The 57,671-nt window shown below is 54.1% G+C and carries 50 protein-coding genes (1 of these 50 running past the window's edge); 48 read left to right on the forward strand and 2 right to left on the reverse strand.

Translation table 11 applies throughout. The features are described from left to right. Positions 1 to 5 precede the first annotated feature (5 nt). Positions 6 to 1,409: an MBL fold metallo-hydrolase gene (locus KGZ92_02320; protein ID MBS3888121.1), complete on the reverse strand. Its 1,404-nt coding sequence runs from the start codon at positions 1,407 to 1,409 to the stop codon at positions 6 to 8. Positions 1,410 to 1,705: 296 nt separating this feature from the next. On the opposite strand from KGZ92_02320, the gene KGZ92_02325 reads away from it, so the two are divergent. From KGZ92_02325 to KGZ92_02480, 32 genes are all read left to right on the forward strand, one after another. After that, entirely contained in the window at positions 1,706 to 2,554 is an 849-nt protein-coding gene (locus tag KGZ92_02325; GenBank protein ID MBS3888122.1) for a phosphate ABC transporter substrate-binding protein, read from the forward strand. Positions 2,555 to 2,574: 20 nt separating this feature from the next. Continuing rightward, complete coding sequence (pstC, locus tag KGZ92_02330) at positions 2,575 to 3,429, forward strand: phosphate ABC transporter permease subunit PstC (GenBank protein MBS3888123.1); 855 nt, start codon at positions 2,575 to 2,577, stop codon at positions 3,427 to 3,429. 4 nt (positions 3,430 to 3,433) lie between these two features. Next, positions 3,434 to 4,273 (forward strand): phosphate ABC transporter permease PstA, encoded by an 840-nt coding sequence (gene pstA, locus KGZ92_02335; protein ID MBS3888124.1) that lies wholly within the window; start codon positions 3,434 to 3,436, stop codon positions 4,271 to 4,273. After that, positions 4,267 to 5,034, forward strand: coding sequence for a phosphate ABC transporter ATP-binding protein (gene pstB / locus KGZ92_02340; protein ID MBS3888125.1), 768 nt, complete (start codon positions 4,267 to 4,269; stop codon positions 5,032 to 5,034). Before pstA ends, pstB begins: the two co-directional genes overlap by 7 nt. An 11-nt stretch (positions 5,035 to 5,045) precedes the next feature. After that, positions 5,046 to 5,699, forward strand: a complete 654-nt coding sequence (phoU, locus tag KGZ92_02345; protein ID MBS3888126.1) for a phosphate signaling complex protein PhoU — start codon at positions 5,046 to 5,048, stop codon at positions 5,697 to 5,699. A gap of 107 nt (positions 5,700 to 5,806) precedes the next feature. Continuing rightward, positions 5,807 to 6,442 (forward strand): uridine kinase, encoded by a 636-nt coding sequence (gene udk, locus KGZ92_02350; GenBank protein ID MBS3888127.1) that lies wholly within the window; start codon positions 5,807 to 5,809, stop codon positions 6,440 to 6,442. 1 nt (position 6,443) lies between these two features. Further along, positions 6,444 to 7,022 (forward strand): thymidine kinase, encoded by a 579-nt coding sequence (locus tag KGZ92_02355; GenBank protein ID MBS3888128.1) that lies wholly within the window; start codon positions 6,444 to 6,446, stop codon positions 7,020 to 7,022. Positions 7,023 to 7,108: 86 nt separating this feature from the next. Next, positions 7,109 to 8,416, forward strand: coding sequence for an amidohydrolase (locus KGZ92_02360; GenBank protein MBS3888129.1), 1,308 nt, complete (start codon positions 7,109 to 7,111; stop codon positions 8,414 to 8,416). A 58-nt stretch (positions 8,417 to 8,474) separates the two neighbouring features. Next, positions 8,475 to 9,326: a DegV family protein gene (locus tag KGZ92_02365; protein MBS3888130.1), complete on the forward strand. Its 852-nt coding sequence runs from the start codon at positions 8,475 to 8,477 to the stop codon at positions 9,324 to 9,326. A gap of 229 nt (positions 9,327 to 9,555) precedes the next feature. Further along, positions 9,556 to 13,749, forward strand: coding sequence for a CoA activase (locus KGZ92_02370; protein ID MBS3888131.1), 4,194 nt, complete (start codon positions 9,556 to 9,558; stop codon positions 13,747 to 13,749). A gap of 66 nt (positions 13,750 to 13,815) precedes the next feature. After that, complete coding sequence (locus tag KGZ92_02375) at positions 13,816 to 14,622, forward strand: hypothetical protein (protein MBS3888132.1); 807 nt, start codon at positions 13,816 to 13,818, stop codon at positions 14,620 to 14,622. Between the two features lie 35 nt (positions 14,623 to 14,657). Continuing rightward, complete coding sequence (gene metK / locus KGZ92_02380; GenBank protein MBS3888133.1) at positions 14,658 to 15,848, forward strand: methionine adenosyltransferase; 1,191 nt, start codon at positions 14,658 to 14,660, stop codon at positions 15,846 to 15,848. 105 nt (positions 15,849 to 15,953) lie between these two features. Next, the gene (locus tag KGZ92_02385) at positions 15,954 to 16,319 is read left to right on the forward strand and encodes a hypothetical protein (protein MBS3888134.1); all 366 of its coding nucleotides are present in this window, start codon (positions 15,954 to 15,956) and stop codon (positions 16,317 to 16,319) included. Positions 16,320 to 16,340: 21 nt separating this feature from the next. Next, entirely contained in the window at positions 16,341 to 18,515 is a 2,175-nt protein-coding gene (locus tag KGZ92_02390; protein ID MBS3888135.1) for an ATP-dependent RecD-like DNA helicase, read from the forward strand. 159 nt (positions 18,516 to 18,674) lie between these two features. Further along, positions 18,675 to 19,166, forward strand: a complete 492-nt coding sequence (locus KGZ92_02395) for a ComF family protein (GenBank protein ID MBS3888136.1) — start codon at positions 18,675 to 18,677, stop codon at positions 19,164 to 19,166. Between the two features lie 11 nt (positions 19,167 to 19,177). Beyond that, positions 19,178 to 19,381: a cold-shock protein gene (locus tag KGZ92_02400; protein MBS3888137.1), complete on the forward strand. Its 204-nt coding sequence runs from the start codon at positions 19,178 to 19,180 to the stop codon at positions 19,379 to 19,381. Between the two features lie 100 nt (positions 19,382 to 19,481). Further along, complete coding sequence (gene raiA, locus KGZ92_02405) at positions 19,482 to 20,003, forward strand: ribosome-associated translation inhibitor RaiA (protein ID MBS3888138.1); 522 nt, start codon at positions 19,482 to 19,484, stop codon at positions 20,001 to 20,003. A 73-nt stretch (positions 20,004 to 20,076) separates the two neighbouring features. Next, positions 20,077 to 21,264: a hypothetical protein gene (locus tag KGZ92_02410; GenBank protein MBS3888139.1), complete on the forward strand. Its 1,188-nt coding sequence runs from the start codon at positions 20,077 to 20,079 to the stop codon at positions 21,262 to 21,264. A 305-nt stretch (positions 21,265 to 21,569) separates the two neighbouring features. Then, positions 21,570 to 22,199, forward strand: a complete 630-nt coding sequence (locus KGZ92_02415) for a hypothetical protein (GenBank protein MBS3888140.1) — start codon at positions 21,570 to 21,572, stop codon at positions 22,197 to 22,199. Between the two features lie 199 nt (positions 22,200 to 22,398). Next, positions 22,399 to 23,694: an HD-GYP domain-containing protein gene (locus KGZ92_02420; GenBank protein MBS3888141.1), complete on the forward strand. Its 1,296-nt coding sequence runs from the start codon at positions 22,399 to 22,401 to the stop codon at positions 23,692 to 23,694. Between the two features lie 62 nt (positions 23,695 to 23,756). Then, a complete protein-coding gene (gene secA, locus KGZ92_02425) occupies positions 23,757 to 26,411 on the forward strand; it encodes a preprotein translocase subunit SecA (GenBank protein ID MBS3888142.1) in 2,655 nt (884 codons plus the stop codon). A gap of 67 nt (positions 26,412 to 26,478) precedes the next feature. After that, positions 26,479 to 27,531 carry a peptide chain release factor 2 gene (prfB, locus tag KGZ92_02430; protein ID MBS3888143.1) on the forward strand — a complete coding sequence of 351 codons (1,053 nt, stop codon included), beginning with the start codon at positions 26,479 to 26,481 and terminating at the stop codon, positions 27,529 to 27,531. Between the two features lie 100 nt (positions 27,532 to 27,631). Beyond that, positions 27,632 to 28,321 carry a DUF2993 domain-containing protein gene (locus tag KGZ92_02435; GenBank protein MBS3888144.1) on the forward strand — a complete coding sequence of 230 codons (690 nt, stop codon included), beginning with the start codon at positions 27,632 to 27,634 and terminating at the stop codon, positions 28,319 to 28,321. Between the two features lie 12 nt (positions 28,322 to 28,333). Then, positions 28,334 to 30,220, forward strand: coding sequence for a hypothetical protein (locus KGZ92_02440; GenBank protein MBS3888145.1), 1,887 nt, complete (start codon positions 28,334 to 28,336; stop codon positions 30,218 to 30,220). Further along, a complete protein-coding gene (locus KGZ92_02445; protein MBS3888146.1) occupies positions 30,217 to 31,320 on the forward strand; it encodes a glycosyltransferase in 1,104 nt (367 codons plus the stop codon). The genes KGZ92_02440 and KGZ92_02445 overlap by 4 nt, the downstream gene beginning before the upstream one ends. After that, a complete protein-coding gene (locus tag KGZ92_02450) occupies positions 31,317 to 32,477 on the forward strand; it encodes a glycosyltransferase (protein ID MBS3888147.1) in 1,161 nt (386 codons plus the stop codon). Before KGZ92_02445 ends, KGZ92_02450 begins: the two co-directional genes overlap by 4 nt. Continuing rightward, the gene (locus KGZ92_02455) at positions 32,474 to 33,523 is read left to right on the forward strand and encodes a polysaccharide pyruvyl transferase family protein (protein MBS3888148.1); all 1,050 of its coding nucleotides are present in this window, start codon (positions 32,474 to 32,476) and stop codon (positions 33,521 to 33,523) included. The genes KGZ92_02450 and KGZ92_02455 overlap by 4 nt, the downstream gene beginning before the upstream one ends. 2 nt (positions 33,524 to 33,525) lie before the next feature. Then, positions 33,526 to 34,269 (forward strand): WecB/TagA/CpsF family glycosyltransferase, encoded by a 744-nt coding sequence (locus KGZ92_02460; protein ID MBS3888149.1) that lies wholly within the window; start codon positions 33,526 to 33,528, stop codon positions 34,267 to 34,269. Further along, positions 34,266 to 35,087 carry a transketolase gene (locus tag KGZ92_02465; GenBank protein MBS3888150.1) on the forward strand — a complete coding sequence of 274 codons (822 nt, stop codon included), beginning with the start codon at positions 34,266 to 34,268 and terminating at the stop codon, positions 35,085 to 35,087. Before KGZ92_02460 ends, KGZ92_02465 begins: the two co-directional genes overlap by 4 nt. Further along, positions 35,077 to 36,021, forward strand: a complete 945-nt coding sequence (locus KGZ92_02470) for a transketolase family protein (GenBank protein ID MBS3888151.1) — start codon at positions 35,077 to 35,079, stop codon at positions 36,019 to 36,021. The genes KGZ92_02465 and KGZ92_02470 overlap by 11 nt, the downstream gene beginning before the upstream one ends. Before the next feature lie 107 nt (positions 36,022 to 36,128). After that, complete coding sequence (locus tag KGZ92_02475) at positions 36,129 to 37,391, forward strand: OFA family MFS transporter (GenBank protein MBS3888152.1); 1,263 nt, start codon at positions 36,129 to 36,131, stop codon at positions 37,389 to 37,391. Between the two features lie 39 nt (positions 37,392 to 37,430). Next, positions 37,431 to 38,153 (forward strand): DUF1275 domain-containing protein, encoded by a 723-nt coding sequence (locus tag KGZ92_02480; protein ID MBS3888153.1) that lies wholly within the window; start codon positions 37,431 to 37,433, stop codon positions 38,151 to 38,153. A gap of 44 nt (positions 38,154 to 38,197) precedes the next feature. On the opposite strand, the gene KGZ92_02485 is transcribed toward KGZ92_02480, so the two are convergent. After that, on the reverse strand, positions 38,198 to 39,856 hold the full coding sequence (locus KGZ92_02485) for a ribonuclease J (GenBank protein MBS3888154.1): 1,659 nt from the start codon (positions 39,854 to 39,856) through the stop codon (positions 38,198 to 38,200). A 125-nt stretch (positions 39,857 to 39,981) separates the two neighbouring features. Here KGZ92_02485 and ftsE point away from each other — a divergent pair, with 125 nt between their 5' ends. From ftsE to KGZ92_02565, 16 genes are all read left to right on the forward strand, one after another. Further along, complete coding sequence (ftsE, locus tag KGZ92_02490) at positions 39,982 to 40,662, forward strand: cell division ATP-binding protein FtsE (GenBank protein ID MBS3888155.1); 681 nt, start codon at positions 39,982 to 39,984, stop codon at positions 40,660 to 40,662. After that, positions 40,655 to 41,542 (forward strand): permease-like cell division protein FtsX, encoded by an 888-nt coding sequence (gene ftsX, locus KGZ92_02495; GenBank protein MBS3888156.1) that lies wholly within the window; start codon positions 40,655 to 40,657, stop codon positions 41,540 to 41,542. Before ftsE ends, ftsX begins: the two co-directional genes overlap by 8 nt. A gap of 133 nt (positions 41,543 to 41,675) precedes the next feature. Continuing rightward, a complete protein-coding gene (locus tag KGZ92_02500; GenBank protein ID MBS3888157.1) occupies positions 41,676 to 42,689 on the forward strand; it encodes a peptidoglycan DD-metalloendopeptidase family protein in 1,014 nt (337 codons plus the stop codon). Between the two features lie 118 nt (positions 42,690 to 42,807). Then, entirely contained in the window at positions 42,808 to 43,785 is a 978-nt protein-coding gene (locus tag KGZ92_02505; GenBank protein ID MBS3888158.1) for a PDZ domain-containing protein, read from the forward strand. Continuing rightward, the gene (gene uvrB, locus KGZ92_02510; protein ID MBS3888159.1) at positions 43,782 to 45,761 is read left to right on the forward strand and encodes an excinuclease ABC subunit UvrB; all 1,980 of its coding nucleotides are present in this window, start codon (positions 43,782 to 43,784) and stop codon (positions 45,759 to 45,761) included. Before KGZ92_02505 ends, uvrB begins: the two co-directional genes overlap by 4 nt. A gap of 572 nt (positions 45,762 to 46,333) precedes the next feature. Next, positions 46,334 to 49,180, forward strand: coding sequence for an excinuclease ABC subunit UvrA (uvrA, locus tag KGZ92_02515; protein MBS3888160.1), 2,847 nt, complete (start codon positions 46,334 to 46,336; stop codon positions 49,178 to 49,180). Continuing rightward, a complete protein-coding gene (gene uvrC / locus KGZ92_02520; GenBank protein MBS3888161.1) occupies positions 49,170 to 50,996 on the forward strand; it encodes an excinuclease ABC subunit UvrC in 1,827 nt (608 codons plus the stop codon). The genes uvrA and uvrC overlap by 11 nt, the downstream gene beginning before the upstream one ends. A gap of 96 nt (positions 50,997 to 51,092) precedes the next feature. Beyond that, positions 51,093 to 51,824, forward strand: a complete 732-nt coding sequence (locus KGZ92_02525; protein ID MBS3888162.1) for a DnaD domain protein — start codon at positions 51,093 to 51,095, stop codon at positions 51,822 to 51,824. Beyond that, positions 51,814 to 52,746 carry an ATP-binding protein gene (locus KGZ92_02530; GenBank protein ID MBS3888163.1) on the forward strand — a complete coding sequence of 311 codons (933 nt, stop codon included), beginning with the start codon at positions 51,814 to 51,816 and terminating at the stop codon, positions 52,744 to 52,746. Before KGZ92_02525 ends, KGZ92_02530 begins: the two co-directional genes overlap by 11 nt. Positions 52,747 to 52,846: 100 nt before the next feature. Then, complete coding sequence (locus tag KGZ92_02535; protein MBS3888164.1) at positions 52,847 to 53,230, forward strand: DUF2089 domain-containing protein; 384 nt, start codon at positions 52,847 to 52,849, stop codon at positions 53,228 to 53,230. A 64-nt stretch (positions 53,231 to 53,294) separates the two neighbouring features. Continuing rightward, the gene (locus tag KGZ92_02540; GenBank protein MBS3888165.1) at positions 53,295 to 53,546 is read left to right on the forward strand and encodes a hypothetical protein; all 252 of its coding nucleotides are present in this window, start codon (positions 53,295 to 53,297) and stop codon (positions 53,544 to 53,546) included. Between the two features lie 141 nt (positions 53,547 to 53,687). Continuing rightward, positions 53,688 to 54,041, forward strand: coding sequence for a hypothetical protein (locus KGZ92_02545; protein MBS3888166.1), 354 nt, complete (start codon positions 53,688 to 53,690; stop codon positions 54,039 to 54,041). 45 nt (positions 54,042 to 54,086) lie between these two features. After that, a complete protein-coding gene (locus KGZ92_02550) occupies positions 54,087 to 54,281 on the forward strand; it encodes a PspC domain-containing protein (protein MBS3888167.1) in 195 nt (64 codons plus the stop codon). Then, positions 54,274 to 54,612: a phage holin family protein gene (locus tag KGZ92_02555; GenBank protein ID MBS3888168.1), complete on the forward strand. Its 339-nt coding sequence runs from the start codon at positions 54,274 to 54,276 to the stop codon at positions 54,610 to 54,612. Before KGZ92_02550 ends, KGZ92_02555 begins: the two co-directional genes overlap by 8 nt. A gap of 137 nt (positions 54,613 to 54,749) precedes the next feature. Further along, positions 54,750 to 56,504, forward strand: a complete 1,755-nt coding sequence (locus tag KGZ92_02560) for an ABC transporter ATP-binding protein (protein MBS3888169.1) — start codon at positions 54,750 to 54,752, stop codon at positions 56,502 to 56,504. A 29-nt stretch (positions 56,505 to 56,533) separates the two neighbouring features. Beyond that, positions 56,534 to 57,671 carry the 5' portion of an ABC transporter ATP-binding protein gene (locus KGZ92_02565; GenBank protein MBS3888170.1) on the forward strand. The gene runs 653 nt beyond the window's last position, so the window shows 1,138 of its 1,791 coding nt (coding positions 1-1,138); it begins with the start codon at positions 56,534 to 56,536; its stop codon lies beyond the right edge, outside the window.

A 57,671-nucleotide genomic window follows, 5' to 3' on the forward strand; every position in this document is an offset into this window, starting at 1 on the left:
CCATCCTAAAGCGGTAGAAGGTCGCCATTCTCTATGCGGTAGTAGATGTCGAGTTCTGGCAGTAGCTGCCGGCCGTGGTTAGCCTGTAGTCGTCCGGGGTTAAAGCTATGTAGCGGAACGAGTACTTTTGGGGCGATGGTGTCGCAGGCATACTGCAAGTGTTGCGGCAGGGCGTGGCCCGAGGTGCCCGCGTAGTGGTAAGAAAGGCCAACTCTCTCGAGTAGTTTCTTTAAGCGTGGATGCGCGGGGTCAAAGGGGCCGAGGGGCATGCCGTTAGAATGAATGTAGCAGCCGCCTATTTCCATCAGGTCGAGTAGCTCTAGGCAGTTAACATAGCTATTTTGCACAAAATATTGCTCGGGGTTGCTACGAATTAGGGCCGCTGTAACGTGGGGGAATTGTGCCAAGATATTGCTTTTCCAAGCCGGGCAAGCGCCTCCCTGGAGTAGAGCCTGGGTATTTTCACCGATGTACACGCTAAAGTCATCCCTGTGCAGTAATTCTTTGGCCATGTAAGCGGTCTCAGGCTCCAAGACAGTCTGACGATTGTTCATCTTGCCGACATCAAGCATGGTGGACAGGCGCGTGAGGTTGCGGTGATAAAGATTAAACACCGCAAGTCCGGGGGTGCTATTAATAATAGTATGCATCTTTTCTGGTAAATGGGCTTCGGTAGCGAGTGTCTCCGGCAGCGTAGAGTCGCCAAGGAGTGGCGCTGTCTCGCCTTCTTCTTGGGCTCTAAGCGTTGTTCCTTCGGAGATAAGTATATCCACGCCCAAGGTCTTGGCCTTCTCTAGCCAGGTGCGAGCTACCTCGGCACGCCCCCCATGTAGGCGAAAATCACCTGTATAGAGTATCGAACCCCCTGGTGTCTCGATGTGAAAAGAACAAGCACCAGGAATGTCATGGTCGACAGCAAGCGGCGTGATTACAAAGGGGCCATGTTTAAATGGTCGGTCATACTCACAGGGAGTGTAAGCCCTAGCCTGCGGCACGCCCTCCCCAATTTCAGAGAGCGCGTGGTACAGGCGCCAAGAATCTTGTGTAAGATATACTGGCACTTCCGGGTGCACTAAGCCCATGGCACCCATGTGGTCGAGGTGTAAGTGCGAAATTAACACAGCCGTCTGCCAGGGGCTTTCTTCCGCAGCAGGCAAAGCAGAAAATGTACCAAGAGCCGCGCGGCTATAGATACCGTCAAGGGGGGGAATCATATTAAGGCGCAAGTAGTCAGCGACTAAGGAAGAGGGGCGCGTTCTCACCTGGCCATCAAGCACCGCCTCGCCGGGGCTGTAGCTTAAGCCAAAATCAAAGACGAGACGGTGGCAGCCTGACTCAAGAGAGATGACGGTCCCGCCAATTGACTTAAGACCGGACCAAAAGCGCATGTGGGTAGGATTTTTTGTCATAGAGTATGCCTCCTAGCAGTAAATGTCCCAGACAATGGTACCGTGTCGAGGGTTGCCTCGCTGTTTCAACGGTACAGACTAGCTTATAGTACGAGCCAAAGCCTGTCAATTACAATGGCGTTTTTTTGCGGAAAATTGTGTTTTGTATGATTACCGCTTGTGATCTGTTGATTTTATAGATCCTCATGACATCTCCACATGATTTAACGCTTCTTTAACATGTGCTTGTTGTAGCCTTAATTACATGGCGGTACGATGAAGTGGTACCAATCAACTACAAGTAAGGGGGATCTTTTGTGAAGAAAATAGTCATGCTTGTGCTTGTTACGGCCTTGGCCCTGGTGGCGATTGGCTGTCAACCCCAAAAAACCACTCTAGATGTAACCGGCTCTGACACCATGGTTAACCTAGGCGCTGCTTTGGCAGAGGAGTTCATGAAGACTAATCGCAACATCGAAGTGGCCGTTTCAGGTGGCGGTTCTGGTGCAGGTGTTGCCGCACTTATTGAAGGACGCACCAACATTGCTCAGTCCTCTCGCGATCTTCGTCCCGAAGAAAGAGCGCGGGCAGCTGCTCGTGGCACTCTGCATGAGATTATCGTTGGGTGGGACGGCCTTGCTGTAGCTGTACATCCCTCTAACCCTGTTAATGAACTGACACTGGCGCAATTGGGCCAGATTTACCGCGGCGAAGTAAGAAACTGGAAAGAGCTCGGCGGCAATGACGCTCCCATAGTCATTCTTTCTCGTGACACCACTTCAGGCACCTTCGTCTTCTTCCGCGAGTTTGTGGTGCAAGAGCGTGGTCAAAAGAGAGACGCCGAATATCACCCTGACACTATGATGATGCCCTCTACAGAAGCCCTCTATCAAGAGATTGCGCGTAATCCTAACGCTATCGGTTATGTCGGTCTAGGTTTCCTTAGGCCGACCATCAAGACGGTTGGTATTAAGGCGGATGACGCCAGTGCTGCCGTGCTACCCTCGGTTGAATCGGTTCTGGCCAAAACCTATCCGCTCGCACGCCCGCTATATTTCTTTGTCGTAGGCGAACTGACCGGTGCCCTCAAGACCTATGTTGATTTTGTTTTGAGCGATAAGGGCCAACAAGTCGTGCGCAGTCTCGAGTTCGTACCTATTCGTTAGTGAGGTTAGGGGGTTAACGCTTGCCATACCAACAAAAGCTCGTCACCATGGCAGGTTACACAGTGCTTCTCATTACGGCCTTAATTTTCGCCTTCTTGGTGCAGCAGTCGTGGCCGTTTATAGTGGAGCATGTTTCACTTGAATTCTTCACGGGAGATCGGTGGTTGCCGGTCTCCCTTCCTCCCGTTTTTCAGATCCGTGGTTTTCTGGTCAGTTCGGCCATGATTACGGCCTTAGCCATTGTTGTCGGCGTGCCTTTTGGCGTGCTGGCGGCCGTGAGTCTAGCTGAGCTCCTGCCCCACGGCATAAGTGTTGTCTTTCGCTCTATTTTTGAAGTTACAGCGGGCATACCCTCCGTGGTGTTCGGCTTCTTAGGACTTAAGCTAGTAGCCCCAGCGGTGGCCGACTTCTTTAACTTGCCCACGGGGTTGACTGGCTTTAGTGCCGGTATAGTGCTCAGCGTCATGATTCTGCCTACCCTCATCAGTTTGTCTGAAGAGGCGCTACGAAATGTGCCGCGCGAGTATGCCGAGGCTTCGTATGCACTGGGGGCTAGTCGCTGGCAGACTATTTGGCGAGTGGTTGTGCCCACGGCACGAGGCGGCATCGCTGCGGCTGTGCTTTTGGGCATAGGCAGAGCAATTGGTGAAACCATGACGGTACTCATGATTGCCGGCGGTAGGCTGGCTACTCCTGGCAGTATCTTTGACCCCATGCGGCCCATTACCGCACTCATTGCCTCCGAGGTAAACAATGCCGCGCGCTTTAGCGTGCAGTATCATGCCCTCTTTACGGCAGGTCTAATGCTCTTTCTCATTACGCTGGCTGTCAATGCCGTTGCGGCATCGGTGATAGTCGGCAAGAAGGGTAGGTAGGGCGGTGCGAACTAAGTACTCACTCAAAGAATTAGCGTGTCTCTTGGCGCTTGGTATTGCTGTGCTGCCACCGCTTTCCGCGGTGCTCTATATCTTCATTATGGCTCTCCCCGCGCTAAGCCTCGAGTTTGTCACGGCCATGCCCGTGCGCCGCGGTATAGAGGGGGGCATCTTGCCGGCTATAGTTGGCACCGTTTGGCTGATGTTTGGTACAAGCTTAGCTGTGCTGCCTATCGGAGTAGGGGCAGGCATATACCTAGCGGAGTTCGCCCCGAGTAACCGCCTTACGAGGATCCTCGAGATGGCCCTTATTAACCTGGCAGGCGTGCCCTCAGTCGTCTTTGGTTTGTTCGGCTACGCAGTCTTCGTGATCATGCTGGGGTTTGGTCCTTCTATTCTTTCGGCCTCACTTACGCTCGCCGCCTTGACTTTGCCCCTGGTCGTTACGGCTACTAGGCAGGCGCTCTACGGCGTTCCTACCTCCTTTCGTGAGGCTTCTCTCTCGCTAGGGGCTAATCGTTGGCAGACAGTCTCGACTATTGTCCTTCCCTGTGCGCGTACTGGTATTGTGACCGGCACGCTCTTGGCCATGGCCCGTGCCGCGGGAGAGACCGCGCCCATTCTCATTACTGGCGCTGCCTTTGCCTTGCCGGGTTTGCCATCTTCGTTCATGAGTCGCTTTATGGCCTTGCCCTATCACCTCTACATTTCGGCGACACAGATACCTGCCATGCCCCCTGAACGCATGTGGGCTACCGCGGCCGTACTCCTGTTCTTGGTTCTCACCATGCAGGTTGGAGCCACCATTTGGCGGGAGCAGGAAAGGAGAAATAAGAGTTGGTAAATTTACAAAAACCAAAGATTACTTTGCGGGACGTTTCAATATACTATAGTGCTCTCCATGTCATTAAGGGCGTAAGCATGACTTTCTTAGAGAAAGAAATTACGGCCATAATCGGGCCCTCAGGCTCTGGCAAGTCTACCCTGTTGCGCTCCATGAACCGCATGAACGACCATATAGGTGGCATGCGCGTGCAGGGGGAGGCCACTATTGGCAGTGCTAATATTTATGATCCTAAGCTTGACGTAGTCGCGCTTAGGCGGCGCGTCGGCATGGTGTTTCAAAAGCCAAATCCCTTTCCTAAGAGTATTTATGACAATGTGGCTTACGGCCCGCGCCTGCAAGGACAGAAGTCTAAGGCCGAGCTAGACGTCATTGTCGAAAGGTCGCTCAAGCAGGCTGCGCTCTGGGAAGAAGTTAAAGACAGGCTTAATGCTTCAGGCCTGGCCCTTTCAGGTGGGCAGCAGCAGCGTCTCTGTATCGCCCGCGCTCTAGCTGTTGATCCTGAGGTCTTGCTTATGGATGAACCTGCTTCCGCACTAGACCCTGCCGCTACGGCCAAGATTGAAGACCTTATGCTGCAGCTAAAGCAGGAGTTGACAGTAGTCGTAGTAACCCACAATATGCAGCAAGCAGGACGCGTATCTGACTACACCGCCTTTCTCTTGGGTGGGGAATTAGTCGAGTTTGACGTCACACGCAAAATTTTCACCACACCTAGGGATAAACGTACCGATGACTACATCAGTGGCAGAATGGGATAGGGGGGCGCAGTGTGTTAAGACAAAAATTTCAAGAAGACTTGGCCGAATTGCATTCCAAATTGCTCTCCATGGGTGGCCGGGCGGAGCAGATGCTTCGGCTTTCTCTCGAGGCGCTGCGCACTGGGCATCCCGAGACAGGCGAGGAAGTCGACAAAATGGAGCTTATCATGGATGAGATGGCGGTCGAGATTGACGCCTTGTGTGCTGAGCTTATTGCTAAACAGCAGCCCGTAGGGCAGGATTTGCGCCGCATAGTGGGTGCGATGCGTCTGGCCATTGATCTAGAGCGTGTGGCCGACATCGCGACCAATATTGTGGAGCAAGCGCGCCTCTTGCCGCGCCCCCTTATCAAGCCGCTGGTCGATATCCCTAAAATGGTAGATCTGGCCTCATCGATGCTGGTCGATTCCCTAAACGCCTTAATTAACTCCGACGTGGCTCTAGCCAATGAAGTGTGGAATCGGGACGATCTAGTTGACGATTTGTGCGAGCGTATATTGGTGGAACTGCGCGGCATGATGTCAGTTGATGCCTCGCTCGTGCCCAAGGCCTTGCCGCTCCTTATCGTGGCGATTCAAATTGAGCGCATTGCCGATCATGCTACTAATGTCGCCGAAACCGTTGCCTACATTGCCACAGGCACAAAAATACCGTATAAGAAGTAGTAGTTCCTAGGCCAAAGGTGTGCGCTCTGCACACCTTTTTGCCTAGCAAATTCACGCGTATTGTAGTACTATAGGCAAGGAAACAACAACTGTGGGAGGGACATTCTTTGCCATATATAGTAGGCATAGCGGGCGGAACTGGCTCAGGGAAAAGTACATTGGCTGAAAACATGATTAAGAATTTCGCCGGGCAGACCCTACTTATTCGGCACGATAATTACTATCGCGATCAATCCCATTTACCGATGCCAGAGCGAGTAGTACAGAATTATGATCACCCCGACGCCTTTGAGGACGATTTGTTAATGGCTCACCTCGAGGCCTTGCGCCAGGGAAGCATGGTGATGGGGCCGCGCTATGACTTTGCGAGCCATACTCGTCACGCCGACAGGCAGCCTCTAGAGCCGCGTGAGCTCATTATAGTAGAAGGCATACTAGCCCTACACAGTCCTAGCTTACGCCATCACTATGATCTTAAGGTTTTTGTCGACACCGACGCCGACATTCGCATACTGCGCCGCCTCACGCGTGATCTGGCGGAACGCGGCCGCACCATGGAGTCGGTCGTTCAGCAGTATATAGCCACTGTTAAACCCATGCACGAACAATATGTGGAGCCGAGCAAGAGACATGCCGACGTCATCATTCCCGAAGGCGGCCTTAACAAGGCGGCTACGGCCCTCATTGCTGCGCGTCTCCGCCATGCCTTGCAGGTCAGTGCGCTAGCGAGAGGGGAAGAGTAACATGCGGGGCTATTTAGAGGTAATCTGCGGCGGCATGTACAGTGGTAAGTCTAGTGAGTTAATACGCCGTATAAATCGTGCTAAGTACGCACGAAAAGAAGTGCAGTTATTTAAGCCCGCTCTCGATGGTCGCTACCATGCCACCAGCGTGGTGGCGCATGACAGCAGGCAGCACGACGCCTACGCCTTAAATGATATTAGGGATCTTATCCCCCTGCTAGCACCCACTACCTCCATTGTGGCCATTGATGAAGCTCAGTTCTTTGACCCCGAGGGGACGATTGCTGTCGTCAATGGGTTGATGGAGCTAGGCAAGAAGGTCATTGTGGCTGGTCTGGACCTAGATTTTGCCGGCAGGCCCTTTGGCGCCATGCCGCATCTCTTGGCTATCGCCAACGAAGTAGACAAATTGCGCGCCATCTGTATTCAGTGCGGCAGCAAAGGCTATATAAGTCAGCGACTCGTGGATGGCAAGCCTGCTTCAGTGCACGACCCCCAGATTCAAGTCGGTGGGCTTGAATCATACGAGGCGCGCTGCCGTGAGTGCTGGTCTCTTAAAGAGGAGAACGAAGAAGCCTAGGTCTAGGGCCAAGCCTTCGCGGCATAAACCTAGACAGTAAAGAGGCCTGGCGGCATCGTAGATGCCGCGGCAGGGGGGTTAGGCGGATGGTAGATGTTTTGCGGCTCAAAAGAGAAGTTTGTGCCGTCATCGACGCACGTCAGGAAGAGATCATAGCTTTAGGCACCTACTTGCTGCATCACCCCGAGCTAGGGTACAAAGAGGTAGAGGCCAGTAGAGCAGTGGCAGAGATGATGCGCGAGATGGGGCTTAAGCCTGTGGAGCATTTGGCCCTCACTGGAGTGCGGGCTGTCATGCCAGGCGGCTCCCACAAGGTGAAGCTGGCGCTTATGGGTGAACTCGACGCGCTAGTCTGCCCGGGGCATCCTTTTGCCCATGCCCTGACTGGGGCCGCCCACGCCTGCGGGCACCACGCCCAAGTGGCTGGCATGATGGGGGCCGCGCTCGGGCTACATTACAGTGGCTCCATGGAGCATCTCGCGGGGGACGTCGTCCTTTTTGCCGTTCCCGCCGAGGAATACGTAGAGCTAGAGTACCGGCAGAAGCTGCGTCTCGAGGGTAAGATTTCTTTCCTAGGCGGCAAGCAAGAGCTCTTGGCCATCGGCGCCCTAGATGATATCGATATGTGCTTGATGTTCCACCAAAGCAGTGAACTGACCCCTCGCATCACCATAGGAGGGACGAGCAACGGTTTCATTGGCAAGATGGCTAAGTTTACCGGTCGCGAAGCGCATGCCGGAGGGTCTCCCCACACGGGAGTAAACGCTCTCAATGCGGCCATGCTAGCCATGATGGCCATTCATGCCCAGCGCGAGACTTTTAGGGACGACGACCACATTAGAGTGCACCCTATAATCACCAAGGGTGGCGACTTGGTCAATGTTATACCGGCAGATGTGCGCATGGAGACATATGTGCGCGGTGCCACTATGGAAGCAATTCTCGATGCCAGCCGCAAGGTAGACCGCGCCCTCCATGGGGGGGCCATCGCCGTCGGGGCCGAGGTAGATATTGTGCAGCTGCCAGGCTACTTGCCGCGCCGGAACGAGAGCGTCATGTCCGAGGTGTTTCGTCAAAATGCTGCGGCACTAGTTGGGGAGCGCTTGCTCTACGAAGGCCGCCACGGCGCGGGCTCGAGTGACATAGGCGATATCAGCCACATTATGCCCACCCTGCATCCTTACATCGGCGGGGCCAAGGGCCGCGCCCACGCCTCTGATTTTGTGATGCCGGATACGGAGTGGGCCTACATTATTCCTGCCAAGATCATGGCTATGACTGTGGTTGACTTGTTGTCGCACGGGGCGGCTAAAGCTCTCGAGGCCAAGGCCAAGTTTAGGCCGGCTTATACGCGCGAGTCATACCTAAGCATGTGGCAAAATCTCCTTTCCTGAGTTAGGGCGACACTAACCTGTAAGTGTAGCGTCATAATAGAACGAAGGAGTGATTGCATTGACAGTAAAAGTAGTAGTCGACAGCGCCCTCAATGTTCCGCAAGATATAGTTCTTGAACTGGGCATTTCTGTAGTGCCCGTGAGTGTGACGATTGATGGTAAAACTTACCGTGAAGGCGTCGATGCCTCACGCGGTGAACTAATCGCCCTCATCGGCGAGTCTAAGCAACTGAGTACCAGCCAGCCTTCTCCCGGTGATTTTCTCGAGATGTACGACTCGCTCGGTGGGGAGATTGCCTCCATTCATCTGACGTCGAAGTCGAGTGGAACGCATCAGTCTGCCAGCCTAGCCTCTACTATGACGAACAAGGCCAGGGTATTGGTGCACGATAGCGCCCATGCCGCTCTGGGTGGGGGGTGGCAGGCCATAGCCGCCGCACTTAAGGCCAGAGAGGGCGCCACGCTTGAAGAGACCATTTTAGTTGCCGAACAAGCCAGAGCAAAGGTGGCCACCTTTTTAACAGTGCCCACGATGAAGTACTTGCAGCGCAGCGGCCGCGTTAACTTTGCTAAAGCACTGATTGCCTCCTTGCTCTCCGTCAAGCCAATTATGAGTTTTAACGACGGTGTGGTCGAGGTTGTCTCCAAATCGCGCAGCATGCCGGGCGCACTCAAAGAGATTGTCAGCCTTTTAAAGGAAAAATACGGCGACAAACCGCTCGCTATAGCAGTGATGCACGCCGAAGACCAAGCTCTAGCTGCCCAATGCCAAAAGTTGCTTGAAGCAGAGTTAAAGGTAGACTACTTTGTGGTCACCGACCTTACCGCCTCCCTCGTCGTGCATGGCGGGCCAGGTACCATAGCCGTCAGTGCCCTGCCCGTGGAGTTTGTCAATGGGCTAAAGAAGTAACCGGAACTCGAGACGAGAACAAATGTTAAGCCATGAGCGACTACATGCCCGCGCATATGGTCGCTCATCTTTCATGCCGTCTATTCGTGGCGCTTACGCCGGCAGGATGCGAAATCTGTCTAAGTGCCAAGATATATTGTACAATGGATAAGAGGTGATTTGTTTGAGCGATAAACATCTGGTTGGGATATGCTTAGGTTCATCCAATATTAAGCTTGTGGCCGGAGTTATGCGCGAGGGCGTCTTTGTTCTGGAGCGGCAAGCTTGCCAAGCCCACGGCGGCGATGCCCGCAGGGTACTGCGCGACCTACTGGCGGAGCATGTGCAGCCGCATTCGCATATCGCATTGACTGGGCATAAATTTAAAGAGCAAGTGCTGTTGCCTGTTATCTCTGAACCGGAGGCCACGGAGCTTGCCCTTCACTATCTTAAGGAAGAGCTACCGCCGCTGGGGGCTGTAGTCAGCGCCGGCGGGGAGAACTTTATAGTCTACGAGCTAGATGCCGCAGCTCGCATCGCCACAGTGCATGTTGGTAATAAATGTGCTTCAGGAACGGGTGAGTTTTTCTTGCAGCAGATTCGCCGCATGAGCCTTAATTCTGCCGAGGCAGGGGAGCAAGCCTTGCTTGACTCGCCCTACAAGATTGCCGATCGCTGCTCTGTGTTTAGCAAGAGCGACTGCACCCATGCCCTAAACAAAGGTACCGCCAAAGGGCGCGTGGTGGCTGGTCTTGGCCGGATGATGGCGGGTAAAATAACGGAGCTGCTGAAAAAGACGCCCGCCAAAAGCGTTTTACTAGTGGGTGGGGTAGCCAAGAACAAGACGGTCACTAGCTACCTAGGCCGAGACGGCTTTAACATTGTTATACCCGACTACGTCGACTCCTTTGAAGCGTTAGGGGCGGCTTTGTGGGCTGCCGAACATGGAAAACAATGGGACAAGACCCCCTTGTTTAAGGCGGACGCGTCTTCCTTTGAGTTTCTTCCCGCGTTGTCAAAATTTGCGCATCGGGTGTCCTTCAAGGAGCACCCTTGGGCAGAAGCGACAGAGGGCGATGAGTACATTATTGGTCTAGACGCAGGTTCTACCACCACCAAGGCGGTGCTACTACGTGTTTCGGACAGGGCCATTGTCGCCGGCAAGTACCTGCGTACTGATGGCGACCCCGTGCGGGCCTCACAACAATGCTATCTTTCTCTCGCCGAGCAAGTGCCAGCTCGACTAAACATCATCGGGCTGGGAGTTACAGGCTCAGGTCGACAAATAGTGGGGCTGCATGGCTTGACGCGCGGTATTATTAACGAAATCATTGCCCACACTACCGCTGCCGTGCACTTTGACCCCGCGGTAGATACCCTGTTTGAAATTGGGGGGCAAGACGCCAAGTACACCTACATTGTCAACAGCGTCCCTGCAGATTACGCCATGAACGAGGCTTGTTCGGCGGGCACGGGTTCATTTCTCGAGGAAGCAGCCAAGGAGACACTGGGTGTCCCGACAGAAGACATTGCCGCCTACGCACTCCAGGGAGACAAGCCGCCCAATTTTAACGACCAGTGTGCCGCCTTTATTGGGAGCGACATTAAGACGGCCATTCAAGAAGGCATTACCAGCGAGAATATCGCAGCGGGTCTTGTCTACGCCATCTGCCAAAATTACGTCACCCGGGTCAAGGGCAGCCGTAAGGTAGGGCGCAAAATATTTATGCAGGGTGGGGTCTGCTACAACAAGGCTGTGCCCTTAGCGATGGCCGCTCTTACCGACCGTGATATAGTGGTGCCACCCGACCCCGGCTTAATGGGTGCCTTTGGGGTGGCCTTAGAAGTAGGGCATAAAATTGAGTCAGGACTCCTCCCGAAGGGAGCATTCGATCTCCGAGAGCTCTCCCGGCGTGAGGTAGAATATGGTCAAACCTTTGTCTGTGCCGGCGGTAAGGAGAAATGCGACCGCAAATGCACCATCGCGCGCATTAAAGTGGCCGAGCGAACCTATCCCTTTGGTGGGGCCTGTAACAAGTACTACAATGAGCGCTTTGCAGAGAACCATGAGAGCGCACTTTTCAACCTAGTGGCGGAACGGCAAAAATTGCTCTATAACCGCCCGCTTGTTCCTGCGGTGCGAATTGGTAAGACAGTCGGCATCAGTAAGTCGCTCATGACCAATAATCTCTACCCTTTCTACCATGCCTTCTTGGCAGACCTAGGCTTTGACATCGTTTTGTCCGAGACCCTAGACCGCGAAGGCATAGAGAGACGGAATGCCCCCTTCTGCTACCCCCTCGACATGGCCCATGGCTTTATGTTGAACCTAATCCGAGAGCGACCAGACTTTATTCTGATGCCCCATGTACGCGCTACTCCCATAACGAATGGCGCGCCACCGAGCACCACTTGTCCCCTCATCCAAGGCGAGCCCTATGTTCTCCGCCGCCTCTTTAAAGCCGAACTAGAGGGCATTAAACTGCTCTCCCCGGTACTTAATATGCAAAGCAGTTTTGACGAAGCAGAAAAGGCGATGCTCTCGTTAGGAGCCGAGCTTAATGTCAGTAAGTCTGATGCTGCACGGGCTTTTCGGCGCGCGGTTGTGGCACAAGATAACTTTGGCGAAGGCTTGAAAGAGTTAGGGCGGCAAGCACTAGCGCGCCTAGCCGAATCAGATAAACCCGCCATCGTGCTTTTTGGCCGGGCCTACAATGCCTTTTTAGACCTTGCGAACATGGGCGTGCCGCACAAGTTCGCCTCGCGGGGCATTATGGTTATTCCACATGACATGCTAGACTGCGACGGCGAGCCCCCCATCGACACTATGCACTGGGCCGCCGGCATGAGCATTCTTAAGGCAGCCAAGGTAGTGGCCGCCAACCCAAAACTCTTTGGCTGCTACGTTACTAATTTTAGTTGTGGGCCAGACTCCTTTATCCTGAATTACTTCCGCGAGATAATGCAAGAAAAGCCCTCGTTGACACTCGAGCTCGACTCACACACCGCTGATGCCGGCATTGATACGCGCATCGACGCCTTTCTTGACATTATCAAGCGTTTTGGTGCCGGGCATAAGTCGCAGGTTGTGCCAAACAAAACCTTTGTACCAGCGGAAGTAGTGAAGGTCGGCAAGAAGTGGCTGTTCCGCTCCTCCGCGGGTGAGAGCCTGCCCTTGTCAGACAATCGCGTCAAAGTGCTCATACCCACCATGGGTGATTTTAGCACGCGCCTTCTCGCTGCTATGTTCAGTCATTTCGGCATCACGGCCGTGCCCCTGCCCCCGCCAAGCGAGGCCGACTTGACGCGCGGCAAGAATTACACTACCTGCAAAGAGTGTTTGCCCCTCATTTTGACGATGGGCTCCTTGCATAACTACCTCGATACGCGTCCTACAGGTGAGATGACCATCTACTTTATGCCCACAACGAGCGGCTCCTGCCGTTTTGCGCAGTACAATGTACTGACTAAGATGCTTGTGCACAAACAAGAAATTGAGAATCTGGCTTTAATGTCTCTTTCCTCTAAAGATAGCTACGCGGGTCTAGGCAGTATGTTTACCTTGCGGGCCCTGTGGGCTACCCACATTGGCGACGTCATGGAAGAGATCCGTGCCGCTGTTTTGACCCTAGCGCTCGACAAGCCTAGTGCGCTCGCCACCTACAGGCATGGAGAGGAAATCTTGCTCAAGGCGATTGCCACGCAGGGTTTTGGCGATTTAGTAAAAACACTTCGCCATGTGGCGAACCTCTTAGCGGGCATTCCCCTGCACACGCCACTGGCCAAGGCGACCAAGGTGACCCTGATCGGCGAAATTTATGTGCGCCGCGACGGATTATCCCAGAGGTACTTAGTGGAGCGCCTAGCGGAAAAAGGGGTAGTCGTACTCATGGCCCCGGTTGTGGAGTGGGTGTACTACACCAACTACTTGGCGGCGCGAGGTTTGCGCGGCCCAGTCAGCACCTTGCAGCCATTAAAGTCGTGGGGCAAAGCCCTCATTATGGAGCGTTATGAACGGATTATCAAAGAGGCCCTAGTCCGCTCAAACCTTTATGATTATCATCTGATTGATATTAAGCAACTAGTCGGCAGCGTATCGCATCTAATAAACCCCGAGCTGACAGGAGAGGCCATTTTGACCTTGGCTTGCGGCCTGAACGATATCGTAGACAGAGTGGATGGCGTCATGGCCATCGGTCCCTTTGGCTGCATGCCGGCGCGCATTGCCGAGTCGCTCCTTAAAGAGACCATCGACACTGAGAAGAAAGATATTTGTGCCGACCCGTCCTTAGTTGAAAAGATTGTCCTAGCCCATCCCCACTTGCCTTTCATCAGTATCGAGAGTGACGGTAGTCCCTACCCACCCGTTATCGAAGCTAGGCTCGAGAGTTTTGTCTTGCAGGTAAAGAGGCTGCACGCCACGCGCGAGCGGCTTCTCCGCTAAGGCTAGCAGATTGCAGTAGCTGTTCGCAGCATGCTACAATGGCTGCAAAGAGGTGATAATGGCTGTATGAGAGAGCTCGTTAAAAATTGCCTAGTAAAGGCGCACCAAACCATTAGCGGCAACTTAGTAGTGCTGTGGTTTCCACCGCTTTTTAGCACTGCCATGGCCGTTATAGTCTTGCTGGTTATGATCATACTGCTGCCAGCCATGCCGGTCCAAGGCGGTATGGGCCTGCCCTTAGGTACGCTGCCTTGGGCGGGGACAATGCTTGTCTTGGCGATGGCCTCTGTGGCGGTCTTAGCCGCTGTTAATGCGGGGACCATGTACTTGCAGGGGCAGGCGGCACTAGGGGAGAGGGTGGACACGGGCCATTTTTTTCTCGGCATCCGCAAGCTGTTTGCCAAATTTATCGGCGGTAGCCTTATCAACTACTTGTGCTACGCACTGTTCATTATCGGCTTTGGCTGGCCCATATTCGCCGAACTGGGCAAATTACAGGTACCGGGGGTTCCCCTAGCCGACTTTCCCCTGGCACAACTCGAGCAGTTGCTTTACGCCCATGGCTCGCGCCTGTCAGCCGGTACACTGATCTTAGCCAGTATGGTGGTGCTTCTTAGTATGTGGCCGCGTGTGCTGGCTCTCGGCGAGTTAAGTCTAAGACAGGCCCTGCAGGTGGGCGTAAGCTTCGCCGGCACTAATTTCTTATTCCTCGGTGCGGTTTTCTTTCTGCAGTGGTCAGGCAATATCGCGCTGCAGCGTGGTGTAGGCCCTGTATTTTGGCTGGGAGCCCTAGTCGCGACGCATACGCTCAGCGTGTACGTCAGTGTTTCTTTGATGCATTACTACTTGGTGCGAAGTACCCCCGAGCGCTAAGGGGCACGCCCGCACAAATGGAGGAGGTAGACCACATGGTGGGGCACAGACATTTTTTTACATCAGAATCAGTCGCAGAGGGACACCCTGACAAAATCGCCGATCAAATTTCCGATGCCGTACTAGATGCGATTTTAACCCTTGATCCACTGGCCAGGGTGGCCTGCGAAACAGCAGTCACCACAGGGCTTGTCTTGGTCATGGGTGAAATATCGACGACCTGCTATGTTGACATACCAAAGTTAGTACGACAAACTGTGCGCGAAATTGGCTATACGCGGGCTAAATTTGGCTTTGACGCCGAGACTTGCGCGGTGCTGACGGCCATCGACGAACAGTCGCCGGATATTGCCCAAGGGGTGGACAGCGCCTTGGAGCTACGCGAGGGACAAGTTGATGATGAAGCTTTGCGACTTGGCGCGGGCGACCAGGGCATGATGTTTGGCTTTGCTTGCCAGGAGACGCCTGAGTACTTGCCCTTGCCGATCAGCCTTGCTCACGAGTTGGCCAGAAAGCTCAGCCTAGTGCGCAAGCAGCGCCAGATCCCCTACTTGCGCCCAGACGGCAAGACGCAAGTCACGGTAGAGTACGAAGGCGCGGTGCCTTTGCGGGTGGATACCGTGATTATCTCGGCACAGCACAAGCCGGAGATCCCCTTGGCCACCATTCGCGAGGACATTATCAAGGAAGTCATACTCACCACCATACCCGCTCACTTGCTAGACGCTAACACCAAGTTTCTCGTCAATCCCACCGGGCGCTTTGTCGTGGGGGGGCCGCAAGGAGATACCGGCCTGACGGGGCGTAAAATTATCGTTGACACTTACGGTGGCGCGGCCCGCCATGGCGGCGGTGCCTTCAGCGGCAAAGACCCCACCAAAGTTGACCGTTCAGCGGCGTATGCCGCGCGTTACGTGGCCAAAAACATCGTGGCGGCAGGACTAGCCATGCGTTGCGAAATTCAGGTGGCTTATGCCATTGGCGTGGCTAGCCCGGTATCCATCATGGTGGACACTTTTGGTACCGGCGTCGTCAGTGACGCTGAACTGGCGGAGATCGTCAATCGTCACTTTGATTTGCGCCCCGCAGCCATCATCCGCGACTTGGGTCTGCGGGCCCCCATTTATCGGCAAGTTGCCGCTTATGGGCATTTCGGTCGCCCTGACCTTGATCTGCCCTGGGAGCGACTAGATAAAGTGGCTATTCTTCAGCAGTACTTGCTTTAGCTATACTTGCTTTAGCTATACTTGCTTTAGCTATACTTGCTTTAGTTATATCTGCGTTAGCTTTTGGATGCCTCCCTGCATATAGTAGGGCAAGGAGGTGGCAATATGGGTTGGGTACTGCTAGCGGTAGCCATGCTGATCGCTTTAGTAGAAATGGCGCGCCATGTCGGAAGAGGGATGCGCGCTCAGGCACTAGGTATCGACTTTGCCAACTCCCCCGAGCACGTAGAAATGACCTTGCGGGCCCTAGCCCACTACGCTGAGCAGGGCTCGGTCTACGACCTCACCGTCTACTTCGCCACCGAGGATGCCGAGGCGCGCACGATCGCCTTAAGACTTGGGCAGTACCTCCCCCTCCGCCTACTGCCTGACACTTTGCCCAGCACGGGCTATATAGAAGCAAACGATTTATCCCCGCAAGGTATTAGGCAAGAAGTGCAGAGTAAGTTTGCGGCACACTCTGGTTTGTAGGGACAGGATGGAGTGAGATGGTTGGTTAAAGTTAGGGGCGTCGTCGAACGCATCGTTTTTCGCAATACCACCAACCACTACACGGTTCTGCGTCTTAAAGTGGCGGACAAGCCGCTCTTGACAGCAGTGGGGGTATTTACCTCTATCGCTCCCGGGCAAGAAGTGGAGATGGAGGGCGAGTACTCCGAGCACCCCCAGTACGGTCGCCAGTTTACCGTCACTAGTTTTGTGGAGAGAGTGCCTGTTGAGTTGTCGGGCATCGAAAAGTACTTAGGTTCAGGCCTTATAAAAGGTGTCGGGCCACGTACCGCGCAAAAAATAGTGGCTCATTTTGGTCGCGAGACCATAAAAATACTCGACCACGACCCGTCGCGGCTCGTGGAAGTGCCGGGTCTTGGCGAGTCAAAAGCGAACACGGTCATCGAAGGCCTTAAAGGTAAGCGCGAAATGCAGAACACCATGGTATTTCTGCATGGGCATGGCATTACGCCTGGTTTCGCCGCCCGTATCTACCGTTACTACGGCGAGAACACCATAGAGATGGTGCGCCAAAATCCATACCGGCTGGCAGATGAAGTTCCGCTCATTGGTTTTGTGCTGGCCGACAAGTTGGCGCAAGAACTAGGGCTAGACAAAGACGATCACAGGCGCATTGGGGCTGGGCTACGGTATGTCTTGCGCGAGGGCGAAGGTGCTGGGCACTGCTACTTGCCGCGCCAAAAGTTAGTGCCTAAAACAGGCGAGCTATTGGGGCTCTCCGAGGCGAGGGTGGAAGCGGTGGTCGACGAGCTGGTCCGGGGTAAAAACCTAGCCATCCTAGAGGCCGCAGGCGAGAGCCGCGTCTATCGAGCACAAGTTTTTGCCACCGAGAAAGATGTAGCGGCTAGACTAAGAGAGCTCTGCCGCGCGGAGACTACTCTCGTGGCAAGAGATTTAACGAGTGGCCTTGCCGCTTTTGAGGCGACACAAGGTATCAAGCTAGCGGTGGAACAAGTGCAAGCCGTGGCCATGGCCCTAGAGCAGGGGGTTATGGTCATCACCGGCGGGCCTGGTACGGGCAAAACCACCCTTCTCAAGGCGCTCTTGCACCTTTGTAGCACGCGCTCGCTCACAGTATACCTTGCTGCCCCGACGGGACGGGCGGCTAAGAGGCTCAGTGAGTCTACTGGGCAGGAGGCCAAGACGGTGCATCGCCTCCTTGAGTATAGTCAAGCAGAGGGTAAGCCGCTTTTTTTGCGCAATGTCGATAACCCTCTCAGGTGCGACATGGTTATTCTCGACGAGTCCTCTATGCTTGACCTTACCCTCGCTCATCATTTACTGCGTGCTTTGCCTGTGGGCTGTCGCTTGGTGCTAGTGGGCGATGCCGATCAATTGCCTTCGGTAAGTTCGGGCAACTTGCTTCGCGACATCATTGCCTCGGGGCTGGTGCCGGTGGTGCGACTAACTACGATTTTTCGCCAAGCCAAAGAAAGTCTCATTATAACGAATGCCCACCGCATAAATAGTGGCGAGTTTCCCTACCTCGCGACTAACCGCCGTGACTTTAAGTTTATTGCCGCAGAAGAGCCCGAAAAAGTCGTGGACGTACTGCTGGACATGGTCGCCAATGAACTGCCGCGCGGGCACCGGCTACGCCCCATAGACGATATTCAGGTGCTCTCACCTATGCGTCGTTCCCTCTGCGGGGTAGAAAATCTCAACTTGCGCCTGCAAGAAAGGCTTAATCCAGCCTCCCCAGGCAAGGGAGAGATACAAATCTCGGGGTCAATTTATCGTTTAGGCGATAAAGTTATGCAAGTTCGCAACAATTACACGAAAGTAGTGTATAATGGTGACATCGGCAGGATTGTGAATATAGATTCTGAAGGCGAAGTCACTGTTGCCTATCCTGACGGCCAGTCATTTCGTCATATTGACTACGGTCCCGGCGAGCTAGACGAGCTCACCCATGCCTACGCCATCTCCGTACACAAGAGCCAGGGTAGCGAGTATCGCGCGGTGGTAATACCTATTACCACGCAACACTTTATCATGTTGCAGCGCAACTTGCTCTACACGGCCATTACGAGAGCGAAGGAGATGGTGGTGCTTGTCGGTACCAAGAAAGCCGTGGCCATTGCGACCAAGAACAATAAACTCGAAGATAGATATACTAGTCTAGCTTTTCTTATGCAACAAGGTTGGCTGTTGTAGATGAAGCTTGTCAGTAAGTTTCTAGAGTTTTTGTTTCCTGACCAGAACCTTTGTGTTGTTTGCGGGCGACCCCGCGCCCCTCTTTGTGCTAGCTGCTACGAGCGTGTTCTCTCTCTGCAAACGCATCGGGTGAGACTAGTGGCAGGAGTAGGTAGGGTCATGGCACTACTGCCTTATGAAGGCGAGATGCGCCGCCGCATCCACAACATGAAATTCGGAAGTCAGCCCCACTTGGCGAGATTGTTTGCGCGTGCCCTAAGACACAGCAAACTGCTCGAGTCGTCGCCTGTCGATGTCGTGACAGCAGTACCCATGCATAGGAGTAGGTACATACAGAGAGGATATAACCAAGCCGACTTGCTAGCCCAAGAACTAGCGAGAGAGCAAGGTATACCGTATCGGGAGCTTCTTGTGCGGGTCAAGAACACGCTGCCTCAACACACTCTCTCTAGGTTAGCAAGGCAGACAAATCAAGATGGTGCCTTTCATGTGGCTGCTGACCCCAAGGATTTACGCGTTCTCTTGGTGGACGATGTGCTAACCACCGGTAACACTGTGAGAGCGTGCAAAGAGGCGTTAGAGGTAGCAGGTGCGAGAGAAGTCGTAGTCGTAGTCTTGGCTATGGCCCTTCCCCGATCAAATAAATATTAGGAGGTACATTTGTGAAACAACGTGGAAAAGTAAAGTGGTTCAATCAGCAAAAGGGTTTCGGCTTTATTACAACTGATGGTGGCCAAGATGTCTTTGTGCATTTTTCTGCCATTGGCGGCGAGGGCTTTAAGTCCCTCGACGACGGTCAAGACGTAGAGTTCGAAGTGGTAGACGGCCCTCGCGGCCCTCAAGCTGCCAACGTCACCAAGAGATAAGCGACAGAGAGGCCATTTTGTGGCCTCTCTTTTCCTTTCTAGCAGGATTTATTCTGTAAGAGGAGAATAGTATCTATAGAGTAGGAAAGGGGCTGAGCATATGCAGATGAGCGTCAGAGGTAAAAATGTAGAAGTGACTGATGCACTGCGGGATTACGTCACGAAGAAACTTAAGAAGCTCGACCGCTACTTCGACGGCGCTGGAGAGGGACAAGTCACTCTCAGTATCGCTCGAGAGGATCACCGGGTAGAGGTGACCATCGGAGTAAATGGGCTCATCTTACGAGGTGAGGAACAATCCCCCGACATGTATGCGTCCATTGATCTAGTTGTAGAAAAGCTAGAGCGGCAAGTTGACCGCTATCGCACTAAAATAGCCCGGCGCCTGCGCACACCACTGCCTTCGTTGCCACTTTCTACCGAAGTGGAAGTAGACGATACTCCCCGCATGATGCGCACGAAACGTTTCCCCATGAAACCAATGACGGTGGACGAAGCAGTAATGCAAATGAACTTGCTAGGGCACGATTTCTTCGTCTTTAACAACGGCGATACTGAGCTCGTGAACGTCGTCTATCGTCGCAAGGACGGCAACTACGGTCTCATCGAGCCACAAGTGTAAGACTGAGAAAAAAGCACCCTCGCCTAGGCGGGGGTGCTTTTTAGAGAAAATGTCAGAGACAGGGGCGATTTTTGTGCCAAAAAAGGTCGTGGCCGTTATATTTGAAGGCGGAAGCCCCGCCCACCCGGTGGTGCGCGACTTGGCTGCGGTGCGGGCAGCGGTGGTGCTTGACACCATCACTAAGCTTAGCTCTGTAGCCGCGGTAGCAAGCATAGTGCTGTCGACTAATTATCCCGCCCTAGCGGCAGAGGCCCGCATACTAGGAGCCATAATTCATAGGCCAGAAGGCGTGTTTCACTATGGGCGAGAACTGCAGAAGATAGTGCGCGACACCGGTGCCGAGGCAGTTATCTCCCTAGGTGGTGCGGCCGCGCCCTACCTTACGGTGGCCGAGTATAACGTCATGGCCGACAAGCTGCAACAAGAGCAGGGCATAGTGATTACCAACAACCCACAGTCGGCGGATCTTACTGCTTTTGCCCCTGCAGACGCCATCTTCAGGATTATGCCTCCTGCCGAAGACAATGGTCTCGCTACCTTGCTACGCGACCAGGCGGGTCTAGTGCGTGAGCTGCTGCCCCATTCCCTCGGCGTGCACTTTGACCTAGATACCCCGACCGACGCCCTCTTAATGTCTCTTCTGCCTGGCAATGGCCCATTCGTTACGGCAGCACTCCAGGCCCAGAACTGGGATACGAAGCGGCTTATGGCGGCTCTTTCTCGTCTCGCGGAAACCCATGTGGAGATGGGGCTCATCGGGCGTGTCAGCCCGCAGATCATGGCGCATATCAATAGCCGCACCTTTGTCAGGCTGCGGGTATTTTCCGAGGAGCGCGGCATGAAGGCCTTAGGCCGAGTAGAGCGCGGGCAGGTAAGAAGTCTAATCGGGTACTTTCTTGAAACAACCGGCCCAGAGAAGTTTTTCTCTTACTTAAGTCAGACTTGTGACGTCTGTTTTATAGACACGCGCGTCATCTTCGCCCATAGCAAGCTTAAAGTGAGCGAGGCGGATCGCTTTCTTTCCGACTTAGGTCGCTACGACGAGATAAATGACCCCTACTTAAGGGAGTTCACCCAGGCTGCCGCCGAGTGCGCCATTCCCGTAATTCTCGGTGGGCACTCTCTAGTCTGCGGTGGGATGTGGGCCGTGGTTGAATTGCTCGAAAGACCGTCCCCGGTGTCGCAGTCGCGATTCCAACCACAGAGTACACAAAGGCGTGCAAAAGAGAGAAAAATAGAACCATCTCGTCCCCCTAAATAAACTCCTTGTTCCTCTCTTTCTTACTCTGTGTACTCTGTGGTTAATAAACGTTCCTTCTTCTCTCTTGCTTCTTAGTTTTGCGTCTTACTTCTTGCCTCTTGTCTCTTATTTCTTACTTCCTGCTTCTTGCCTCCTGCCTCTTGCTTTTCTCTGTGTACTCTGTGGTTAATAAAAGTTCCTTCTTCGTGTCGATGATTGGGAAACGACTTAGCGAAAAAACATTGTAGAAATATGCAAAATATCCACAAGGAACTGCGTCCATGGCGTGGAATTTAACTAGTAGCGGAGTGGTAGGAGGATGTCGAGTGGAGAGAGATAAGGCAGCATTAGTCGAAGAATGGGTCGCCTCTTTGCAGGGGGTGCAGTCAAACCGGGTAGTGTTTAATGACCAAGGAGAGATTGTAGAGCTACACGTCCTAAGCGACGACAAGCGTAACCCTCGCCAAATTGTGCGCGACATCGAGACCTTGCTCCTCGTCAAGCTCGGTATCAATATCGACCACAAGCGCATTAGCGTCGTGCAGTTTGCCAAAGAGCAGGAGACGGGCGAAGAGCGCGTCACCTTGCACGGCATAAGCTACAAACTACATAAAGGCACAGCCGAAGTGGCAGTCAGCCTCGCTTTGGGAGAAAAAATAGCCGAAGTGGCAGTAAGCGGTCCGGCCTCGCGCCAGAACCAAGGGCGTTTAGTCGCCGGCGCCACTTTAGCTGCCTTAAAGAAGTTGCTTTCCGGCATGGTCGACTTTGTCGTGGAAGACGTCACGCAGCTTAATTTTGCGCGGGGCGAAGTAGTGGTCGTAGGCCTAAGCATCGTCACCCCTTCTGGGGAAGAAACCCTCGTCGGGTCTACCTTTGTGAGGGGAGAAGCGAAAGAAGCTGTGGTGCGGGCTACGCTCTCGGCGGTCAATCGCCGCTTTGGGCAATTAATGAGTTAGAGTTTGGGGGGGCGAAAATCACTCTTCGAGCGGAGCGGTCTCCTGTACCCTACTAGCGGAGCGGGGCAGAGAACCGAGCGAAGGGGGTTTTTTTGTGAAAAAGATGGTTAATGTGCTTACACGTCTAATGGGCGTTGCTGGCGTATGGAAGTGGTAAATCCTCCGCCCCCCCCTTTTTTTATCGAAAGCAGGTGACTTCTTGACATTAAAACTGCGGCTCTATGTATATACGGTCATTGCTCTCGGTGTCATTCTCCTCATTGGACTTGGTCTGCCGGAGAGCCCTGCGGAAGTTACGGCGATAGTTGTTTTCGGCGTGATTGCCATGCTTTTCGAGGCTTTATCGATTGAAGCGCTGCTTGGCAAATCTACCATTTCCGTTAGTTATGTTCCCATCATAACGGTGGCATTACTTTTTGATGTGCAGGTGGCGGCTTGGGTCGGTGCACTGAGTAGTCTCAATGTAAAGGAGATTATGGGTGGTAAGCCCTTGTTGCGAAATCTCTTCAATTTCGCGCAAGTGGCAGTTTCTGGAGCAGCTGCAGGGGCCGCTTATGCATACGTTGGCGGAAGTGCTCGGGAAGTGGACATGATTTTTGGCGCGAGTGTTGTTGTGGGTGTGTTGGCTTTACTACTTGTCAACGCTTTGCTCACTGGCGTTGCGGTCAGTTTGTCTGAACGGGTGGGGTTAGTGAAAGTGCTTCGGCTTATGCTAGGTAGCGGTGGTCTTGCCTATGTGGTTACTGCCCCTCTCGCCGTACTCACGGCGGTGCTCTACATCCATGTGGGCTACGTGGGGGTCATACTCTCCCTGCTGCCGCTATTCCTCGCCCGCATGTCGCTTAAACTCTACCGCGATATGCGCCAGCACTACTTAGAGACAGTGCAGGCCCTAGCGCAGGCCATCGACGCCAAAGACACTTACACGCGGGGGCACTCTGGGCGGGTGGGCATCTATGCGGTCGATATTGCCCGCCGCATGGGCTGGCAGGGCGATAAGCTCGAGCAAATGTACTTTACGGCCTTGCTGCACGATATTGGCAAAATAGGCGTGCGAGACCACGTTCTTACCAAGGACGGCCGCCTGTCGCAGGCGGAGCGCGCAGAAATAAACAACCACCCCTCGCTAGGCGCGGATATTGTCCTCAAAATAGCTTACTTAAAGGAGGGCGCCGACTACATACGCCATCACCACGAGCATTTTAGTGGGGAAGGCTACCCAAGCCAGCTCGCGGGCGAGACCATACCGCTTGGGGCGCGTATTATCGCCGTGGCCGACGCCTTTGACGCCATGACCTCTGTGCGCAGTTACCAAGACCCGCGCACCCTACCTGAGGCGCTACAAGAATTGCGCCACTGTAGCGGCAGCCAGTTTGACCCCGAGGTCGTGGAAACTTTTGTCGGGGCCTTAAGGAGCTATGACGACATAGCCGAGTACACGCGCGAGGCCGCCGCCGTGAACCTCAGTTCTCTTGCGGGGGTTTCCTTGCAGTGATACAATAAACACAGGTGTGCATGGCTTTCCGAGTGAAAGCCTGTTTTGTTAGGAGGAAAATTATGCTGGGGTTTATCAAGAACTTGTTTGACTCCAATGCGCGTGAGATTAAGCGTCTAGAAAAAGTAGTAGCCGATATAAACTCTCTTGAGCCGAAATTTGTCGCTTTGTCTGACACTGCCTTACGCGCTAAGACAGGGGAATTTCGCGCGCGCCTGCAGGGCGGCGCGACTTTAGACAGCCTGCTGCCAGAAGCATTTGCGGCAGTGCGCGAGGCGAGCCGGCGTGTTATCGGCCAGCGGCATTTTGACGTGCAGCTGCTCGGCGGCATGGTTTTGCACCAAGGGCGTATCGCCGAAATGAAGACAGGCGAAGGCAAGACTCTAGTCGCCACTCTTCCTGCCTACCTCAATGCCCTGCAGGGCAAGGGTGTGCATGTTATAACCGTTAACGACTACCTCGCCCGTCTGCACAGTGAGTGGATGGGGCAGATTTATCACTTCTTGGGCCTTGAAGTGGGGCTTATTGTGCATGGGATTGACTTTGCGGCCAGAAAACGCGCTTATGCCGCCGATATCACCTACGGCACCAATAACGAATTTGGCTTTGACTACCTGCGCGACAACATGGTGCACGACCCCGCGCACATGGTGCAGCGTGAGCTTCATCATGCCATCGTCGACGAAGTAGACAGCATACTTATTGATGAGGCGCGCACCCCGCTGATTATTTCGGGGCAGGGGGAGCAGTCGACCGACCTCTACCACCGCTTTGCCCGCCTAGTGCGCACCTTTCGCGAAGACATAGACTACACCGTGGACGAGAAAATGAAGACGGTGACCCCGACCGAAGTGGCCGTGCACAAGACGGAGAAGGCTTTTGGCGTGGAGAACCTCTTTGATAACAACAATATCTCCCTGCAGCATCATCTCAACCAGGCCATACGCGCCAAAGCGCTGATGAAGCTCGACCGCGACTATGTGGTGAAAGACGACGAAGTAATTATTGTCGACGAGTTCACAGGCCGCCTGATGTATGGGCGCCGTTACAGCGCGGGGCTGCACCAAGCCATTGAGGCTAAAGAAGGCGTGACCATCGAAAAAGAGAGCCAGACTCTAGCCAGCATCACCTTCCAGAATTATTTTCGCATGTATACCAAGATCTCTGGCATGACAGGCACCGCTGTAACCGAGGAAGAAGAATTTCGCCATATCTATAAAATGGACGTAGTTGTTTTGCCGACCAACCGCCCCATGATACGCAAAGACATGGCAGATGTGGTCTACAAGACCGAGAAGGCCAAGTATAACGCCGTCATCGAAGACATTATCGCCCGCCACGCCACGGGGCAGCCAGTGCTAGTGGGCACTGTCTCCATCGAAAAATCGGAGTGGCTGAGTGAAATGCTTAAAAAGCGTCGCATCACCCACCAAGTGCTAAATGCCAAGCACCATGAGCGCGAGGCCGAAATTGTCGCACAGGGCGGGCGCAAGGGCACAGTTACCATCGCCACGAACATGGCGGGGCGCGGCACCGATATTATTCTCGGGGGCAATGCCGAGTTTTTGACTCGGCAGGCGCTTATTGCTGCTGGTGTGGCGCCAGAGGCCCTAGTCGATCTCTTTCTGCGCCAAGACCCCGAATCACTCGCCCTGCGCGAGCGCTACCTCTCCGACCTAGCGGCACGTCAAACTATGACGCAGGCCGAGCACGAAGAGGTGGTCAGACTGGGTGGCCTGCACATTATTGGCACGGAGCGCCACGAGGCTCGCCGCATAGATAATCAGTTGCGGGGCCGCGCCGGCCGCCAAGGCGACCCCGGCTCATCGCAGTTCTTTATCTCTCTGGAAGACGATCTTATGCGCCTCTTTGGGGGCGAGACCATGCTTAACTTAATGGATAAGCTAGGCATGGAAGACGACATGCCGATTGAGCACTCGCTGCTTTCGGGCGCCATAGAGCGCGCGCAAAAGCGCGTGGAAAGCCGCAACTTTGACTTGCGCAAGCATGTGCTGGAGTACGACGATGTATTAAACAAGCAGCGCACGATTATCTACCGTCAGCGCCGCGAGGCTTTAAGTGGGCAGCTGGACGGCGTGGTCGAAGCGATGTTTGGCGAAATAATAGACATGGCCCTTGTGGCCTACATCCCCGACAAGACCTATCCCGAAGAGTGGGATGTCACCGGTCTACAGGCAGCCATGGAAGAGTTTGTGCCCTTAGGGGAGCTAGACCCCGAAACATGGCGACAGTTTACCCGCCATGGCCTGCGCGATGAGATTAATGAGCTCTGCCTAGCAGCCTTAGCGCGCCGGCAAAGCGAAGTTGGCGCGGAGCTGTTTAACGACCTCAAGCGGGTGGTGCTGCTACGCATGGTGGACACCAAGTGGATGAGCCACCTCGACAATATGGAGGAGCTGCGCCAAGGCATTGGCCTACGTGCGTACGGACAAAAGGACCCGCTGGTGGAATACAAGCTCGAATCCTACGAAATGTTTCAGCAGATGATTGCCGAAATTAAGCAGGATGTGGTGCGCTATGTCTTCCGCGTGCAAGTCGTCGGCGAACCGCAAGCCGCCCCTGTGGTCAAGGTACGCCCCACGGCGAGCCCTGCCCCACAAGCCGCGCCTCGCGATAGCAAGCTGCTAGGGCGTAATGACCCCTGCCCCTGTGGTAGTGGCAAGAAGTACAAGAAATGTTGTGGACGTGAGTCGTAAGGAGGGGTACCCTTGTTAAACACGGCAGAGTTACGGGCGCAGGCCGCAAAAATGGCACTTTGGGCAGATAGTTTGCGGGGGTCTCTTTGACCTACCGCACAAGCAGCAACGCATCGGGGCTTTAGCAGAACTTACTTCCGCGCTTGATTTTTGGGCAGATGTATCTTCCGCGCAAAAGACACTCGCTGAGCTAAGTGCGCTGCAAAACGAAGTGCGCGCCTGGCAGACACTTAAGGACGAGGCGGTCGATGTAGGCGAGCTGATTGCCCTCGCCGAGGAGCTAGAGGACACCGCGGCGCTAGAGGGTGTGCCGCTTCGCCTCACCGCTCTCGAAGGGCAGCTTACAGAACTTGAGTTGCGTCTTTTACTAGCCGGACCCTATGCCAGAAACCACTGCATAGTTGAGCTGCACCCTGGCGCGGGCGGTGTAGATTCGCAAGACTGGGCCTCCATGCTCATGCGTATGTACATCCGCTATGCGGAAAAACGTGGTTTCGGAGTGGAAGTACTTGACTACTTGGCCGGAGACGAGGCGGGGCTAAAAAGTGTCTCCCTGCTCGTGAAGGGCGAGTTTGCTTACGGCTACCTGCATGCCGAGAAGGGCGTTCATCGCCTTGTTAGGCTCTCACCTTTCGACTCCTCCGGGCGCAGGCACACCTCTTTTGCCTCGGTATCTGTTTTGCCCGTGATTGACGAAGAAGAAGCACTCGAAATTGACCCTGAAGACTTGCGCATAGATACTTATCGGAGCAGCGGGGCGGGGGGACAGAATGTCAACAAAACTGACTCGGCGGTGCGCATCACTCATCTGCCTACTAATATCGTCGTGCAGTGCCAGAACGAACGTTCCCAGCTAAACAATAAAGCCACTGCAATGCGCATGCTGCGCGGCAAACTTATGGAGCGGAGGCTCGAAGAGCAGCAAAAGGAGATTGATCGGCTACGGGGCGATATCGGGGAGATCGCCTGGGGCAATCAGATACGCTCTTATGTCTTTCATCCCTACAACATGGTCAAAGACCACCGCACGGGCGAAGAAACGGGCAATGTGCAGGGCGTTATGGATGGCGCACTAGACCCCTTCATTGATGCTTTTCTGCGCTGGCAGGCCAAACGCTGACACAGGCATAAGCCAGCAGGTACTTGACACCTTGGTCTGACTTCAGGTGCTACACCAGCAATAGGGAGTAGTTTGGATTGTCTAGAACGGGAGGAAGAGTATGAAGAAAACCTTGCTCTGGATGTTGCTCGTAGCTTTTGTACTGTCGGTAGTTACTTTTCTAGCGCCGCATCTTATCGCCCGCGGAATCGAAATGGGCCTCTATCGTACCCTGGGGGCCGATGTTTCTGTGCGGCTGGCCAGCTACCCTTCGCTAAGGCTATTGCTCGGCCAATTTGAGCAGATTGAAATCGAAGCCAAGAACGTGAGCCTAGGGGGTCTGGTAGCCAATCAGTACGCCCTAGTCGCCGAGAATGTTGCCGTCAACATGCGTGAGCTACTCATGAAGCGCGAAGTGCGTTTTCGTAACGAGGGCCAGATGCAGGTGCGCGTGGTGGTAGAAGAGGGTGAGTTAAGCAAACTCTTGTGGGAGCGTATCCCCGAGCTGCGGGGTTGGCGCATACAGCTCCATGCAGGAAGGGTGACGGTGCTCGGGCAGGTGCCCCTTCTTAACGCCAAAGTAGATATCGCTGTGCAGGGTAAATTTGTGGCCGTGGGCCAAGATAAGATTGCCTTTGTCCCAGAAGGGGTAGAAATTCTCGGCGCTCCGCTCCCTGCGGCCTTAGTAAACGCCGTCATGCAGGATACGCAGTTTCATATAGATTTAGCTGCGGCACCTATGCCGCTTGAGCTCTTGGATGTTAAAATGGAACCGGGCCAGCTCATTGTGGTGGCTCGTGTCTTGCGTTGAAAGGTGTTGTGCATGGTCCGCCGACTAACTGTTCTGCTTTTAATCGTCATTGTTCTCAGTACTGTGACCATACTCGGGGAGCGGCACCAGGTGGAGCGACAGAATAAGCAAGTCGCGCTCTTTATGGATGGCACCGACTTGTACTATCGCTCCCGCGAGAAGTCTCTTGACTTGACGCTGTACCTGCGCCAGCTTAAGGAGGCAGGTCTTTACGGCATCGCCAGCCATGTTGTTCCTCTGCGCGACAAGGCGCTACTTGGTGATGTAGTGATAAAGGCTGCGGGGGCCGATGCCGCCCTGTACGCAGAAGCCTTAGGTTTGCGTCGCCCCTTGCCTACCCAATCCCTAGTGCATGTAAAAGTTCCGGCCCTGCAGGAACCCATTACGAGGCTGATCGAAGAACTTTCGCCTGGTCTTGAGGTGACCATTTTTGGTCCCGTAGTCTATACGGAAATCCCTTTTGAAAGGCTGCGACGGGCCAGCCTTGGTTTTTCGCCTACCCTCCTCGCGGCTATTGACGAGGTAGGGCTGGCGTTTTTGCCCGTGTTTTCGCCTTACACAGGTAGCTCCGTGCGCGAAATGGCCGCCTACCTTACTTCGCGCGACGTGGCAGGGGTGATGTTCACCGGCAACCGCTTGGCTGAAGACTTGTCGGGCGTGGATAAACTCAAAGAAGTTATTAGCGAGAGAAATTTAAGGCTGTACTGGTTACAGCGGCACGATACCCTGCGCGGCTACGTTCCCTTGGTAGGGGTGGAGGGCATTTTAACCGACGAGAGCCGCATCATTCGTGCCTTTCGTCCTTCGCGTATTGAGACCAACAACCCCCTCGTCACGCCTTACAGCATGACCGACCGCTGGTTAGGCTCCGTAAAAGAATACAATGTGCGTGCCATCTACATGCGACCGTTTTATCGTGAGCCAGACATCGCCTACAATGTCGAATATGTGCGTCTCTTGGCCGCTAGTCTTCAGAAGGCGGGTTTTACCTTGGGCTCGGCCGAGGCTTTTACAAGGTTTTACCCCTCGCCCTGGCAGTTTTACTTGGTGGGCCTAGGCATCGCCCTCATCGGCGTCGCCTTAGTGCGTAAGTTTAAATTTCCGCCTATCCTTGGAGCACTCGGCATGGCCGGGGTTGCGCTCGGGCAAGTTTTGCTGCTGACCCCCTGGAGCGTCGAAGTGCGACTGGCAGTAGCACTTGTCGGGGCCATTCTAGCCAGTTTCGCGGGGCTCGCCCTGTGGAAAGACGAGAAGTTGTGGTGGAAGAGCTTTCTCCTCATTAATGGCACCTCGCTCGGGCTCGGGCTTCTGGTCGCCAGCTACCTAAGTGACTACTACTTTATAGCTGAGTTTCGTTACTTTCGCGGGGTCAAGCTGCAGTATGCGGCTCCGCTGGTAATTTTGGCGGCGCTGCTCTTTCTGCCAAGGCTAAGACAGCTCTTTGGCGAAGTAAAAGATGAAATTAGACGAGTGGGGCTCCTTGGGGCGGCCCTCCTTTTAATGCTCCTGGCCTGGGCACTAGCCGTTTTTATCTGGCGTTCGGGGCATGTGCACTCCATCAGTCAGTTTGAGCTCGAGCTGCGCTTCTGGCTAGAGGAAGTGCTCATCGCTCGTCCCCGTTTTAAAGAAATACTTATCCACCCTGTGCTACTAGTCATTCTCTATTTTCGCAGCCGGCTTTCGCGCTTAGTCTTTGAGGGCGGGCTAGTGGTGGCTGCTATTGCTCAAGTCTCTATCGTCAACACCTTTATGCATTTGCGCACTCCCCTCGCGCATTCCTTGCTCCGAGTCTTTCATGGGCTGTGGATAGGGGCCATCTTAGGAGTACTGGCCATAGTCGTTTTACGGCAGCTCATCGCCCGCTACGTAGTCCTCGCGGGGAGGGCAGTCAAACGATGAAGGTGGTGCATATTAATGGCGGGGGAGAAACGGGTGGCGGCAAGAGCCACCTCGTGACCCTACTGCCGCATCTCCGGGCCGCGGGATGCGACGCTTCTTTAATTGTGTTTACCCATGGCTTGCTAGAACAGGAAGCCATGGCGGTGGGCGTTCCTACCACTTGCTTAGGCGTGAGTCGCATGATGTCTTACAAGCTCTTTCAGCGGCTCCATCAACTTTTAAAGGCTGAAAAACCCAACCTTGTGCATACCCATGGCGGCAGAGCTAACCTTTACGGGCGCCTGGCGGCAAGGCTGGCTGGCATTCAATGCGTCGTCACGACCGTGCATAGCTATAGCGACCTCGATTACAACAAGGCCTGGCACAACACTTGGTTTTCCCTTGTGGACAGGCTCACTTGGTTTTTTACCGATTACTTTATCGCCGTCTCGCACCACTTAAGAGACTCTTTCACCATGCGCGGCGTCTCACCTAGCCGTATTGCCGTGGTCCATAATGGCATAGCCCCGTGGCAGGGGGAAAAAATTGACCTGCGACTCCGCTTCGCACTGGGGTCAGGGCCGGTGCTGTGCGCTGTAGGGCGCTTCGTGCCTGTTAAACGGTTTGATGTGCTCATTAGAGCCATGAGTCAAGTGCTGGCCGCGTTTCCTGAGGCCAGCTTGGTGCTGGTCGGCGAGGGACCAGAAGAGGGGGCCATGCGTGCCCTAGCACAGTCTCTCGGTCTAGAAAAGAGGCTGTTCTTTGTAGGTTACCGGACTGATGCTAGAGCCATGCTTAGTAGTGCCGATGCCTTTGTTATGTCTTCAGACATGGAGGGCCTACCCATAGTGCTCTTAGAGGCCTTGGCCGCCCATGTTCCGGTCGTCGCCACGCGCGTGGGGGGTATCCCCGAAGTAGTGGAGGACGACAAAACTGCCCTTTTGGTCCCCAAAAATAGTCCAGAGGCTCTAGGCGAGGCCCTAGTCGCCTGTCTGGCCGATAAGGCGGCAGCAGTGCGTCGCGCCACCCTCGGTCGACAATGGTTTATGGAGAACGGCACGGCAGAGGCCATGACGCTTAAAACACTGGCTCTCTATAAAAAGTGGGGAGGTGGCTTATGATGGCCAAAGGCGTCGACGGCGCGATAGTCAGCAGGCGAACGATAGTCATCTTTAGCGCCACTCCCTGGCAGGGCTTAGTTGGGCGTCCCCACCACTTGGCGCGGCACTTCGCCTCGCGTGGTGAGCGTGTGCTCTTCGTCGAGCCGGCCATTACCTGGCTTTCGCCACTGAAAAAGCTCAAGCTCCTTCTAAAGTTTCACTTTGGCAGACTACTGCCCCTAGAAGAGAACTTAGCCGTCCTCACGCCGCCCCCCATCATGCCAGCAGGTTACCGCTTTCGTGCGGTCAATAAGCTTAACCAGACGCTTTTAGAGCGCAGTATCATGACCGCTCTTCGCCGCCTAGACTGGCCCGCAGGCCTAGTAATTACGCACTTGCCTGGCACGGCCGACTTCCCCGGCACTATGCCGCTGCTTTATGAGTGTGTCGATGACCATGCGGCCTTTAGTCAGTATTCCTCCCTGTGGCAGAAAGAAGTGGTACAGGAGCTAGAGTATGATCTCTTGCGGCGGGCGAGAGGAGTAGTAGCTACGGCACAAGTGCTCTTTGCACGGTGCCAAAAATACCATCCGAAGGCGCTACTGATTGGGAATGGAGCGGCAGTGGAGCATTTTTCCGATGCAGCCGGCGGCAAGTCAGGCGCGACCGGACTTAGTGGCCTAGTAGCAGGATTTTATGGCGGCATTGGTGCCTGGGTGGACTTAGAGCTCATCGCTAGGGCGGCGGAGCTGGCGCCCCACTGGTCGTTTTACTTGGCGGGGCCGCGCGAAGGCTCTGTAGAGCTGCCTCGTTTTCCGGGCAATGTGTTCTTGCCTGGTTTTATACCCTTTGCTGAGTTGCCTCCTATCTTGGCCGACTTTGATGTGGCCCTTGTTCCCTTTAAAACCAATGAACTGACGATAAGCGTTAATCCCATCAAGCTCTATGAGTACTTCGCCGCCGGTAAGCCGGTGCTTGTTGCGGATATCCCAGAGCTCACCCGTTGGGGGGAGTTAGTCTACCCTGTGACTTCAGCCTCGGACTTGGTGGCGGCACTAGAAACTGCCTGCCATGAAAGCGCGGAATTAAAGGCGAAGCGCCAGCAGGTAGCCATGGATAATTCATGGGCAGCGAAGGTTGACCTGCTCCTTGACTACATGAAAGGTTTAGGGCTATGACGAGAACATTTATTATGGCCTTTATTGGCGCGGGTAATTTAGGTGACGAAGCCATTTTGGCAGGCACACTGGCCGCCTGGCGTCAGGCGGGGGTGGCCGACCCCCTAGTTTTTTCTTGGCAGCCAGAGGAGACAGCGCGTCTGCACCAAGTCACGTCTTTGCCGATAGAGCCAGGACTAGGGGGTCTTACCAGCTACGCCCGCCATTTACAGCGGGGGGATCTCGTTCTCTTAGGAGGGGGTAGCCTGCTGCAGGATGGCGAGCGGCGTATTGTCCCCTTTTGGCTGTCTCGCGCCCTCGTGGCGCGCCTCTGTGGCTGCCGCGTGGTGTTTCACGCGCAGGGTATTGGCCCTCTAAGAAGCGTCAGCGCTAGATTGGCCGTGCGCTACTTAGTCCCTTTGACCGCCCACCTCGTCACACTGCGCGACGAGGCCTCCATGGCTTTCGTGCGGCGGGCTCGCCCACGTCTTGTGGCCGACCCCGCCCTCTTGCTGCCGGCAGGGGAGCGCCATGTGGTGCCTAGGCGAGTGGTTGTGGCTTTACGCCCCTCGCGATATTACTTGGCAGAGGAAGAACAGCTCTTACAGGTACTCACACGACTTAAGCATGCGCTGGACATAGAGTATATCTTCGTGCCCATGCATTATCCCGACGACTATGCCCTCGCCCTGCGCTGCGCCGCGCACACCGGGGGGCAGGCACTAGCCAAGCTCACTTTGACGGAATTACGCACCTTACTGGCTTCAGCCGAACTAGTAATTGCCATGCGCCTACATGCGGCCATTTTGGCGGCCGGGGTGCTGACACCCATAGTGGGGCTCGCCTACGACCCCAAGATACTTGCTTTTTTTTCTAGCCTGGGTCTACAAACTGCTGTCGTGCCTTGGGGAGTGCATTTTTCGGGAGATCGCTTCTTTGACACGGTAAGTGAAGTTTACCAGGGGCGCACAGAATACCAAGCGCTCCTACAAAGAGAAGTACCTCTGGCCAAGGCGAAGGCTGCCGCAGCCGTCTCCTGGGCCTTAGAGTTAGCGGGGAGGGAGTAGCGATGGGCCAGACCGTAACTATACTGGGCGTAGAGGTTTCGTCCCGCACCATGGCCGAGACCGTCGAGGAAGCGCTGCGCCTTATGGCCTGCCGCCGCGGCCAGATTGTCACTGCCAATGCCGAGATACTCTATACAGCACACCGAGACAAAGACTTCTACGCCGTACTGCGCGAGGCAGAGCTCATTACCGCCGATGGTATGGGCGCCGTCTTGGCTGCTCGCCTGCTTGGCCACCCTGTGCCGGAGCGAGTTAGTGGTTACGACTTGCTGCTGCAGTTAGCGGGTAGGGCGGCGGAGCGAGGCCTGCGCGTGTTTCTCTTGGGGGGCAAGCCTGGTGTAGCCGAGAAAGCGGCTCTTAAGCTTAGAGCTCTATACCCCGGGCTCCAAATTGCCGGCACGAGGCATGGATATTTTACGGACAGTGAAGTAACAGCCGTTATCAGCGAAGTGACCGCTAGCTCGCCTGACTTGCTACTAGCCGCCTTGGGGCTACGAGGTGAGTTTCTACTGGCTCGACACAAAGACGCACTCCACTGTGCCAGCATGCAGGTGGGCGGCAGCTTCGATGTGTTGGCCGGAGTGGCAGAGCGCGCACCGCTATACTTGCAGAGGGCAGGCCTCGAATGGGCCTTTAGACTATACAAAGAGCCATGGCGCTACAAACGCATGCTGTCATTGCCCAAATTCATTGTGACAGTGCTACTAACGCGTAGCCAAAGGCAGGAAAGGGAGGTCAAAAAATGAACACGGTACTACTGAAAGAAAAAGCACAGGAGATGCGTCGCCTCATTATGCAGAGCATTGCGGAGGCCGGATCGGGGCACCCTGGTGGTTCCCTTTCGCTGGTCGAGATTATGTCCTACCTATACTTTTTTGAGGCTGAACTACATGAGAGCGACCCTTTGTGGCCAGAGCGCGACCGCATAATTCTTTCTAAGGGGCATGCCGCACCGGTGCTCTATGCCGCCTTGGCCTGTCGTGGCTACCTGCCGCAGGAAGAAGTACTGACTCTCCGCAAACTGGGCTCTCGCCTGCAAGGCCACCCAGATATGCGGAAACTACCCGGGGTCGAGATGTCGACAGGTTCACTCGGACAAGGCTTGTCGGTTGCGAGCGGGCTAGCGCTAGGTCTACGGCTCGGGAAAAAGCCACAGCGTGTTTTTGCCATACTGGGCGACGGCGAGTTGCAAGAAGGCCAAGTGTGGGAAGCCGCCTTGACCGCAGCGCACTTTAAACTTAATAATCTCACGGCCATCATCGACAACAATGGCCTGCAAATCGATGGTGCGACTACCGATGTTAAGTCCCTGCAGCCCCTCGCTGATAAATGGCAGGCCTTCGGCTGGCAGACTGTCACGGTAGACGGTCACTCCTACCACGACCTGTACCGCGGTTTTCGCAGCGTCCGCGACGAGCGGCCGCTAGCCATTATCGCGCGTACCATCAAGGGTAAGGGCGTCACCTACATGGAGAATATCGCCGATTGGCACGGCAAGGCGCCTTCCCTAGAACAATCGCGACAATACCTAGAGAGTAGCGGAGGTGAAGAAAATGTCGGTTAAACTTGAAGCGACCCGCGATGCCTATGGCCGGGCTCTCCTGTACTTGGGTGAGCACTGTCCCGAAGTGGTTGTCCTTGATGCGGATCTTTCAAAATCTACTAAGACCGCGGTTTTTGCCGCCAAGCATCCCGAGCGGTTCTTTAATATCGGCATTTCAGAGGCCGACTTAGTAGGTACGGCCTGTGGACTGGCCCTAGCTGGGCTAAAGCCCTTTGCCAGCACCTTTGCCATCTTTGCCACTGGTCGCGCCTATGACCAAGTGCGTAATAGTGTCGCCTACCCCTACCTCCCCGTAGTCATTGCCGCCACCCATGCCGGGCTGACTGTGGGCCCCGACGGAGGCTCGCATCAATCTCTCGAGGATATCGCCCTAATGCGGGTGCTCCCCCATATGCAAGTGTGGGTTCCGGCCGATGGCGAAGAAGCCTACCAGATGATTCTCGCCGCAGCAAAGGCCAAGGGGCCAGTATACGTGCGCCTGGGCAGACAACCAGTGCCCCCTGTTTCGCCTCTTGGTTACAGCTTTGTCCCGGGGAAAGCCGTCGTCTACGGCGAAAGTGGAGCAGTGGCCCTTATCGCTTGCGGGGTGATGGTGGCCGAAGCCTTAAAGACAGCGCACAGTCTGCGGGAGCAGGGCGTTTCCTGCCAGGTCATTAACATGAGTAGTATCAAGCCCCTTGACACTGCCGTGCTAGATAAAGCCGCCGCAGAGAGCCGTCTATTGGTCACTATTGAGGAGCACCAAAAAGCAGGCGGCCTTGGCAGCGCCTGTTTAGAGCACCTAGCTTTACACTCGCGCCGTCCACCCCTGCTCGCCATAGGTGTTGAAGACGTATTCGGTCAGTCTGGCGAGCCACAAGAGCTCTTAGAGCACTACGGATTGACGTCGGCAAGCATCACTACGAAGGTTCTCGCACAGCTCTCGGCAATATAGGCGGTAATATAGGTAGTCCCTGACACTGTCATTGGCCATGTCGATATGGTATGATTTCTCGGGATTGATAATTGCCTCACAGGGCAGTAATGAAAGGCGGAAACACTTTGCGCAACGTTCCTTATCGCATCTATGTCGCTATCGCATGTTTTTTCATGACCCTGTGCTTGGGGACTCTCTATGCTTGGCCTATTTTCATTCCACACCTCGAAGCAGAGTTTGGTTGGAGCCGTGCGACTGTGACCCTGCCCTTTACCGTAGCCTCAGTAGTGTTGTCTCTGGGCATGGTGCCCGCCGGGCGACTACAAGACATCAAGGGGCCTAAGTCGCTGGTGGCGATGTGTGCGGTATTGGTGCTTATAGGCTATGTCCTTAGTTCTTTCGCCACTAATATTATTTGGCTGGTGGTGACCTATGGTCTTATTCTTGGTAGCGCCATTGCCGCTGGCTACATGGCCTCGGTGGGTGGAGGACTTAAATGGTTTCCTGACATGAAAGGAACAGCAACCGGGATCTTGGTCGGCGGTTTTGGGCTCGGGGCCGCAGTGTTTGGCCCTATAGCACAGCAGATGATTGAGGCCGTCGGTTGGCGTCAGAGTTTCATTATCTTAGGTATTGCCTTCTCGATTGTGATCGGCATTATCTCATTGATTGTTAAGAACCCACCTGCGGGGTGGACGCCGCAGGCCAAGAACGGCAAGAAGCAAGGCGGCTTGGGTCGTGTTTCACCCGAGTATACGGGTCTTGAGTTCTCTCCTAAGCAGATGCTCAGAACTCCGCAGTTTTGGCTGATGTGGGTGCAGTATTTCCTAGTGCTATCAGCAGGCTTTTCCATCTTGGTGCACCTCAAGCCCTTGGCCGAGGAGTTTGCGGGCTTTACACCTATGGCGGCAGCAGGGCTAGTGTCCCTTATCTCCGCTTCTAATTTTACCGGACGCTTCTTCCTTAGCCCTCTCTCTGATGTGATTGGGCGTATCAAGTCATTTAACATGATTGCGGTGCTCATGACGGCTGCCACTGCCTCGGCGGCGGTCGCGATACTGATGGATATCCCCAGTGTCTTATTTTTTACAGCTATTGCGGGTGGCGTAGCTTTTGGTGGCTATCTAGCCCTGTCTCCTGCCTTTACTGCCGATATGTGGGGGAGCAAAAATTTCGGTATTAACTATGGGCTCATGTTCACTGCTTGGGGTGCCGCCTCATTTGCCGGACCGTTTTTTGCCGGTCTAGCCTACGACCTAACTGGTGGTTATATTCCTGCTTACATTGTTTTCTCTCTGCTTTGTATCCCTGCCGTAGTGATTACGACCAGTTTCGTCAAGCCTTCTGGGCTGATTGCCTTTGCTAAAGCCCATGGGCTTGGGTCCTAGCATATTTCCCTAGCGGCAAATACGGAAAGGTGTAGTTCGATGGGTACAGGTGATAGCAGCTTCGGCACTAGTGAATGGGGACTATTAAGAGATGCAAAATCGCTACGTGTGGCGGCCGGAATCTTCACCTTTTGGGCGGGCGCCATTAACGGCTTGTCTTCTATTGCCCTAGTTTTTGGGCGGGTCTCACACATGTCAGGACGCGTCATTGATCAGGGCCAGTTTCTGCTGCACAATTCACTCGGGGCTCTGCTTGTCAGCACCTTGGTCTTCTCGTTTTTTGCCGGCACCATCATCGGGGGCTTTACCCTGCCGCGCTTTAAACTGACGCGAGCCCTGCTCATCGCCATGTTGCCGATTTTTGTGGGGGTTCTCATGATACATTTAGGCATACATGGCAGTAGCGCTAAGAGTTATGAAATTGGACGCTTCGTCATGGCCTTCCTTTTATCGCTGGGCATGGGTATGCAAAACAGCGTTACCTCGCAGACACGCCTAGGGCGTACCACTCATATGACGGGTGAAATTACCGACTTAGGTGTCTGTGTTGCCAAGGGGAACTGGCCGCGAGCCCTCTTTCTCTCGACTAAGTATTTTGCTTTCTTCTGCGGCGCCATAGGTGGCTACCTAGGGGCGCAAAGCTCGCCCCTAATGACGCTACTAGTCGCAGCCTTAGGTATCACTACTACAACAATGTACTACGAACGGTGGGACATGAGGGTTATGCCCGCTAACAAGAAGAACGAGGTCTTTCGCTTATGAAAGACCTCGTTCTCTTATTCTCTCTTATTCTATCTTATTCTATCTTACTCTTTATTCATCTCCATGAGCATGGGCAAGATTACAGGTCGCCGCCTTGTCTTCTCATACATCAGTTCCATCAGCGGCTCGCGCACGGAATTGCGCAGGGCACCCCATTCAGTCGAGTTTTGCAGTGCCTTGTGCAGGGAGGCCGCCACTTTCTGCTCGGCCTCGCCGAGCAGGCTCTCGGACTCTTTGACGTAGACAAAGCCGCGTGAAATGATGGTCGGCCCGGCCAGTATTTTGCGTAGTTGCCGGTCGATGGTGACAGAAGCCACCAATACCCCGTCGGCGGCTAGCTGCTGGCGGTCGCGCAGTACGACATTGCCCACGTCGCCCACCCCAATGCCATCTACTAGCACCGAGCCTGATGTTACTTTGCCCGCCAGGCGAGCTGAGTTTGGTGTAAACTCTACGATATCGCCATTGTCTACGGCTAGGACAGCACTGCTCTCGTAGCCCATTAGTTGAGCGAGATTAGCGAAGGCGGCCTGGTGGCGGTACTCACCATGGATAGGGATCATGTATGAGGGGCGCAACATATTGATCAAGAGCTTGAGCTCTTCGCGGCTGGCGTGTCCACTCACATGCACATCAAGAATCCCCTGGTAGATTACTTGAGCTCCCGCTTTAGAGAGGCCATCAATGACGCGGCTCACCAGTTTTTCATTGCCGGGCACAGGTGTAGAAGCTAGGATGACAGTATCGCCCGGCACAATATTGATGCGCGGGTGCGAGCCACTGGCCATGCGGGTCAGCCCCGACAGCGGCTCCCCTTGGCTACCGGTGGAGATAATGACGACCTTGTCGGCGGGCAGTCGATTGATGTCCTCTACTTCCACCAAGATGGCCTCAGGAAAAACTAGGTAGCCCAGTTCAACTGCGGTATTGACATTGTTGACCATGCTGCGACCAACGACCGCTACTTTACGGCCAAAACGATCAGCGGTGTCAAAAACCTGCTGAATGCGATGAATATTGCTGGCAAAAGTAGCCACGATAGCGCGGCCCTTGATTTTGCTAAAAATATCATCGAGCACTTTGCCCACATCACGCTCTGACTTAGTGTAGCCGGGGCGGTGCGCATTGGTGGAGTCGGACATCATGGCGAGCACGCCTTCTTGTCCTAAGGAAGTCAAAGCGAAGTAGTCGGTAACTTTGCCGTCCACCGGAGTTTGGTCTAATTTAAAGTCGCCGCTGTGAAAAATATTGCCGACGGGAGTCTTAATGGCGAGACCAACAGAATCTGGAATGCTGTGATTCATGTGAATGAACCGCACTCCGAAATGGCCCACATTGATAACCTCGCCGGCACGGACTTCTTTGAGGGTGGCAGATACATTGTGCTCGTCTAGTTTATTTTTCAGAAGCCCTAAAGTCAGTTTAGTTCCGTAAACAGGAACGGGCAACTGCTTTAGCACATAGGGCAAAGCGCCAATATGGTCTTCATGACCATGGGTCAAAATGATGGCCTGGACTTTTTTCTGGTGCTCAAGTAGATAGGAAATATTGGGGATGACATAGTCGATACCGAACATCTCTTCTTCGGGAAACTTCAGTCCAGAGTCCACAACTATGATATCCTCTCTGTATTGGTAGGCATACATATTCTTGCCTACCTCGCCCATGCCCCCTAGGGGGATAAATTGCAGTTTATCACGCATCAATCATCAACCTTTCTCGATAAGTGTAAAAACGTTACAGCACAAACAAACAGGAAAACGTGAAAATGGTGTCGAATGAACAGAGAGGTAGCAAAGCAAAGACAAGCCGAGAAAGGATCGAAGCAATGCTAGAACTGTCCAACGTCACCAAAGCCTACCCCAATGGGGCTGTGGCTTTACATCAAATCAACATGTGCGTAGCTCCCGGTGAATTCGTTTTCGTGGTGGGCGCTAGCGGCGCCGGGAAGACCACCTTGACGAAGCTACTGCTGCGCGAGGAAAGACCCACCTCGGGCAAAATAGTCATCAATGGCAAAGACATCACCAAGCTGCGCCCGCATGAAATCCCTTACCTAAGACGTAGCATGGGGGTTGTCTTCCAAGATTTTCGCCTAATGCCCACCTGGACAGTAGAAGAAAACGTGTCCTTTGCCATGGTGGTAGTAGAGACCGCGCCTCGCCTAGTGCGACGACGGGTGGCTGAGGTGCTTGAACTCGTCGGCCTGTCCAGCAAGCGCGCCCAGCTCCCTAGTCAGCTGTCAGGAGGCGAACAGCAACGTGTGGCCCTCGCAAGGGCCATTGTCAACAAGCCTATGCTCCTTCTGGCGGATGAACCAACGGGAAACCTAGATCCTGAGACTTCCTGGGGAATAGTCAAGTTACTCTTAGACATTAACTCCACAGGAACAACTATGCTAATGGTAACTCACGCAAAGCAAATTGTCGACACCTTGCGTAAACGAGTTGTAGAATTAGAGTCTGGCAGCATGACGCGAGACGAGAGATGTGGGGTTTACCATGGTTAAGCCGCGCACTTTTGGCTACTTCTTCGCTTCGGCAGGCAAGAGTCTGCTGCGCAACAATTGGATGACCCTAGCCTCTATTAGCACGGTGGCTGTTTCACTGCTCGTTCTAGGTGTCTTTTTGCTCATAGCCGTCAATGTCAATGCTGTGGCCGTCAATGTGGAAGGGCAAGTTCAGGTTACGGCCTACTTGGCAGAAATGCCAAGTGCGGAGCGCGCGGGCATCGAGGCCAAAATTGCCGCCGTGCCTGGCGTGACCGAGGTGCGCTTTGTTTCGCGCCAGGACGCCTGGCAGCGTTTGCTAGAGTGGTATGGTGAAAACAGGGCTTTCTTGGCCGGATGGGAAGAAGACAACCCCCTGCGCGATTCGTTTGAAGTCCGCACCGATTCCCCGCGCTTGGTGTCGGAAGTGGCCGCGGCAGTCGGCGGCATTGCCGGGGTCGAAGAAGTCCTCTGGGGTAGAGAAATCGTAGAGCAACTTCTTTCTATCACGCGGGTAATGCGCTTGGTGGGCATAGTCCTCATGGTAGGGCTGGCCTTAGCAGCCATGTTTTTTATTGCCAACACAGTGCGTATGGCCATCTTCGCGCGGCGGCGGGAGATTAGTATTATGCGGTATGTTGGCGCTACCAACTGGTTCATTCGTTGGCCTTTTGTCATTGAGGGCTTGGTGCTGGGGATGCTCGGCGCCTTACTCGCGTCCTCGGTCCTGGCCTGGGGCTACTACCTTGCTGTGCGTGCCCTGGTGGCAGCCATTCCGTTTTGGCCATGGGTCTCACCGTGGCCCTTCTTGCAGCAATTGGCGCTCTTGTTACTAGCGATTGGTGTTTTTATCGGCATATGCGGCAGCGGCCTCAGTCTGCGCCGTTATCTTGATGCTTAGGAGGTGGAGTATGCGCTGGCATAGAATCTGGGCCATGGCCCTGCTACTCTTGGTGCTTGTTCCCGCATTAGGGGGGGCGCAGACGCCGGAAATTGAGGCGCGTCGCCGCGAATTAGCGCGTATTAGAGACCAGATGCGGCAAGCCGAATTAAGGGCGGCCAGTGCTGACCGGCAAGCGAGAAGTGTACTGGGCGAGCTCCAGGTTATCGAGAGGGATATCGATCGCACCTCCACCGAGCTAAGGAGCCTAGAAAATCGCGTACACGTTGCCGAAAGAGAAGTACAGCAGTTAAGCCGCGATCTCGTCAGTGCCAATCAGCGCCTAGACACGCGAAATAGCCAACTCGGCGTGCGACTGAGAGCTCTAGCGGAGCGGGGGGCAGTGAGCTACCTCGAAGTCTTGCTCAATGCGCGCAGTTTCGCCGATTTTATCAATCGCTTCTTGCTGCTACAGACAGTTATTAATCAAGATATTGCCATCTATCATGCTGTGCAAGATGAGAAGGAGGCAGTAGAAGACAAGAAAGCAGCCGTAGAAGCCAGGCAAGTGGAGCTGTCTGCACTACGCGAGCAAACGCGGAGCAGGCAAGCTAATTTGCAGAGTCGCGCTCAGAACCGTTCGGCAATATTTAATCGTTTAACGCAAGACAAAGAGCAAGCTGTGCGGGCACATGCTGAACTTGACCGCTTGGCTAAAGAAATAGATGAGATTATTCGCCAGCTAACTGCTCGCAATCTGACAGGGCGAGGAACAGGCACTTTTGTCTGGCCCACACCTGGGTTTACCCGCATAACCTCTCCTTTTGGTTGGAGGACGCATCCTATTTTTAGAACAAGGGAGTTTCATAGCGGCATCGATATAGGCGCGCCGCAGGGGCGAAATATTGTCGCCGCGGATAGCGGCGAAGTAATCTATGCCGACTGGCTCGGTGGCTATGGTCGGACGGTAATCATTAGCCATGGGGAGTTTACCACGCTTTACGCTCATGCTAGCACCTTGCTCGTGCAGGATGGCGACAAAGTAACGCAAGGGCAGGTCATTGCCCGCATTGGCAGTACCGGCAATAGTACGGGGCCACACCTGCACTTTGAGGTGCGTAACCGTGGCGGCACACGCCTCAATCCCGTTCAACATGTGCGGCCCTAGTCTCGTATCTCTTGGCGTAATTTTACTTGTAGAAGGGTCGCTTGCGGCGACTCTTTTATGTTTGTGGTTTTTTGTGCCTATGTCTATAATAACTTAGAGCATAAAGGGGGTTGCCATCATGCCGCCATTTTTAGCCTTTGCGAGTGCCTACCTTCGCGCCCTGCCACAACACCTGACCGCACCGTGGTTCTACGTGGTGTTAATTCTTATTGCCCTGCAATACCGACGCACGGCTTCATTAGAGCGCCGCTTCTGGGGGCGTGAAAAGCAATCAGTATTGTGGCATATGCTGGTATCGCTCTTGTTCGGCGTACTGGGCGGCATTTTGGGTAGCATCTTGCTGTTGAGTGTGGGTGTCACCCTGGCGGGCAACTGGCTTGTTTATACTTGGGTGGTGGCGATCATCTTGGCCTTTGTTTCGGCTCGCCTGATGTGTTTTGCCTATGCTGGGGGCTTGGTGGCACTCAGTTCTCTTCTCTTCGGCTGGCCTAAGGTAGATATCCCCTCATTGCTGGCGCTAGTAGCCCTCTTGCACACGGTAGAGAGCATCCTGATGTATCTTAGCGGTCATCTAGGCGCAATTGCCGTCAGCGTGAGGACTTCACGCGGGGATATTGTGGCGGGTTACAGTCTGCAAAAGTTCTGGCCGGTACCCCTTCTCGCCCTCATGGCCCTGCCGCTCGCGATGCCTGCTGGTGTTCCTACTATCCCCATGCCTGACTGGTGGCCCCTTATACGTCCGCAGGGCCTAGGGGACACTTTTAGTTTTTGGATGATACCCATCGTGGCTGGACTTGGCTATGGAGAACTAGCCATCACTACTACTCCGCAGCAAAAAGCGCGACAATCAGCTTGGAAACTAGCTCTCTACAGCGGAGTCTTGTTCGCGCTGGCCTTTTTGGCGACGCGCTTTAGCGTATTTTTGTACATCGCGGCGCTCTTTGCGCCCATAGGGCACGAGCTCCTCGTTTGGACTACTAATCGGCAAGAGATGAATGGCCGTCCGCTCCTCTCTGTTAGCCCCGACACCGATGTTTTCCTCGAGGCGCGCTTTACAAGTCCCTTAGATTACTTGGCGAAATTGTGGGGCAGGTGAATACTGTGTTCAATCTAGTTTCGGACTTCCGTCCGACCGGCGATCAACCTGAGGCCATTGCCAGTCTGTGCCGAGGCCTTCGTGAAGGGGCTCGCGAACAGACTTTACTGGGGGTAACAGGCTCTGGCAAGACCTTTACGGTCGCCAATGTCATCGCGACAGTTAACCGACCTACCCTAGTGCTCGCCCACAACAAAACTCTAGCCGCCCAGTTGTGCGGCGAATTCCGCGAGTTCTTTCCGCATAATGCGGTGGAGTACTTCGTCAGTTACTACGATTACTACCAGCCAGAGGCTTACATCCCGCGTACAGATACCTATATCGAAAAGGATGCCCAAATTAATGAAGAGATAGACAAGCTTCGGCATTCGGCCACTTCGGCCTTGCTGGAGAGACGTGATGTGATCATTGTGGCCAGTGTTTCCTGCATCTATGGTCTTGGTAGCCCAGAGGAATACGCCGAAAATGCCGTTTCGCTCCGCGTGGGCATGCAGAGGGAGCGCAATGACCTCCTCAGGCGCTTAGTGGCGATGCAGTACGCGCGTAATGACATCGCCTTTGAGAGGGGTACCTTTAGAGTGCGGGGGGATAGCGTGGAAATTATTCCCGCGGCCCAAATGGAGCGAGCCCTGCGCATAGAATTTTTTGGCTCGGAAATTGAGCGTATTACGGAGATAGACACCTTGACAGGTGAGATTTTGGGGCGACGCAACCATGTCTCTATCTTCCCCGCTTCCCACTTTGTCACGAGTAATGACAAGTTGCAGTTAGCCATTTTGCGCATTGAGAATGAACTACAGGCCAGGCTCGCTGAGTTTCGCGCGCGTGACCAAGTTCTTGAGGCCCAGCGTCTTGAGCAGAGGTGTCGCTACGATTTAGAGATGATGCGCGAAATTGGCTTTTGTTCCGGCATCGAAAACTACTCCCGCCATTTAGAGGGCCGAGAGGTAGGCACTCCCCCGTACACCTTGCTCGACTACTTTCCGCAGGACTTTCTCCTGGTGGTCGATGAATCCCATGTGACCCTGCCCCAAGTGCGCGGCATGTATGCCGGGGATCGCTCGCGCAAGACGGTGCTCGTGGAACACGGCTTCCGCCTTCCTTCGGCTATGGATAACCGTCCTTTGACTTTCGCGGAGTTTAATGGTCGCTTCGGGCAAGCGATATATGTCTCTGCCACTCCCGCCCCCTACGAGCTAGGGCAGAGCAGCCAAGTAGTAGAGCAGATCATTCGCCCGACCGGGCTCATCGACCCCGAGATTTCGGTGCGGCCTACGCGCGGACAGATTGATGACTTGTATGGTGAGATCCGTAGCCGCATCGAGGCCGGCGAACGTATTTTAGTAACTACGCTTACAAAGCGCATGGCCGAAGACCTTACCGACTATTATAAAGAGATGGGACTTAAGGTGCGCTACTTACATTCAGACATTGAGACGCTCGAGCGCATGAGCATTCTGCGTGCCTTGCGCCTAGGAGAGTTCGATATATTAGTGGGGATCAACTTGCTGCGCGAAGGGCTCGACCTACCGGAGGTCTCCTTGGTGGCCATCCTAGATGCTGATAAAGAAGGCTTCTTGCGTTCTACCTCGTCACTTATTCAAACTATCGGCCGGGCAGCTCGCAATGCCCATGGGCGTGTAATTATGTACGCCGACAAGGTAACAGACTCCATGCAGCGTGCTATCGAGGAGACGAACCGACGCCGTGAACGGCAAGTGGTCTACAACAGTCAGAACAATATAGTGCCCACGAGTATTATCAAGAAGGTCCACGAGGTCATCGAGGCCACTTTGGCCATAGATATGAAAGAGGATGGTAAAGGGGGGCGCGGCTTCCAGGCGTTATCAGTCGGCGACAAGGCTCGAGTCCTCAAGCAGGTGGAGACAGAAATGAAAACGGCAGCCAAGGCACTGCAATTTGAAAGGGCGGCCGAGCTTAGGGACTTACTGATCGAACTAAAGGCTAAATCGTAACAGGGGCCCCGCTTGCCTGCGCAAAGGGGCGATAAAGAGGGCAAAACGAATTGCCGGGCACGCTTAGCGACGGCTGAGTCCGCCATTGCCCTAGGCCGACCGCAGCAGGGTTGGTTTGTCCTTTACGGCTGCAAACTGTAGTGGTAAGCTAAACACTAGATGCTCTAGGCATCAAAAGGAGTTTGCGAAGAAAACATGTGTATTTGTGGTGAGGTATTGCGCTCGCCTATGTCTGAGAAGGAGCTCCGGTTTGTCCGCCCTGACAGGCCGCGCTTGGTGCTGGGTAATGGTAAACCGATGCTTTTTCAGATCATCTTTATTGCTGATGCCACTTTGGGCCGAGAGGTGACTCTCAGTTGTGACTGCTGCGGTGCACGCTTTGTGACTGCAATAAATGGTAGGTACTCAGTAACTCCGCTTAAATAAAGTAAAGAGTTGCCCCGTACGCGGGCAACTCTCATCATTTGGCCGCCTAGTTGGGGTAGCCGTGTTTCTTGGGGCGAATATATGTTTGTAGCGAATCGAAGTATGGTATAATCACATCAGCAGCGTTCAGTCGAGGAGTTGGCTCGGTGCAAAGATTTATCTCAGTTCGTGGTGCAAGGCAGCATAATCTTAAGAATATTAGTGTCGATATCCCCCGCGAACAGCTAGTTGTCATTACCGGGCTCAGTGGTTCTGGTAAATCGTCGCTCGCTTTCGACACCATCTATGCCGAAGGACAGCGGCGCTATGTAGAGTCGCTCTCGGCCTACGCACGACAGTTTCTCGGGCAGATGGACAAGCCAGATGTAGATAGCATCGAAGGCTTGTCGCCGGCGATCTCAATCGACCAAAAAACTACTAGTCGTAATCCTCGCTCCACCGTAGGCACGGTGACAGAGGTCTACGACTACTTGCGCTTGCTCTTTGCGCGGGTGGGCAAGCCATTTTGCCCGCACTGCCATATTCCCATCGCCCCGCAAACTGTCGACCAAATCGTAGACCAAGTCACCAAATTGCCTGAAGGCACACGACTGATGATTCTAGCCCCCGTGGTGCGGGGCAAAAAAGGGGAACACGCCAAGTTGCTCGATGAGCTACGCCGCGCAGGCTACGTAAGGGCGCGCATCGACGGCGAGATTAAAGAGCTGGCGGACACCATTGAGTTAGCTAAAAACCGCAACCATGTTATTGAGGTAGTGGTAGATCGCATCGTTCTGCGCGGTGATATCGCCTCGCGCCTAGCGGACTCGCTGGAGACGGCCATTCGCTTGGCCCATGGCTTAGTCATTGTGCACGACATGACGGGGCCAGAGACTCTCTACAGCCTGAGCTTAGCTTGCACTGAGTGTGGTTTTAGTTTTGGTGAAATTGAGCCGCGGCTGTTCTCTTTTAACTCTCCTTTTGGGGCGTGTACTGCCTGTAGTGGCCTAGGCTCAAACTTAGAGGTAGACCCGGGTCTCGTCGTGCCGGACTTGCGCAAATCCTTGAGCGACGGGGCTGTTTCGCCGTGGGCGAATAGCAGTAGCACTTATTACGCGCGCCTCTACACCGCCTTAGAAGAGAACTTTGGCATCAAAGTAGACGCTCCGCTCGACGAGCTCAGCAAGGAGCAACGGGAGGTGCTGCTTTATGGCAGCAAAGAGCGCAAAATTACCTTAGATTTTGAGCAGGATGGGCACAGTCGCCAGTACAGCACCTACTACAAGGGCGTCGTCGCCATGATTGACCGCAACTACCGCGAAACTACCTCGGACTATATTCGCGAAGAGCTGGAGAATTACATGAGTTCGCGTGTTTGCCCGGCTTGTAATGGGTTGCGGCTTAAGCCCGAGGCACTAGCGGTTAGAGTGGGGGGCAAAAATATTGCCGAGGTAACCTCCCTCACCGTAGAGATGAGCCTGGCTTTCTTTCAAGCGCTCGTGCTAGATGAGAAGGAGACGCATATCGCGCGGCAAATTCTTAAAGAAATAACGGACCGCCTGGGTTTTCTGGTGAACGTGGGGCTTTACTACATTGCTATGTCTCGCAAGGCGGGCACACTCTCCGGCGGCGAGGCACAGCGCATTCGCCTGGCAACACAAATTGGTTCGAGCCTGATGGGCGTGGTTTACATTCTTGACGAGCCAAGTATTGGCCTGCATCAACGCGATAATGAGCGTCTTATCAAGACTCTGCAGCATCTGCGCGATTTGGGCAATACCGTCATCGTGGTGGAGCATGACGAAGACACCATGCGCCTGGCCGATCACATTATCGACATGGGTCCGGGAGCGGGGCTACACGGGGGCGAAGTTGTCGCTACGGGTACTTTGTCTGACATTTGCCAGCACCCCGCATCGCTAACAGGCGAGTACCTCAGTGGTCGCAAAGTAGTAGAAGTTCCTGCGCAGCGCAGACAGCCGAACGGCAAGTGGCTAGAAGTTTATGGCGCGGCAGAAAACAATTTGCGCCATATCGATGTGCGTTTTCCCTTAGGGCTCTTTGTCTGTGTCACGGGTGTCTCGGGCTCTGGCAAGAGCACTCTCGTTAACGAGATTCTCTACAAGCGATTGGCGCAAGAGTTGTCTGGCAGCAAGGCTAGGCCAGGAGCACATCGCGATGTGGTGGGGCTTAACCATATCGATAAAATAATCGAAATCGACCAATCACCTATTGGGCGTACGCCGCGTTCGAACCCCGCCACTTACACGGGCACCTTTGAACTCGTTCGTCAGCTTTTTGCCCAAACCAATGAGGCCAAAATGCGCGGTTACAAGGCTGGGCGCTTTAGCTTTAATGTCAAGGGTGGGCGCTGTGAGTCCTGCAAAGGTGACGGCATAATTAAGATTGAAATGCACTTTCTCCCTGATGTCTATGTTCCCTGTGAAGTGTGCAAGGGCAAGCGTTACAGCCGCGAGACTCTGGAGGTTAAGTTCAAGGGCAAGAATATAGCCGAAGTGCTCGATATGACCATCGAGCAAGCTCTCGAGTTTTTTGGCAATATGCCGCGTTTAGAGCGCAAAGTACAGACCTTGTATGACGTAGGTCTAGGCTACATTAAGCTCGGGCAGCCTGCCACGACGCTTTCTGGGGGTGAAGCGCAAAGGGTTAAGCTGGCGACGGAGCTAGCGCGACGGAGCAACGGCAAGACCCTCTACATTTTGGATGAACCTACTACAGGTCTCCATATCGCAGACATTCACCGCCTGCTAGGCGTTCTCAATCGCTTGGTGGAGGCTGGGGACACCGTCTTGGTGATCGAGCACAACTTAGAAGTTATAAAAACAGCCGACTACCTCATTGACCTTGGGCCGGAGGGTGGCCTAGGCGGAGGCCTCGTCGTGGCCTCGGGGACTCCCGAGGAAGTCAGCCGAGTGAGCACGAGCCACACCGGCCATTTCTTGGCACGGGTACTGCCGCCCCTCCGGGCGGGAGGTACAAGCTTTGCCCCATGAGGACAAGCTAAAGCTCGTGCCTGCCCTCCCTGGGGTCTACCTGATGAAGGATAACGACGGCAGGGTGCTCTACGTCGGCAAAGCTAGGGTGCTTAAACATAGGCTACGTAGCTACTTTCAGGCTGGCGCCAGTTATGAGCCGAAAGTAGCGGCCATGCTCGAAAAGACAGTGGACTTTGAGTACATCATCACCGATACTGAGCGCGAAGCCTTGGTCTTAGAGAGCAATCTTATCAAAGAGATGCGCCCCCATTACAACATTCGCATTAAAGACGACAAGCACTACCCTTACTTTAGGCTGTCAGTGCAGGACCCCTACCCTCGCCTGTCGATTGTGCGCCGTGTGGTTAATGACAAGGCGCGTTACTTCGGCCCCTACCCGCAAGTTAGCGTGGTCAGAGACATGTTTAAGCTCTTGAAGCGTATCATCCCCCTTATGACTTGCGACCGCGACGTAGCATATGGACATGTGAGCGGTAAAGTATGCCTTAACTACCACCTTAAACAATGCCTGGGCGTCTGCACAGGCGAGGTTAGCGAGGCAGAGTACCGCAACTTAGTGAAGGAAGTGGAGATGCTCCTCGAAGGTAGGCACAAGCCCCTAGTGGAGAGTTTAACGAAGCAAATGGAACAAGCCGCCGCAGAGCTTAACTTTGAACGTGCTGCAACTCTGCGCGACCAAGTGCAGGCCATCGAAAGTCTGGCCGAGAAGCAAAAGTTTGATGCGGCTAAGCATGTCGAACGCGACATAGTGGGCTTAGTTGCTAGCTTAGAGGAAGCCTGTGCGACCATTTTTCATATGAGGGAAGGCAAGGTTATTGGGCGGGAGACCGTCTTTTTAGCGGGCAGTCTCGAGCAGAGCAGGGCAGAGGTACTGGCTGCCTTTCTCGCACAGTATTATGCGGCCTCTCCTGTCGTTCCCAAAGAAATTATCCTCGCCACCGCGCCAGCCGAGCAAGAGATGTTAGAAGAAGTGCTTAGCAGGCAGAAGGGCGCTAAAGTGCTCTTAGCAGTGCCTAAACGTGGAGCCAACAAGGCCATGGTCGAGCTAGCAGAGCGTAACGCGGCGCAGAATCTCGCCGAGAGATGGGCTCGAGGGCCTGGGCAAGCAGAGCTAGCCAAGAAAGGCTTGTCCGAATTGGCACATCTCTTGGCCTTGCCAGCCCTCCCACAGCGGATAGAATGCTACGACATCTCACATATTCAAGGGACGCAGGCTGTTGGTTCCATGGTGGTGTTTCACGAAGGCCGGCCGGCGCGCTCGCAATATCGTCGCTTTAGGATCAAGTGGGTGGTGGGGCAAAACGACTACGCCTCTCTGCACGAGGTCTTGACACGGCGACTTACAGCCTTTCGCCAGGGCCAGAGCAAATTCGCGCCTTTGCCTGACCTTATGATTATCGACGGGGGCCGGGGGCAACTGAACGCCGCCCTAGACGCGCTCAGGCAGGAAGAATACCCCGACATTCCCATAGTTGCTCTTGCCAAAGCGGAAGAAGAAGTATTTGCCCCCGACCGTGAGCGACCGATCATCCTTGCTCCCCACACGCAGGGGCGGTACCTTCTGCAGAGGGTTAGAGACGAGGCGCATCGTTTTGCCCTAGCCTACCACCAACAATTACGCCGCGATGCCCAGCTGGCCTCACGGCTAGAAGAGTGCCCAGGCATCGGGTCCCGTAGGCGCGTCGCGCTACTTAAGCACTTCGGCAATTTCGCCGCCGTCCTGCGAGCCTCGGTGGATGAGCTGGCCGCTGTAGAGGGCCTTAGTCGGGCCTTAGCTCTCCGCCTTTGGGAATTTTTACACTCACCAGACTAGTAAGTTTTGCGTTTTATCGTGAACAGAGGGCAGGATTAGGGGTAGACATGTCGAAAAAAGTCATACGTGTTTTCTCTTGCAGATGGAGGAATTATAGTGGCGAAGAAACGCATTAAACTGGAGAAACGCGATGACCGTCGCGAGTTCTCCATCATTTTTCATGAGCTATGGACAGAAAGCCTGGGGCACATTGGCGGCTCGGGGGCTTTGCTTTACTGCTTCCTCAAATACTTGGCGGATCACGAAGTGCCCGAGCCCTACTCCGCCGAGTGGGAACAGGCAGTTTGTTTGCCGCTCGGTATGTCTAGGGATGAGAGTCATGCCGCCTGGGCCAAGCTGCAAGAAAGTGGTCTCATACTCCTCGAGAAAAACAGCTATGTGTTGTGCGAGCCCCGCCCGAGTGTAGGTGCGTCGCCAACTAGTGAGAGCAAGATGCTGATGGTAGAAGTCGAAGCACGTTTCGGGCGCCCCCTGAGTATGACTGAAATTGAGCTCTTGGGCGATTTGTGCAGGGTCTACGACGAGACTTTGGTGCGCTTAGCTGCTGCTGTCGCCGTTGAGGCAGGGGCTTTGAGCCTGCCCTACATCAGGCAGGTACTCCTCAACTGGAAGGCTAAGGGCATTACGTCTGCGGCCCAAGCCGAGGCTGACCGCCTTGGCTTCCAAGAAAAAAAGGCCAAGCGCAACGCCCGTACTGGCAGTAGGGGTAGCGACCCCGCTCCCACGCCCACTGCTCTGGCGCCAAGCAAATCTAAGTATGACGAAGCCGAGATCATTTTGCGCCGCATCAGAAAGTCGGCTGGTGACGAGGTAAGACATGGCAACTAAGGAGAGGGCCGCACTAACCAATCTTTGGGAAGCAGCAGAGCGCCGCACCAATGTTTTGCAGGCTCACCCTCATCTGGCCGCCCTCGAAGACGAGGTTTCCCTCGCTCTGCGCCTCTTTGCTGCGGGACAAGGCGATGATCAAGCAGTCGCCAGCGCCCGGGACAAGCGTTCTCAATACCTTAGGGAGCACGGCCTGCCACTCGATTATGCCGAACCCCGTTGGTCGTGCGCAGATTGTCAAGATGAAAGCTATGTGGGGGGCAAGCCCTGTCACTGCCGCCAGCAGGCCGAGCTCGCGCACCTACTCGGTAATTCAGGTTTGCCCCCTAAGCTACGCACACAGACTTTCGCGCGTTTTGACTTGAGTTGGTACTCTGGCAGCATGATGACCCCCCTTGGTATCTCCGAGAGGCATTGCGCCAGTTATGCCCTTAACACTTGCCAGAAGTTTGTGGCTTCGGTTATGGAGGGGCAGGAGCGCAGCGGCCTATTTATCTCGGGCGAACCTGGACTGGGTAAGACCTTCTTGCTCAGCTCTATCTGTAATAGTTTACTAGCGGCCCGAGTGCCGACCCTGTATGTTGTCTTTTGTGATCTCATTGCGGCCATCAAAGACACCTTTAATGCCGAAAGTAGCGGTACCACCGAGTCGCGTATTATGACAGCGGCGCGTGAGGCCGACGTGCTGCTTCTCGATGACTTAGGAGCTGAACAAGTAACCGAGTTTGTCACCAACAGACTATTTGACATCGTCAACTATCGCTGCAATCATCAAAAACCTTTGGTGGTGTCGTCAAATCTAAAGGTGTCGGAGATTGGGCGCCTATATGGGGAACGAATTGCCTCTCGTTTGTGGGAAATGTGTGAGGTCGTAGCGCTCTACGGTGAGGATATACGAATACAGAAGAAGCGGCAGGGATAACCTGCCGCTTAAATATATTAATATTAGCCTTTTAATTTTGACCTTTCTCCTTATTTATATTACAATAAGAACTATAAATCATGCAAAGGAGGCCACTCTTGTGCGTAAGCAAGCCCCCGGCCTGTGTCCGGTCTGCGGTGAAAAATTCCATGTTGCCAAGCTTGACTGCCATCGGTGCTCTACAAGCCTGACGGGAGATTTTGAGCCCTGTCGTTTTTGCGCCCTAACCAGCGAACAAAAGACTTTTCTCGAGGTCTTTGTCAAGAGCCGCGGAAATATTAAAGAAGTAGAGAGAGAGCTTGGCATTTCTTACCCCACAGTGCGTAGCCGCCTCGACAATGTACTCGATGCCTTAGGGTTTCGCGTCGATGAGGCTACGATGCCCGTGGATCTTCCTTCGCGGCGCAAAGAAGTTCTTGACGCGCTCTCCCGTGGGGAAGTCACGGCCGATGAGGCAGTGAAGCTTCTGCGTGCGCTTACCTAGCGCCATGCGACTACCTAATTTTTTCTTATTATGCATTATCCGCCCAGCAGGATGGCGCTGGCCCTTGGTTTTTCCCCTGCCCATATTCTTGGTCGACGACGTGCTCGAAGCAGGGGAGGCCATGCTGTGGCTGCTCGGACTTAAGTTTGGGCGGCACTTGCCCCTAGGCCGGTTGTTCTGGTCTTCACAGTCCTTTCTCCGCGGTGGCTTGCCTAAGGTGCGCGAGGCGTGGCGCAAAGTGCGCAGGTCTGGTTCCTTCACACTGCTTGAAACCGCGCAGCATTCAGGCGTGCAAGTGACAATTAAATTTATTTAGCAACTGACCTCCTTAATATTGATTTTATCAATACTCATATTGATTTTATTAACATTGTGCTTGACATAGTTGCGCGCGCCGATTATAATTTGCTCAATAGCACTATTAAGGCTCTTAATATTGTGAAGGAGGAAGTAGGCAATGGAAAGCGAAAAGTTGCAGATTCTGAAAATGGTGCAAGAGGGTAAAATTAGGGCAGAAGAGGCCGAGAAACTATTACAGGCCCTCGAACAAAAGGGTGCATCAGCACTGCCCAGTACAAACGCCAAATGGCTGCGTGTTCGCGTGCAAGAGGCCGACAAGAAAATAGTGAATATCAACTTGCCCATGGCCCTAGTCGATGTAGCCGTAAACATGGGGCTAAAATTTGCCTCTCCAGAACAGCTAGACGGCATCGACGTCCCCGCCCTGATGCAGGCCATTAAACAGGGTGCCAATGGCAAGATACTAGAAGTCCAAAGTAAGGAAGCCACGGTGGAGATTACAGTGGAGTAGGAAAAAATGCTATAATGAAAGCAAGTTAGGGAAGGGGGAACTACTATGGAAAGGCGCCTGTATCGTTCGCTCTCGAACCGCATGATAGGAGGCATATGTGGAGGACTGGCAGAGTATGTAAATGCTGATCCGACCATTATCCGGCTATTGATGCTTCTCTTCGTTCTCTTTGGAGGAGCGGGATTTCTCTTCTACTTGGCGGCGTGGGTGATCATCCCAGAGCGGTCGAGCAGTGCGTAAACCCTTTCTTTGGAAAGTCGCCCTCAATGCTCTCGGACTGTGGATAGTGACAGAGTTTTTAGTGGCGGGTATGCGCGTTGAAAATGTACCGGCCCTTCTCGTGGCCGCACTCGTCTTAGGCCTTATCAATGCTACCGTACGGCCGATTCTAATCTTGCTCTCGTTGCCCTTCAATGTATTAACTCTAGGTCTACTAACTCTAGTGATCAATGGTGCCATGCTCTCTCTTGCGGCCTCCATTGTTCCGGGGTTTTACATCGCCACCTTCTGGACAGCAGTGTGGGGTGCGATATTGCTCAGCATCATTAGTGCGGTGCTCGACAGTTTTTAAAGAAATTTTGCCTTGTTCTTAAAATGCAGTTGGCCCTTGGCCAACTTTTTTTCTGCTTGTATTTAGCTAGTCGTAATTTTGCGATATACTAATTGTGTCTTCGGGGCGTAGCAGAGGGGGAGTAGCAAGTGGGAACAATGGGACGCCTCTTCAAGCAGGTTAAACCCTACTATGGGCGCATTGCTTGGTCAGTACTGATGATGTTTATTGGCACAGCCCTGGTCGCAGCGCAACCCATGCTTATTCAGCAAGCCATTGACCGCGCCTTTAGGGGTGGGGAATGGGGGCTCTTGGTTCCCTTTTCGCTCGCGATCCTCCTAGCTACGGTACTTCGCGCAGGTATTAACTACCTCGAGCGCATTTCAATGGAGTGGGTTGCGCAGCGTACCATTTACGATTTGCGTAACGAAGTCTACCGGCACTTGCAGTCCATGTCCTTTAGTTTTTATGACAAAGCCGAGACAGGGCAGCTCATGTCGCGTGCCACGGCTGACGTGGAGACACTGCGGCGCTTTTTAAGTTTTGGCGTGCTACGTCTTGTGGGTAGCAGTCTGACCTTTGTCGTGGTCTTTGCCCTGCTTTTTTCCATGCATTGGCGTTTGACGCTAGTGGCCATGCTCACCATGCCCCTCTTGATCTTGATCGTCTGGCAGTTTGCTACTAAGGTCAGGCCGCGCTACCTGGTCATTCAGCAATACCTAGGTGAAATCACTAGTGTCCTGCAAGAAGTCATTGCGGGCGTACGTGTGGTGCGTGCTTATGCGCAAGAAGAGAGGGAAATAGAGCGCTTTCGCCGCAAAAATTGGCAGTATCTGGACTTAAATATTAGCACCGTGCGCCTCTGGGCTTTTTATTTCCCCCTGATGTCCCTGTTGGGGGGCTTAGGCAGCACGCTCATCTTGTGGTACGGTGGCATTCTTGTCGTGCGTGGCGACTTAACTATCGGACAGATGGTGGCCTTTCAGACCTTGCTGATGCAATTAATCATGCCTATACGCATGATTGGCTGGTTAGTGAACATGGCGACGCAGGCAGTAGCCGCAGGGCAGAGGGTTTATGAAATACTTGACACCGCCCCAGATGTACGCGAGAAGCCGCAAGCCCTAGAGCTCGCGTGCACCAAGGGGCATGTGCGCTTTGAGAATGTCAGTTTTAGCTATGACGGCAAAACAGAAGTACTGGATGGACTGAACATCGACGCCCCCGCAGGGCAGACAGTGGCCTTGCTGGGCAGTACTGGCTCTGGCAAGAGCTCCGTCATCAACTTAATACCTAGGTTTTACGACATTACGGCAGGCAGAATAACTATAGATGGTATCGACATACGCGACGTTACACTGAAGAGTCTGCGGGCCAATATCGGCATTGTGTTGCAGGAGACGTTTTTGTTTTCGGCCACAATTAAGGAGAACATTGCTTATGGCAAGGCGGGCGCGCAGGAGGCCGAAATTATCGCTGCGGCGCAGGCGGCGCGCATTCACGATTTTATTGTTAGTCTGCCAGAAGGCTATGATACTCTGCTCGGAGAGCGCGGCATAGGTTTATCCGGTGGGCAGAAACAAAGAGTCGCCATTGCTCGCGCCCTGCTTATGAATCCTCGTATCCTGATTCTCGATGAAGCCACCTCGAGCGTAGACACCGAGACAGAGTTCCTTATTCAACAGGCCTTGCACGAGTTAATGCAAAATCGTACGACCTTTGTGGTGGCACAAAGGCTGTCAACCGTAAAAGAAGCCCAACAGATTATTGTCCTTAAAGATGGCAAAGTGCAGCAAAAGGGCACGCACGACTCCCTGCTCCGCGAGGAAGGTGTCTACCGAGAAATCTATGACTTGCAGTTTAGGCCGCAGGAGGAACTAGGCATCAGCTCTAGGGAGGGGGAAAATAAATGAGGGGAGGACAGCCTGGGGGGCATGGTCCCATGGAAGGGCGGTTTGACGCCACCTCCATCGAGATCAAAGTGGAAACTAGAGTCATCGCTCGTATTATTCCCTATGTACGACCCTACTTCGGGCATCTCTTGGCAGCCCTATTCTTTATGGTGGTAGTCACCCTGGCGGGCTTACTTACACCCTATCTCGAGGCCGTCGCCATCGATAGATTTATCTTGAATGGGGAGGGCCTGTCCGAGGCCGAGCGGCTCAGGGGTATCACAGGCCTAGCTCTGCTCTACCTCGCTATTAATGTGGTTACCTGGCTGTGTAGTTTTGCTCAGACCTTGCTCGTCTCCATAACAGGGCAGAATGTCATCTACACTCTGCGTCAGAAAATGTTTGTGCATTTACAGAAGTTATCGTTTAGTTTCTTCGATAAAACAGAAACCGGACGCATCATGACGCGTCTCACCAATGATGTTAACGCCTTGAGCGAGCTTATTTCCTCGGGCATCCTCAATGTCGTTAACGATGCCCTGATGCTTGCGGGCATTGTCTTTATCATGAGCACTCTTAACTTGCGCCTCGCGCTGCTAACTTTTGCTACCCTTCCTCTGATGATCTTCGTGGCGACTCGCTTTCGCGGGCGCATGCAACGTGCCTATCATGAGGTGCGGCGCAAGGCGGCCACCGTGAATGTCAATTTGGCCGAAAGTATCTCCGGCGTGCGTGTCACACAGTCTTTTGTGCGCGAAGACCGCAATGCACGGCGTTTTGACGCCAACAATATGGACAATATGCAGGCCAACATGCAGGCCGCCCAACTCAACTCGGCTTTTGGGCCTGTGATCGAGATTTTGGCCACCGTGGGCGTGAGTATCGTCATCTGGTATGGCGGAGCCCTTCTGCAAAGAGGGGAGATCACCTTAGGCGTAGTATTCGCCTTTCTGCGCTATGTGGGCCGCTTCTTTATGCCCATACGCGATCTCAGCCAAGTCTACAATATATGGCAGGCGGCGACTGTTTCTATCGATCGTATTTTCGAGCTGCTAGATGCCGAGCCCTCGGTAAAAGACGCCCCCGCGGCCCTAGATTTACCCCCCATTCAGGGACATATCAAGTTTGACAACGTCACCTTCGGCTACGAGGCCGAACTACCTATCTTGCACAATGTAACTCTCGAGA

This window comes from Bacillota bacterium (assembly GCA_018333655.1).
Classification (GTDB): Bacteria; Bacillota; UBA994; order UBA994; family UBA994; genus BS524.

What these genes read in the sequence shown, in the direction of transcription:
- KGZ92_02320 (MBS3888121.1), bottom strand. Translation starts at nt 1,409, where the DNA reads ATGACAAAAAATCCTACCCACATGCGCTTTTGGTCCGGTCTTAAGTCA.
- KGZ92_02355 (MBS3888128.1), top strand. Translation starts at nt 6,444, where the DNA reads ATGCGGGGCTATTTAGAGGTAATCTGCGGCGGCATGTACAGTGGTAAG.
- KGZ92_02360 (MBS3888129.1), top strand. Translation starts at nt 7,109, where the DNA reads ATGGTAGATGTTTTGCGGCTCAAAAGAGAAGTTTGTGCCGTCATCGAC.
- KGZ92_02370 (MBS3888131.1), top strand. Translation starts at nt 9,556, where the DNA reads ATGCGCGAGGGCGTCTTTGTTCTGGAGCGGCAAGCTTGCCAAGCCCAC.
- KGZ92_02375 (MBS3888132.1), top strand. Translation starts at nt 13,816, where the DNA reads ATGAGAGAGCTCGTTAAAAATTGCCTAGTAAAGGCGCACCAAACCATT.
- metK (MBS3888133.1), top strand. Translation starts at nt 14,658, where the DNA reads ATGGTGGGGCACAGACATTTTTTTACATCAGAATCAGTCGCAGAGGGA.
- KGZ92_02385 (MBS3888134.1), top strand. Translation starts at nt 15,954, where the DNA reads ATGGGTTGGGTACTGCTAGCGGTAGCCATGCTGATCGCTTTAGTAGAA.
- KGZ92_02395 (MBS3888136.1), top strand. Translation starts at nt 18,675, where the DNA reads ATGGCACTACTGCCTTATGAAGGCGAGATGCGCCGCCGCATCCACAAC.
- raiA (MBS3888138.1), top strand. Translation starts at nt 19,482, where the DNA reads ATGCAGATGAGCGTCAGAGGTAAAAATGTAGAAGTGACTGATGCACTG.
- secA (MBS3888142.1), top strand. Translation starts at nt 23,757, where the DNA reads ATGCTGGGGTTTATCAAGAACTTGTTTGACTCCAATGCGCGTGAGATT.
- KGZ92_02435 (MBS3888144.1), top strand. Translation starts at nt 27,632, where the DNA reads ATGAAGAAAACCTTGCTCTGGATGTTGCTCGTAGCTTTTGTACTGTCG.
- KGZ92_02440 (MBS3888145.1), top strand. Translation starts at nt 28,334, where the DNA reads ATGGTCCGCCGACTAACTGTTCTGCTTTTAATCGTCATTGTTCTCAGT.
- KGZ92_02445 (MBS3888146.1), top strand. Translation starts at nt 30,217, where the DNA reads ATGAAGGTGGTGCATATTAATGGCGGGGGAGAAACGGGTGGCGGCAAG.
- KGZ92_02450 (MBS3888147.1), top strand. Translation starts at nt 31,317, where the DNA reads ATGATGGCCAAAGGCGTCGACGGCGCGATAGTCAGCAGGCGAACGATA.
- KGZ92_02455 (MBS3888148.1), top strand. Translation starts at nt 32,474, where the DNA reads ATGACGAGAACATTTATTATGGCCTTTATTGGCGCGGGTAATTTAGGT.
- KGZ92_02460 (MBS3888149.1), top strand. Translation starts at nt 33,526, where the DNA reads ATGGGCCAGACCGTAACTATACTGGGCGTAGAGGTTTCGTCCCGCACC.
- KGZ92_02465 (MBS3888150.1), top strand. Translation starts at nt 34,266, where the DNA reads ATGAACACGGTACTACTGAAAGAAAAAGCACAGGAGATGCGTCGCCTC.
- KGZ92_02470 (MBS3888151.1), top strand. Translation starts at nt 35,077, where the DNA reads ATGTCGGTTAAACTTGAAGCGACCCGCGATGCCTATGGCCGGGCTCTC.
- KGZ92_02480 (MBS3888153.1), top strand. Translation starts at nt 37,431, where the DNA reads ATGGGTACAGGTGATAGCAGCTTCGGCACTAGTGAATGGGGACTATTA.
- KGZ92_02485 (MBS3888154.1), bottom strand. Translation starts at nt 39,856, where the DNA reads ATGCGTGATAAACTGCAATTTATCCCCCTAGGGGGCATGGGCGAGGTA.
- ftsE (MBS3888155.1), top strand. Translation starts at nt 39,982, where the DNA reads ATGCTAGAACTGTCCAACGTCACCAAAGCCTACCCCAATGGGGCTGTG.
- ftsX (MBS3888156.1), top strand. Translation starts at nt 40,655, where the DNA reads ATGGTTAAGCCGCGCACTTTTGGCTACTTCTTCGCTTCGGCAGGCAAG.
- KGZ92_02500 (MBS3888157.1), top strand. Translation starts at nt 41,676, where the DNA reads ATGCGGCAAGCCGAATTAAGGGCGGCCAGTGCTGACCGGCAAGCGAGA.
- KGZ92_02505 (MBS3888158.1), top strand. Translation starts at nt 42,808, where the DNA reads ATGCCGCCATTTTTAGCCTTTGCGAGTGCCTACCTTCGCGCCCTGCCA.
- KGZ92_02530 (MBS3888163.1), top strand. Translation starts at nt 51,814, where the DNA reads ATGGCAACTAAGGAGAGGGCCGCACTAACCAATCTTTGGGAAGCAGCA.
- KGZ92_02545 (MBS3888166.1), top strand. Translation starts at nt 53,688, where the DNA reads ATGGAAAGCGAAAAGTTGCAGATTCTGAAAATGGTGCAAGAGGGTAAA.
- KGZ92_02550 (MBS3888167.1), top strand. Translation starts at nt 54,087, where the DNA reads ATGGAAAGGCGCCTGTATCGTTCGCTCTCGAACCGCATGATAGGAGGC.
- KGZ92_02560 (MBS3888169.1), top strand. Translation starts at nt 54,750, where the DNA reads ATGGGACGCCTCTTCAAGCAGGTTAAACCCTACTATGGGCGCATTGCT.